We start from the raw sequence: 54,206 nt of genomic DNA, 5'->3' as shown, positions 1-54,206 counted from the left end.
TCCGCGATCAACGAGAACGTCCCGCCCACCGAGGAGGCATGGGGACAGCTCTTCCGGCTTGTAGCGAGTGATTCAATGCGCGCGGCCGTGGAGAAGCACTACGACGTCAAGTTGGCGTTCCAGAACTGTTGCAAGGTCGGCCTGTTCAGTCCATCCGCGACGGAGGAGTACCGCGAGTTCACCTCGGCGCGAGCCCAAGTCCTGAACCAGAAGCCGGAGCTCCTCAACTGCTAGTCGACTGAACCACCTCGACCCGATGCCCGTAACCAAGGTCCTGAACCTCCGGTTGCGGGCATCGCTTTGTCCGGGGCTAGGCGGACCTTGTGTTCAGAGTTTCTTTTCTTGTTCAAGGCGGCCCCTGCGGGGCCGCGCCGCTCCCGGGGACGGACTCGCGCGGGGCCCCGCCTCCGGCACCCCACGCGGCCCGTCCCCAGCGGCAGACACCTGGGGCCGCATCCAAGGAGAAGAGAAGGTGTCCTCGCCGGACGGGCAGGTCTCCGAGATGGTCGGAAGGGCCAGCACGGAGCGTTCGTCGGTGGCCTGTCGCCATCTCGACGACCTCCCAGAGGGCTATCACACCGAGTCCAGGGGGCCGAGCTTCCCGAGGCAGGATCCGGCCGGCATAGGGCGGCCCCCTGGACTCGGCGCGATCGGGCGTTGCCAGGTCGACGAGATGGCGAAGAGGCCCCCACTTGTAGGTGGAGACCAAGATCAACCCCTGCCTTACCCCCGGAAATCGACGCGATCGACTGACAAGTGATGACCAATTAGGACTGTTTGCTTTCGCTAATGTCGCAGGTAAAGCCATGGAGCGGCAGTGAACGACAAGTGTCGAGCGCTACCGCCCCGAAATCGACCCAGTGCGGGTTCGAACCCCGTCGGGGGCACGTTTTAGCAGGCCATCATCAGTAAGTCTCGAATGGATAGTGCGGCGGTCAGGTCGCGCGCACCCCAGGCTGCCGGATCAAACGGTGGCTGGTGGGGTCAGTCGTGCAGGAGTCCGAGTTCGTTGAATACCGTGCGGCTCCAGGCAAGCGCGGTCGGCAGGTCGTTCCACTGCTCGTCGTTTTCGGACAGGTAGGGAAACACGTACGGGTCGGTGATCTCCGCCGGTAGGTCGGTGGGCTCGCAGGTAAACGGCGGCCGGCCGTATCTGTCGTTTTTCATCATCGTGGCGAATTCGCGCGGCTGAGCGTCCCACACGCCGAACCACAACCGCCGCAACATGGCTGGGTGGGCGACGGCGAAGATCAGCCTGCCGACGTCGAACGGTTCGCCTGCCTCGATCACCCTGGCGACCCGGCGGTAGCGTTGTTTGGTCTCCGGCAGGTGGATCCAGCCGGTGTCGCCGGACCAGATTTCCACGCTGTGGCCTGCGTCGATGATCGCCGTGCAGAGTGTGGCCAGTGCCAGGCCACGGTTGATGATCGACTGGTGCTCGACGGTGTTGCTGTAGCCGGAGGGCACCAGGAAGCTGATGACCTTGCCTCGCCGGGACACTTCGCGTGGCACCGCGTCGACCATGCATTCCGGGATGCCGGACAGGTAGGCGCCGACGTCGACCTCGGCGCCGGTGACGTCCCAGGTCGGTTCCAGCATGGTGACGCCGCGGGACAGCCCCGCGCTGTCCCTGAGTTGCGCGACAGTCACCTCGGCTTCCGCCAGCGCCAGCGGCCAGCCGTCGATGGCCAGCTGGACGGCTTCGTCCCAGGACGCGCCCGGCCAGTCGGTGCCGGTGGCCCTGCTCGACCCGTCGGTGATGGACGGTGCGGCGGTGGCGACGTCGATGAACTCCCGCCAGGACAGTATCGGCGGCAGCGTGAGGGGGTGCATGGCTCAGCTCAGCCCGAGCGTTTTGCTGTGCGCCGGGGAAAGACCGCGAACGACCCGCCACCGCATCACCTGATCGACGGTGGCACCGGCCTCCAGCAGTTTGGCGCCGTCGATGCTCGCACGTGGCGAGAAGAGGACGGGCAGGTTCTTGTCCGCGGCCGCCGCGCGCAGTTCGCGGATCTTGGTGAGGAGGTCGCGTGCCGCGTCCTGGTGGGAGGGCGCGTGCCGCAGCGCGATGCGCTCCTCGAGGCCCTCGTCGATCGGGACGTCGATGACGACGAACCGGTCGAGCGTCGCGGAGTCCAGCGTCTGCCTGCCGGCGTACTGGCGGTCGCCGCCCGCCCCGTAGGTGTTGCCGGTGGCGACGAGCCGGAAATCCGGGTGCGCGTCGACCATCCGGTCCGCGAACGCGCAGGTGCTCAGCGCGAGAGCCTGGTTCAGTTCGGCGAGCAGGCCGGGGTGGCCGTTGTCCAGCTCGTCCAGCAACATGACGCCGCCGTGCTCGAACGCCCGCCTGAACGGTGTGTCGTGGTAGTGGCCGTTCGCGTCGTAGTAGCCGAACACCTTGCTCATCGGTGTGGTCGGCCCCAGCGACAACGCTTGAAACGGGATGTCGAGCGCGAGCGCCGCGTGTTTGGCCAGCATCGACTTCCCGGTTCCCGCCGGGCCTACCAGCAGCACGTGGCAGCGCGCGTGCAGGGCGACCAGCAACTCGGGAAGGACCGCGTGGGCGTCGGAGCCGAGCTTGATCTGTTTCCCGGCAGGGAGCGTAACCATGACGACGTTCGGCGTGAACTCGGCGAGCTTCTTGTCCACGGCCTCGTCGACGGACTTGCCGATCATCTCGCGGACCTGGGTGACGGCGGCCTCGACCACGGCGGGGATCGCCTTGCCGGTTTCCTGTTCCACGGCCTCGGCCGCGCTGATCTGTGCGTGGTCGGTCACCTGGGCGCGGAGTTTCGCGAGGTCGGGGGTGAGCTGCTCGACCGCGTGCCGCGCGAGATTCGGGAGGACGTCCTGCGCCGTCGCGGTCACGGCGTCGGTCAGCGAACAGCGGCTGGCCTCGATCTCGGCCGCCACCGCTCGTGGTGCCGCTTCCTTGACGGCCACGCGAACCGCCTCCAGCACCGTGCCGGACGCGCCGCTGATGAGGTCCGCCCGGATCTCGTCGGTGTCCGGCGTGGCGGCGGCGACGGCGGCGCGGACCAGTTCGGGGATCAGCAGGCGGCTCTCACGTTCGACGGACTCGGTGACCGCGCCGCTGACCCGCTCGGTGCTCTGAGCCACCACACTCGCCAGCGCGTCGGCGGTCTCTCCGCGGATTTGGTCGGCCAGCTCGAGCGTCGCCGCTTCGACCAGCTCCGCCCGCACCTTCGCCGGATCCGGAGCCGCGTTCCGCACCGCGGCCGCGGTCAGCTCCGGCAGCAAACCCTCGGCGGCACGGGTGACCAGGTCTCGCGCGTCACTGTCGAACGCCTGCCGCAGCCCCTCCAGCAGCCTGGCATGTGTCTCGGCCGGATCGGGGGTGACCGCCGTGACCGCGGCCTGGGCGAGGTAGGGCAGCAAGACGTCGGCGTGCTGGCGGATGGTCTCCGGCAGGCGGGCGTGGACCTCGCGGGACACCTCGATCATCAGGCCGGTGTGGGTGAAGATCTCGCGCGCCGTCCCTTGGGCGATCAGCGCGACCTCCTGTTTCAAGCTATCCCGCACAACCACTCCAACTGTCCAGGGGCGGTTGTGGGTCCGGAGAATGAGCAGCTCGCGCGAAACCGGCGGCCACACGGGGTTCAGCCATGCCCGAATACTACGAACGCGGGCCGGGACCGGTCCCGGCCCGCGATTCAGCCGGTGCGGGTCATGTGACTGCCGACGATCAAGCCGCCGCTCACGGTGTAGGTGCCCGTGAAGGTCCTGGTGGTGTTGTCGGTCTGCAGCGCGGACAGGTCCACCTGGACCGTGCCGCCGTTCACGCTGGTGATCATCGCGGTGACCCAGACGGTCGTGGCGAAGCCGTTGACGTAACTCGCGTAGCTGCTTTTGCCGGACAGCTTGTCGCCTCCCAGGTTCCACGCGGCGATGAAGTCGCCGCGGTTGAGGGCGTTGTAGTAGGCGGCGACGGTGCTTCCTTCTGACGTGTCGCCGGGCTGGGCGTAGGTGGTGCGGACGGCGGGCGGCTGGACGTAGACCGTCTGGGGCGCCGGGGAAATCGTGGTCGTGCCCGGCGCGGAGGTGGTTGTCGCGGTGGCGGTGAACACCGGGATCGCGGACCCGGCGGTCATCGACTCGCAGGCCGTGAGCGTGCCCACGGCGGCGACGGTCAATATGACGGCGGCGGAGAACCTTTTCGCGTCCATGGGCATTCGCTTTCTTTTCAGCATGGGGCCACGGCGCCTTCGGTGCCTACCGGACACCAGCCGGGGTGCTCCTTCAGCCATTCCTGCTGAGCTGCCCGGATGCTGCTTTCCGGCGTGCCACGGGCGGCGTCCACACAGCTGCCGGTTTCGCACTTCAGGTTCGTGCCAGGGCCGTAGCACTGGTTCTCGTCCTTCAGGCAGGCGGTCTTGCTGTGCGTGGGAGTGGTCGTCTTCTGCTTGGACGTCGTGCTGGTGGCCGCGATTTTCGTTGTCGCGACGGGCAAGGCCGAACTGGGCGCCGTCGTCGGCGTCTGCGATGACGGGGAGACTGTCGTCGTCACCGTCTCCACGGTGGGTGAGGTTTCGGCGGCGGGGCCGCAAGCTGTCAGGGCAGCCAGTAATGCGGCCGAAAAGATCATTGCCGAAATGCGCGACATGACTTCCTCATTCACACGACTTGCCCGAACGTGCCTTTGTGGCTACACAGTCGCTGGAGTGCGGTGAGGCGTTACGTCGTAAGCAATGCTGCGATCGCGTGACGATCCGGTGCGCGGCGTAACGAAACACACTGAAGATTTTTGTTGTCTGGCAACGACTTCAGGTCGCTGCCAGGGGGAATTTGGCCGTCGAACCGTGGCCGGATCAGTTGTCGTCTTCGCCGCCTGGTGTCGTTGGCCGCGCATCTGTCTACTTTGGACAGTCTCCGGCGGATTTGCGTCTTGCTCTGGTTCGCGTAGCGCTCCGTGCCTCCGGCTCGGGCGAAGTCGCGTCTTCTGGTTTCGGCCGGGCGGGCGCTGGGCCGTCCGGTTTCGGCGGGTCGGGCTGTGGTGTGAGCAGCTGTGGTGTGAACAGCGGTGGTGTGAACAGCGGACGATCCGCCCCTTGACGATTGCCTCGCGGAGTCGCATTCTGTATACCGTATGCAGGATGTCTTATGGACGGAGGCGGCAGGGTGGTCGATCGAGGTGAGACCTCCATGGCGGACCGGACCCGGGCGGTGATCGACGCGCATCGGGGGGACCGGGGTGCGCTGCTGCCGATCCTGCACGGGCTGCAGGCCGAGTTCGGCTACCTCGACCCGGCCCTGGTGCCGGTGCTGGCCAAGGAGCTGAACCTGTCCCGTGCCGACGTGCACGGGGTGATCACCTTCTACCCCGATTTCCGGTCCGAGCCCGCCGGGGCGATGGTGGTGAAGCTGTGCCGCGCCGAGGCCTGTCAGTCGGTCGGGGCGGACAAGCTCGTCGCGTTCGCCGAACAGCTGCTCGGCGGCAAGCTCGGCCAGACCACCTCCGACGGCGCGGTGACCCTTGAGCAGGTGTTCTGCCTGGGCAACTGCGCGCTCGGGCCCGCGGCGCAGGTCGACGGCCTGCTCTACGGACGGCTCGATGAGGGACGGCTCGAAACGCTCATCACCGGCCGGACCAGCGAGACGGGGCACGTATGACCACCACCATCTACGTTCCGCGCGACTCCGCCGCCCGCTCGGTCGGGGCGGACGCCGTGGCCGAAGCGATCGCCCGGCACGCCGCCGAGGCGGGTCTCGACATCCGGGTCGTGCGCAACGGTTCGCGCGGGATGCTGTGGCTGGAACCGTTCGTCGAGGTCGCCACCCCGCAAGGACGCGTCGGCTACGGGCCCGTCACGCCCGCGATGGTCCCCGCCATCGTCGGCGGCGGCGAGCACCACAGCCGCGTCGGCCTGGTCGACGAGCTGCCGTGGATGCGGGCGCAGCAGCGCCTCTGCTTCGCGAGGGTCGGCGTCACCGACCCGATCTCGGCAGACGACTACCTCGCGCACGGCGGGCTGGCCGGGCTGCGCCGGGCACTCGAACTCGAACCGGCCGCCGTGGTCGCCGAGGTCACCGAATCCGGGCTCCGCGGGCGCGGCGGTGCGGGATTTCCCGCCGGGATCAAGTGGAAGACCGTGTCGGAGGCACCTGCCGACCAGAAGTTCGTCTGCTGCAACGCCGACGAGGGCGACAGCGGCACGTTCGCGGACCGGATGCTCATCGAGGGCGACCCGTTCTGCCTCATCGAGGGCATGACCATCGCCGCCCGCGCGGCCGGGGCCACCGAGGGCTACGTGTACCTGCGCTCCGAATACCCGGACGCGGTCGCCACGCTGCGCCAAGCCATCGAGATCGCCTACGCGCACGGCTGGCTCGGCGAGGACATCCTCGGCTCCGGGCTCAGGTTCGACCTCTTCGTGCGGGTCGGCGCGGGGGCGTACATCTGCGGCGAAGAGACCTCCATGCTCGAAAGCCTGGAGGGCAAACGCGGGATGGTGCGGGCGAAACCACCGATCCCGGCGATCACCGGGCTGTTCGGCAAACCGACCGTGGTCAACAACGTGCTCACCCTCGCGTCGGTCCCGGCGGTGCTGGCCGACGGCGCCGGGGCCTACGCGGCGTTCGGCATGGGACGGTCCCGGGGCACGCAGGTTTTCCAGCTGGCGGGCAATGTCGCTCGCGGCGGGGTGTTCGAGACGGCGTTCGGCATGTCGCTCGCCACCCTCGTCAACGACTTCGGTGGCGGCACCGGCTCCGGCCGTCCGCTGCGCGCGGTGCAGGTCGGCGGCCCGCTCGGGGCGTACATTCCCGCGTCCGGAATGGACCTTCCGCTCGACTACGAGGCCTTCGCCGAGGCCAAGGCGATGCTCGGGCACGGCGGCATCGTGGTCTTCGACGACACCGTGGACATGGCGGGCATGGCGCGGTTCGCGATGGAGTTCTGCGCCGAGGAGTCGTGCGGCAAGTGCACGCCGTGCCGTGTCGGCTCGGTGCGCGGCGTCGAGACCATTGACAAGATCGTCGCCGGGCAGGACACCGACGAGAACTTGGCTCTGCTGAGCGATCTCTGCGAGCTCATGACCGACGGATCGCTGTGCGCGATGGGCGGCTTGACGCCGAATCCGGTGCTCAGCGCGCTCCGCCACTTCCCGGACGACTTCACCGCGCGTCAGGAGACCACCCGATGAGCCTGCTCAAGGAACCCGACTTCGGCACCCCCCTGCGGCCCGGCGCCGCGACCGTCACCGTCGAGGTGGACGGGATGCCGGTCAGCGTCCCCGAAGGCACCTCCGTGATGCGCGCGGCGGCGACGAGCGGGATAGAGATCCCCAAGCTGTGCGCCACGGACAACCTCGAGGCGTTCGGCTCGTGCCGCCTGTGCCTGGTCGAGATCGACGGCCGCCGCGGGACCCCGGCGTCGTGCACCACCCCGGTCGCCGAGGGCATGAAGGTGCGCACCCAGACGCCGAAGCTGGAGAAACTCCGCCAGGGCGTCATGGAGCTCTACATCTCCGACCATCCGCTCGACTGCCTCACGTGTTCCGCCAACGGCGACTGCGAGCTGCAGGACATGTCCGGGGTCGTCGGCCTGCGGCAGGTCCGCTACGGCGCCGAGGGCGAGAACCACCTCGAACTCGAGGCCGACACCAGCAATCCGTACTTCGACTTCACGCCGTCGAAGTGCATCTCCTGCTCGCGCTGCGTGCGCGCCTGTGGTGAGGTGCAGGGCACGTTCGCGCTGACCATCGAGGGCCGCGGTTTCGAGTCACAGGTGTCCGCGGGCGGTATGTCCTTTATGGACTCCGAGTGTGTGTCCTGCGGCGCCTGCGTTCAGGCCTGTCCGACGGCTACGCTGCAGGAGAAGTCCGTGGTGGAGTTGGGAATGCCGACCCGCAGTGTGGTCACGACCTGTGCGTACTGCGGGGTCGGCTGCTCGTTCAAGGCCGAGTTGCGCGGCGACGAACTGGTCCGCATGGTGCCGCACAAGGACGGCGGTGCGAACGAGGGTCACTCGTGTGTCAAGGGCCGGTTCGCGTTCGGGTACGCCAGCCATCCGGACCGCGTGCTGAGCCCGATGGTCCGCGAGAAGATCACCGACGAGTGGCGGGTGGTGGACTGGGCGACCGCCATCGCCAAGGTCGCGGACGGGATGCGGGAGGTCCAGGCGCGGTACGGCGTCGGTGCGATCGGTGGCATCACCTCTTCGCGCACCACCAACGAAGAGGTCTACGTCGTCCAGAAAATGGTGCGTGCCGCGTTCGGCAACAACAACGTCGACACCTGCGCGCGCGTCTGCCACTCGCCGACCGGGTACGGGCTGAAGCAGACGTTCGGCACGTCGGCGGGTACGCAGGACTTCAAGTCCGTGGCCAAGGCGGACGTGATCGTCGTGATCGGCGCCAACCCGACCGACGGGCACCCGGTGTTCGCCTCGCGCATGAAGCGCAGGCTGCGCGCGGGCGCGAAACTGGTGGTCATCGACCCGCGCCGGATCGACCTGGTCCGGTCGCCGCACATCGAGGCCGCGCACCACCTGCAGCTCGCCCCCGGCTCGAACGTCGCCGTGGTCAACGCGATGGCGCACGTGGTGGTCACCGAAGGGCTCGTCGATCAGTCCTTTGTGGATGATCGGTGCGAGGACTTCGGCGAGTGGGCGGCATTCATCGCGCGCCCGGAGAACAGTCCCGAGGCCACCGAGGTGACCAGCGGGGTGCCCGCGGCCGAACTGCGTGCTGCCGCGCGGCTGTACGCGGGTGCCGGAAACGCGGCGATCTACTATGGACTAGGGGTCACCGAGCACAGTCAGGGCTCGACGATGGTGATGGGCATGGCGAACCTGGCCATGGCGACCGGCAACATCGGGCGCGAAGGCGTCGGCATCAACCCGTTGCGGGGACAGAACAACGTCCAGGGTTCGTGCGACATGGGCTCGTTCCCGCACGAACTGCCCGGCTACCGGCACGTCTCCGACGACGCCGTGCGCGGGGAGTTCGAGGACCTGTGGGGCCGCGAGCTGATGCCCGAACCGGGGCTGCGCATCCCGAACATGTTCGACGCCGCCGTCGATGGCACGTTCCGCGCGTTGTTCGTGCACGGCGAGGACATCGCCCAGTCCGACCCGAACACCAAGCACGTCACGTCGGCGCTGGAGGCGATGGACCTGGTGGTGGTGCAGGACCTGTTCGTCAACGAGACCGCGAAGTACGCGCACGTTTTCCTGCCGGGGACGTCGTTCCTGGAGAAGGACGGGACGTTCACCAACGCCGAGCGCCGGATCAACCGGGTGCGGCCGGTGATGGCGCCGAAGACCGGCAAGCACGAGTGGGAGATCGTCTGCGAGATCGCCGAAGCGATGGGCTTCGAGATGTCGTACACCCATCCGCGCGAGATCATGGACGAGATCGCGGCGCTCACGCCGACGTTCGCCGGGGTTTCGTTCGACAAGCTGGACAAGCTCGGCAGCATCCAGTGGCCGTGCAACGACCGCGCGCCCGACGGCACGCCGACGATGCACGTCGACGGGTTCGTGCGCGGCAAGGGCCGGTTCGTGCCGACGACGTTCGTGCCGACCGAGGAACGCAGCACGCGCAAGTACCCGCTTATCCTCACCACCGGGCGGATCCTGAGCCAGTACAACGTCGGCGCGCAGACCCGGCGGACGGCGAACATCGCCTGGCATCCCGAGGACCTGCTGGAGATCCATCCGCACGACGCCGAGGTTCGCGGGATCATCGACGGCGACACGGTTTCGCTGTCGAGCCGGGTCGGGGCGACGACGCTGCGGGCGACGTTGTCCGACCGGATGCCGGTCGGGGTCGTCTACACGACGTTCCACCACCCGGTGACCGGCGCGAACGTGGTGACCACGGAGAACTCCGACTGGGCGACGAACTGCCCGGAGTACAAGGTGACCGCGGTGCAGGTCGGCCTCCGGTCCGCCGTGCCGGCGCTGGCGGACTGACCCGTGACGCACACCGTGTCCCCGCAGGTCCGGCTGGCCAACGAGATCGCCCTGCAGTTCCGCGGGCAGGACGTGGACGCCGCCGCGGCGAAAATCGACAGGCACATCCGCGACTTCTGGGACCCGCGTATGCGGGCCGATCTGCTCCACCGGGCGGAGACCGGGGTCGAAACGATGGATCCGCTGGTCGTGGCCGCGGTGCGGTTGCTCCGGCACCAGGCGTAGACCTTCACGCACCTGCTGACTGCCCCTGAAGGCCACCATCACGGCGTAAAACGCCGTGATGGTGGCCTTCAGGGGCAATTCGGCGGTGGGTTGCCGCGGCGGTGGCAGGTACCGGTCACCGGTCGGCAATCGGCGTTCCGGCGAGTACGTTCAGTTACCGGGCCCGATCGGGCAAGGCCGACTGTTCACGAAAGGATCGCCGATGCGTCCCGAATCGTGGGCCCGCTGGCTGGCCGTCTCGCTGCTCGGCCTGGCCTCGGCCGGGTGCACGTCGACCGTCGCGGGGACACCGGCGTCCGTGCCGCCGCCGCCGCCGTTGCCGCCCGCGGTCCGGGCGCCGGTCACCTGGGCCGACACCCTGTGCACGACCGTCAAGGAGATGGACGGCCTGCGCAAGGAAATCGATCTGGTCAACCAAAACGCGGGTACGCCCGCCGCCGATTCGTACGCCCGGTCGTATGTGATGCGAATCAGCCAGTCGGTCGCGGGCATGGTGAAGGATCTCAAGGAGGTCAAACCGGCGGGTATCAAGGCGGCGGACGGTTTCGGCGCGGAGCTGACGAAGGTTCTCGGGACACTGGCGGCGAAACTGCCGTCGACGGACGATCCCGCGACCATGACGAACCCGGACTTCCAGAAAGCAGCCAAGGCCCAGGAGATCGCCGCCGTGATCGCCGCCGTGGAGCCGCAACGGCCGAAGCTGGCCGGGCTGGCCAGGGCCGTCCCCGAGTTGGGGGTGTCCTACAACCTGGCGCCCGCGTGCGAGCCGGTGCCGCTCTTCGGCGTGCTCGCCCCGGCCACACCCGCCCGCGCGCTCGTTTCGTGGTCGGACACGCTGTGCCAGAGCGCTCGAACCCTGTCCGGCCTGCAGACCAACCCGCTCGACGACGTGGCGAGCGGGGACCCGCGCTTCGCGCAGTTCGCCGGGATCGAGCTGGGTCAGTACCTCAGATCGGCCGCGTCCCAAGTCGACCAGCTCACGCAGCAGCTCGCGCCGCTCCCGCCGACCGGGGTCAAGGAGGCGGACGACTACCGGGCGAGCCTGCTGACGGCCCTGCGTGCCGCCGCCGGGAAGATTCCGCCCGCCCCGGGACTGGGTCAGTCCTACGACACGCCGGTCGACGAGCTGAAGCCGGCGGTCGCTCAGGTGGCCGGGGTGTTCGCCGAGCTCAAGCCCAGGGGAGCGCAGCTGGCGCCCATCGCCGCGCGCAGCCCGGTGCTCATGGCCGCGTACGGCCTCAGCCCCCACTGCGAGCCGCCCGCGCCGATGCCGGTCGCGCGCAACGGCACCGACGTCGCGGCCTGCCAGTCCGGTCAGTGTCAGATCCAGGTGACCGGCAAGGTGGACGTCACGGTGAGCGGGCTGAAGTTCTCGGTCGTGGTCACCGGGGACGGCGTGACCATCACCGACGATTCGGCCCGGTTGCGGATGGGCGCGGGGGGCGGTGGTGCGGTGGGAAAGGACGGCAAGACGGTCCACTTCCACGTCGCCGGGTTGACCGCGACCGCGGCTGTGCTGGATATCTCGACTTCGTGACCACAGTGGACAGTCGGGGACTCCAGAACTTGAGTCAACGCGGCTGATTGACTGGGCGGTCGTGGCACGGGGGGCAGTCCACTCCGACAGGTTTGCCTAGGCCCGCGAACTGGTCGCTTCCTTCCTGTGGGTTTTCCTTACCGTGAGGAGACGGGAGATTCCGCCTGCGGTCATGTCGGCGATCGCACCTTCCTGGCTCTGTCACCTCGATTTCGTATGAGTCAGGTGAAGGGGTCCGTCGACGCTGTGCGGCGGCCTCACTTCTGTAGCGGCGTCGGTCGTGGTGCCTGGCGAGGCCTTCGGTGTGGCGGTGTGCACGCGCGGATCTCTTTTGTGCCAACGAATATACGATGCCTTTGGCGACGCGAGAAAGTTCGCGGTTTCTAACCGGAAGGGTGGTGATTCGAACAGATGTTCGGGTAGAGTGGGGGTGTGGGTGTTGATGAGGTGGTGCCGGTGTGGCAGCTTTCCGATGGGGAGTTGACTGCTGGGCTTCTTGCTGTCGAGCGGGATTTGTGTCGTGTGTATGCGCGGATGCTGGATCTCGTCGGTGACGTCGACAGGCGTGGTTTGTCTGTGGAGAAGGGTTTCCGTGATACGGCGACGATGTTGGCGTTGTCGTTGCGGGTATCGAAGAGGGAAGCTTCCGCTCGTGTTGCTCAGGCTACTGTGGTGCTTCCGTTGATGCGGAAGGCGTTGGAGTCGGGGGAGATCAACCGGGAGCACGCTCACGAGATCGAACACGTCCTGTCGCAGGCTCCGGACTCGGTGTCGATGGAGGAGGTCGCAGCGCACGAGGCGACGTTGGTGGAGTTGTCGCAACAGGCGATCCCCACCACGGTTCGTAAAGTAGGTCGGCGGGTGTTGGGGTACTGGGATGTGCTGGATAAGAAGCCGGAGGATCGTGAGCGGGACCTGTCCCGTCCGAACCGGGAGTTTCGCTACTCGTTCACGCGGGATGGGCGGATGAAGTACTCGGGTGAGTTTGATCCTGAGGCCGGGCATTTCGCGGAGAACATGCTGATTCCGTTGGCGAAGCCTGATCCGGTTGATGTGTTCGGTAACCGGGATCCGCGGACGGCGGCGCAGCGCCAGGGTGATGCGTTGGCGGCGATCTTCGACCTCGCCGGACGCTCTCCAGACCTGCCGGTCAAGGCCGGTGAACGGGCCGTCGTGACGGTGACGATCGGACTGGAGGAGCTGGAACGCCGCGCAGGCATAGTCATGCTGGATGGTTATGGTGCGTTGAGTGTGAGTCAGGTGCGGCGGATGTGCTGCGACGCGAAAGCCGTACCAGCGGTACTGAACGGTGCCAGTGAGGTTCTCGACCTGGGCCGCGCGGTCCGGACGGCGACTCCGGCGCAGCGCCGGGCGTTGATCATCCGGGATCGTGGGTGTACCGGTCCGGGGTGTTCACGAGGTCCGAAATGGTCCACGCCACACCACATTGTGCACTGGAGCAACCCCGGCGGTGTTGGGGGTCCGACGGATATCGTCAATCTCGGGCTCGCCTGCGAGAGGCATCACCACCTGTTGCATCATGGTGGGTGGGATATGCGGCTGCGTAACGGAATCATCGAATGGCTCCCGCCCGCGTGGCTGGATCCGGAACGAAGACCCATCCGCAACACCGCACACGACCCACCCCGGACCGGTTAGGTGGGCCGCGTGATCGCGGGATGAACCGTTGTCGGTGAACTCGTCGACCTTCCGCACTTCCTAGCCGCCGACGACGTGCTCCAGCGCAGTGTGGCGAGGTGCTCTTCGTCCACTGCAGGCGAACCCCAGAACTCTGCTGCTCAGTCGCACCAGAAACGAGCGACGCGCTCAGGTTCTGCGCAGTCGAAGGTGACTTGGACCTGCTTGACCGACGTCATCGGCCCACCGTGGTGGCGCGTGGTCGCGGCCGGAAACCGCCGCTACCCTCCGTGCGCGCTCCCGTTCACCGGTCCGCTATAGTTTCGTCACCACGGCGCGTGCAGCGCTCTCGCCGGGGTTGAGGTCGCGGGTTCGAGCCCCGTCGCCGTCCCGCGCGATTAGCTCAGCGGGAGAGCACTTCCCTGACACGGAAGGGGTCACTGGTTCAATCCCAGTATCGCGCACCAGTAAGTCCACCAGCGGCACCGGCCTGGCTCAGGGCTCGCCCGCGCCGAGCTCCTGATGCCCGTCCAGCGTGAAGGCGTTTCTGTCCAGTGTGGTGCCGTCGAAGCTGGTCCCGCCGCCGGAAAAGGTTGCTTCCTCGAACGTGACATGGCCCGTGAACGCGGTTGTGGCGTTGAACGTCGCGCTGGTGAAGACCGCCGAGTCGGGGAAGTTCACCCGCGTGAACCCGGCGGCTTCGTGGAATCTCGCGCCCTCGAACATGCCGGTCTCGGTGAAGGTCGCTTCGTCGAATGCGGCTTGGCCGGTGAAGACCGTGTCGTCGAACCTGGACGAGGTGGTGAACTCGACGCCGATGAAGATCGAGGCGCCGGTGAACGTGGCGCCGACGAAGGTGGCGTCGCCGAACTGGCAGCCGTGCGGGGCGAAGTCCCGGAGCTGGGCTCCGGTGAGATCGAGCGAAACACGAACGGCATGCGGAGGTAGGCACACAGCACGTTGACGATGGTCTGACGGTGCTTCGCGTTGTCCTGCGCGAGGCGCTCGAGCGAGTAGAGCCCGGCCAGCCGTACCGCTGCCTTGTCCGAGCCGAGTTGATCGGACGCCTTCGGGTAGAGCTCGGTGACCCGTTTCTCCGCGGCGTCGAAGGTGGTGCCCGCGCCGATGCCGAGGCTGGCCTTGATCGCGTCGACCCTGGCCGCGCCCCGGTCGTTCGCGCTGTCGGCCTCGGCGAGCAGCCAGCTGGTCGCGCCCCTGTCGCCGGGGCCCCCGTCGCTACACGCCGCCGCGAAGAGGGCTTCAGACGCTGCGCAGTACCGAGACGACGGTGCCCAGCACCACGGCTTCGTCGCCGTCGATGACTTCGTACGCGGGGTTGCGCGGCTCGAGGTAGACGTGGCCGTTGCGGCGGCGGTACACCTTGACGGTGGCCTCGCCGTCGATCATCGCCGCGACGATCTGGCCGGAATGGGCCTCGGGCTGCTGCTTCACCACGACGATGTCGCCGTCGCAGATCGCGGCGTCGATCATCGACTCACCCCGCACACGCAGGCCGAAGACCGTGCCGCGGCCGGTCAGCTCGCGGGGCAGGGTCAGCACGTCGTCGAGGTGCTCCTCGGCCGAGATGGGACTTCCGGCGGCGATGTCGCCGACCACGGGCACGCTCACCGAGTCTTCGGAGGTCTCCCGCGGGCGGGTCTCCTGCAGGAACGCGCGCACGTCGATCGGCCGGGACATCGCGGAGCTGCGTCGGAGGAAGCCCTGCTCCTCCAGGCTTGTCAGGTGTTTCGACACCGAAGACGTGGAGCGCAGGCCGACCGCGTCGCCGATCTCGCGGGTGCTCGGCGAATACCCGTGCCTGACCACCCAGTCCCGGATCGTGACCAGGATTCGCTGCTGCCGGAGCGGCAGGGCCGAGGTGTCCAGGTGCTCGAACGCGTCAAGATCGTGGTAGGTGGTCACCTGCGGAATGGTAAGGGTAGGCGTCGGCGCCCAACCCACTGGCATGCCTGGTCAGCCGTGGCGGGGGCGGGTCGTGGAAGACCACAAAGGACAGTCCAGGAGTGGCGCGGATCCCGTCGGGCGGCATCATCGATCATGGGTGAAGCAACACAGGGCGAACCGGACGAATGGTGCGCGGCGCCCCGTTTCCTGTGGGCCGGGGCCGCCGTCGAGCCGTTCGAGCGCAGGCGTTGTGGCGTTGTTGGCCGCGTGTTCAACTTCCTGCAGGAGAGGTGCGAGAAGCTTCGCGAGGCTCGCGATTTCGCTACCCTCACCTGCTGTGTCCCGCGACGAAGGAGCAACCGCCTTGCGTACGTACCGGCGTGGAAAAGTACGGCTCACCCTGGCGGCGTTGTCCGTCGCCGCCGTCGGGCTGTCCGGGGCGCCCGCGGTGGCGCAGGACTTGCCGGGGGTGCGGATCAACGAGGTCGAGTCCAACGGCGGTACGCCGGGTGACTGGGTCGAGCTGACCAACACCGGTTCCGCGGACGTGGACGTCTCCGGCTGGGTCGTCAAGGACAACGACAGCTCCCACGTCTTCACGATCAAGGCGAACACGTCACTGGCCGCGGGCGGGTACCTGGCGCTGGACGTCGAGTCGGCGTTCGGCCTCGGCAGCGCCGATTCGGCGCGGCTGTACCAGCCCGGCGGGAAGACGCTGGTCGACTCCTACAGCTGGACAGCGCACGCGACGACGACGTACGGCCGCTGCGCCGACGGCACCGGCGCGTTCACCACGACCACCGCGTCGACCAAGGGCGCGGCGAACGCCTGCCCCGGCGGGACGAACCCGCGTTCCGCCTGGCCCGGTGACGCCGCGATCGCCGTCGCCGACGGCTCGAACGTGTTCGGCACCAACCTGAGCGGCCTGTCCTTCGCGAGCCCCACCGTGGTGTGGGCGGTGAAGAACGGCCCCGGCACGCTCTACCGCCTCGTCCCCAGCGGTTCGACGTGGCGCCCGGACACGGCGGGCGGCTGGTCGTCCGGCAAGGTGCTGCACTACGGCAACGGCAGTGGCGACCCGGACGCGGAAGGCGTCGTCGTCACCCCCGACGGGGTGTTCGCGTCCACCGAGCGTGACAACGACAAGAGCGGCACCAGCCGGCCGGAGATCCTCCGCTTCGACGCGTCCTCCTCGGCGAGCTCGCTCAACGCGACCGCCGAGTGGAACCTCACCGCTGACCTGCCCTCGGTGGAGGCCAACAGCGGGCTCGAGGGCGTCTCCTGGGTCCCGGACAGTTTCCTCACCGCGCATGGCTTCCGCGACGAGCACACCGGCGCCGCCTACGACCCGGCCACCTACGCGGGCCACGGCACCGGGCTGTACTTCGCCGGTCTCGAAGCCAACGGGACGGTCTACGCGTACGCGCTCGACCAAACGGGTGGCGGTTACACCCGCGTCGCCACCATCGCCAGCGGCTTCCCCGCGGTGATGGACCTCGAGTTCGAGCCCGCGACCGGCCACCTGTGGGCCGCCTGCGACAACACCTGCCAGGGCCGCACCACCACGCTGGACATCAACTCGCAGGGCCGGTTCGCCGCCACCGCCGTCTACGACCGGCCGTCCGGGATGCCCGACTACAACAACGAAGGCTTCGCCATCGCGCCCCAGGCAGCCTGTACGGCAGGACACAAGCAGGTCCTCTGGTCCGACGACGACAACGACGGCGGCCACGCGCTGCGCAGCGGCACCCTGCCCTGCTGAAGCTCTCCCGTTTTTGTCGTACCCGGGCTCTAGTTTGGTGCGCGTGAACCGCACTGATCGTCTCTATGCCCTGGTCGAGGAGCTGAGGGCTGTGGCGCCTCGTCCGCGTAGCGCGCGCTGGCTGGCCGGTCGTTTCGAGGTCAGCGCGCGCACGGTCGAGCGGGACATCAACGCGTTGCAGCAGTCGGGGGTGCCGATCTACGCCGAGGCGGGCCGCACGGGCGGCTACTGCCTCGACAAGGCGCGCACGCTGCCGCCGGTCAACCTGACCCCGGGCGAGGCCGTCGCGATGGCGGTGGCGCTGCGGCGGCTGGCGGGCACGCCGTTCCAGCTGGCGGCGGGCTCGGCCCTGCACAAACTGGTCGCGGCGATGCAGGGTGACGACGCCGCCGCGGCCCGTGACCTGGCCGGGCGGGTCCACCTGCTCGGTGACTCGGCCACCACGCCCTCGGTCCCGCGCATGGTGGCCGACGCGCTGTCCAGCCGCCGCGTGCTACGCATCGGTTATGGCGACCGCGAGGGCGCCGTCACGATGCGCGAGATCGAGCCCCTCGGTTATGTCGGCAAGGCGACCCATTGGTACCTGGTGGCCTGGTGCAGGCTGCGCGGCGCCCTGCGTGCCTTCCGCACCGACCGGATCAGCTCGGTCTCGGCCACCGCCGAGGTGCCTCCGCCGCGCGAGCTGCGCGGAGAGGACCTCGACATCCCGTACGGGGTCGTCAGCCAGCTCACCTTGGGCTGACCGGCGGCTCAGGACGGCGGCGTGAACACCGCGAAGTGGTTACCGGCCGGGTCGAGCAGGTGCGCGAAAGTGATCCCGGCCGGGTTGACCTTGGGCGCGCGCTGGACCTTCCCGCCCGCCTCCTCGGTTCGTCGGCAGGCGACCTCGACGTCCTCGACCAGCACGGTGAAGATCGCGTAATCGGGCATTTCCCCCTTTGTCGCGAAGAGTCCGCCGCGGAGTCCGTTCGCGTCACCCGTGGTGAAAATCCGGTAGACCGCGTCCGTGCCCTCGGTGTCGTCGTTCGAGACCGTCCAGCCGAACACGTCACCGTAGAACCGCTCCGTGGCCGCCGGGTCCTTGGTGCCGATCTCGAACCAGCCGATGCCGTTGAATCCAGACATGTCGTCCCTCTCGTGTCACGCGCCGGGTGTGTCCCGGTCCGGTCCACTCTGGAGGGCCGTGGCGACAGCCCCCTGTCGGTGTTTCCGGCGGGTTTGCCCGGACGATCGCGGCAGCTTGACTTGGTCGTTCGAGCAAGCCAAGCTGCCGCGAGGGTTCTCGACGAGGGGATGACCGTTGACGGACAAGGACTTCCTGGTGGGGCGCGGTATCGCCGACATCACCGGCGAGGCCGCCGACTGCGAGCTGCTGGGCTACGGCAAGTCCTGGCAGCGCAGCGCCGGGCTCCACACGCGGCTGCGCTCGCGGGCGTTCGTGATCGACGACGGCGAGCGGCGGGTGCTGCTGATCGTCTGCGATCTGCCGCTGATGTTCCCCAGCGTGCACCGCGAGGTGCTGGCCCGACTGGCCGTCGACCACGGCGAGCGCTACACCGAGGTCAACGTCATGATCACCGTGACCCACACGCACTGCGGGCCCGGCGGCTACGGGCACCACGGTCTCTACAACCTGTCCAACGGGTTCCACCCCAAGACGTTCGCCGCGATCGTGGACGGCATCGTCGAAGCCGCCGGGCGGGCACACGCCGACCTCGCCCCCGCCCGGCTGACCCTGGCGCACGGTGAACTGCACGACGCCAGCGTCAACCGCTCGCGGGTGGCGTTCGACCGGAACCCGCCGCAGGACCGGGAGTTCTTCCCCGAGGGGATCGACCCGCAGACGACCGTGCTGCGGATCGAACGCGACGGCCGCCCGGCCGGGATGATCAACTGGTTCGCCACCCACGGCACCAGCCTGACCAACCGGAACCTGCTGATCAGCTCGGACAACAAGGGCTACGCCGCACTGCACTGGGAACGGGACGTCGAGGGGGGCGACTACCTGGCGCGCCCGGAACCGGACTTCGTCGCCGCGTTCGCGCAGACCAACGCCGGGGACATGTCGCCCAACGTCGGCGGGCGGCCCGGCAGCGGCCCGACCGCCGACGAGTTCGAGAACGCCCGGATCGTCGGGCTGCGTCAGTACGACGCCGCGGCCAAGCTGATGAACGAGCCGGGTGTCCCGGTGCGAGGCGGGGTGGACCACCGCCTGACCTACGTGGACCTGTCCGCGGTGGAGGTCTCGGCGGAGTTCGGCGCGGACGGTCGCGCGCACCGGACCCGCGGGCCGATCGGCGGCGCCGCGGCACTGGCGGGCACCGACGAGGGCAAGGGCTTCCCCGGCTTCCGGCAGCAGCGCAATCCCGTCTGGGACACGCTGTCCGCGGTGCTGTACCGGCTCGCGCCGCGGCTGCGGGATGCCCAGTCCCCCAAGGGAATGGTGCTGCCCGGCGGTTTGATGAACCGGCTGCGCCCGTTCATCGCCACCCGGTTCCCGGTGCAGCTGCTGCGCGTCGGGCCGTTGTACCTGCTCGGGATTCCCGGCGAGGTCACGATCGTGGCCGGGTTGCGGCTGCGCCGCACGGTCGCCGAACTCGTGGGCGCCGAGCTCGAGAACGTGCTCGTCGCCGGGTACAGCAACGGCTACTTCCACTACGTGACCACGCCGGAGGAGTACCAGGCCCAGCGCTACGAAGGCGGTAGCACCCTGTTCGGGCGCTGGCAGCTCGACGCGCTGCGGCAGACCGCGGCGAGCCTGGCCCGCGCCCTGCGAGACGGAACGCCGGTCGAGCGGGGAACGCCGGAGCCGGACTTCGCCGGAAAGGTCCGGCCGGTGAAGGAGCGGGCCGTCGACGGTTCGTCACCCGGCAGGGTGCTGACGCAGCCCGCGCCGAGCTACCGCCCCGGAGAGCGGGCCGGTGCCGGATTCGTCGGCGCCTACCCGAACAACGACCTCCGCCGTGGTGGCACGTACCTGACCGTGGAGTCCGAAGTGGATGGAACCTGGCGCACGATCGCCGACGACGGTGACTGGTCGACGAAGTTCCACTGGTCGAACGACAAGGCGGCCGGGCCGGTCGTGACGATCACCTGGGACATCCCGCTCGGCGCGACCGGCCAGCACCGCATCCGTTACCACGGCGATGTCCAAGGCCCCGGTGGGCGCGTCGAGCCGTTCACCGCGGTGTCCGACGTTTTCGAGATCGGCTGAGGCGGATTGCTGACGCTGGCAAACCCCGGCCGCCAGGCGGTCCATTAAGGACTGTCTGGCGGCCGGGGCTGCCGGGTCAGCAGCTGTAGCGTTGCAGGCTCTTGAAGATGTTGACCCCGGAGAACTCCGCCGGGTCGAAGGCGAAGTGCGCTGTCCAGTGGTAGCGCGGCGGCGGGTTGCCGTCGTTCATCCGCGGGCTGTTGAACTCCCCGGCGGAGAACAGGTGGAACCCGGCCGTGGTGTAGAAGTCGAGGTTGGTGTGCCAGACGTCGCCGGAATGGGTGTGACGGGTGAGCGTGTCCGCGCTCCAGTCGCCGGTGCCGTCCGAGCGCAGGACGATAGTGCCGTTGTCCTGCTGGCAGTCCCCCGAGTGCAGCTGCCCCCAGGTCGCGCTCTTCACCTCGAGCGTGTGGGCGACGCTCGGCGCCGCCTGTGCCGCCGGAGCGGCCGCCAGCAGTGCGGCTCCGGTCGCCGCGATCGCCAGCGCCGGTTTGAGTGACCGAACTTTCAGTTTCATGGTGTCCCCTTCACGAAGGTCGGCACCCTGCCGACCGGGCAGACCTTGGCAGCCGCCGTCGACAATCCGTCGACAATCCGTCGACAGCTGGGAAGGACAGCGGGGAAGGACAGCTGGGAAGGACAGCGGGGAAGGACAGCTGGATGGGAACCGTGTCCGTCGAGGATGTATCCAGCGTCGCGCAGACGGCTCCTGTGCACCAGGGCGCGGACTCAGCCGCGGGTGGAGGGCGGCGGTGGGGGACACGACGGGCGAGGTCGGTTTCGGGGTGCTGGGGCCGTTCGAGGTCACGATCGACGGCGAAACGCTGGATGTCGGCGGTCCGCGCCTGCGGACCATGCTGGCCATGCTCACCGCCGACGAGGCCAGGGTGGTGAGCGTCAGCGCGTTCGTGCGGGACCTGTGGGGTGATGAGGCGCCCGAGAACGCCGACCGGACCGTGCGGACCTACATGTCCCGGCTGCGCAAGACGTTGCGCAAGACGTTGCGCGAAACGGCGCACGAGACGGCGCACGAGACGGCGCACGACACAACGACGCCACCACACCACATTCCCGCGAGGCCGGAGCTGATCATGACCAGGCCACCGGGCTACGTGCTGCGGCTGGATCCCGACGCGCTGGACGCGGCCCGGTTCGAGCGCCTGGCCGTCGCGGGCCGTCAGGCTCTCGCGGAGGGACGGACGAGTGCCGCCTCGGATCAGCTCGGCGCCGCGCTGGGCCTGTGGCGCGGCGTCGCGTACGCCGAGTTCGGCGGAGTCGACGCGTTGCGGGCCGAGGGGATGCGGCTGGAACGTCTGCGCCACAACGTCGTGCAGGACCGGATCGACGCAGACCTCGCGTCCGGCAAGGACATGGAGCTGATCGCCGAGCTGGAGGCGCTGACCGGCTCGTTCCCCGGGCACGAGCGGCTGTGGGCGCAGCTGATGACCGCTCTTTACCGCGCGGGCCGCCAGGGCGACGCGCTCGACGCCTTCCGCTCGGCGAGGCAGGGGCTGATCGACGGCTCCGGAATGGAACCGTCGCCGCTCCTGACCGACATCCAGCGCCGGATCCTCGCCCACGACGCGAGTCTGCTCGTCCCGCGCCTGGCGGCCGTCGGCGATCGGTCAACCGCCGGCCAGGGCTTTTCGCTCGCGGAAGTCCTCCGCGCCGGACAGGAGGCACTGTCCGAGGACGGCGATCTGCTGGCCAGCCGGGAACATTTCACCACCGCCTACCGGCTCGCGGACGTCGACGGCGACGCCCGTTCGCGGGCGCTCGCGGCGGTCGGTCTCGGCGGTTTGTGGGTGCACGAACACCGCACTTCCACCGGCGCGGCGCTGATGACGAGTCAGCTGCGGCACGCGCTGGCGGCCGTTCCCGCGACGTCTCCGCTCGCGTTGCGGCTGCGTGCCAGGCTGGTCGGGGAGAGCGACTACGAAGCCGGTGAGCACGGCCGGATTCTCGCGCTGGTCGGCGAAACCCGCCGCTCCGGCGAGCCGGTCGCACAGGCGGAGGCGCTCAGCCTGGCCCACCACTGCCTGCTCGGCCCCGGCCATGTCGAGCTGCGTGACGCGCTCGCCCTGGAGCTGATCGGCGTGGGCGGGCGCACCGGTCGGCGGCTCGACCAGATCATGGGTTTGCTGTGGCACACCGTCGATCTCTTCCTCGCGGCGGACCCGCACGCCGAACGGTGCCTCAGCGAGCTCAAGGAGCTCCTGTCCGCGCGGAAGCATCTCGCGGCGGGGTTCGTCGCCGCGGCGATCGAGGTCATGCTGGACATCCGGGGCGGCCGCCTGGACCAGGCCGAGACGAACGCGCAGTCCTGCGCCGAGCTCGGGAACGCGGCGGGCGACCTCGACGCGCTGGGCTGGTACGGCGCCCAGCTGGTGGCGATCCGGTGGTTTCAGGGCCGGTTCGGGGAACTCGTGCCCGTCCTCGACAACCTGATGCACTCGCCGACGCTCAGCCCCATCGACAACTCCTACTACGCCGCGCTCGCCGCCGCGGCCGCGTCGGCCGGAGATCGGCAGAAGGCCGCCGGGGCATTGGCCAGGCTGTGCGGCAACGACTTGGCGGCGTTGCCCCGGTCGAGCACCTGGCTGCTCTCGATGCTCGGCGTCGCCGAGACCGCGTACCTGCTCGGCGACCGGGAAGCGGCGACTCGGGTCTACGCCCTGCTCGGCCCGTTCGCCCACCTGCCCGTGATGGCGAGCCTGGCCGTCGCCTGTTTCGGGTCCACCCACTATCCCTTGGGCACCGCGGCGATCGCGCTCGGCGACCTGGACGGCGCCGTGAGCCACCTGCGCGCGGCCGTCCAGCAGAACCTGGCCATCGCGCACTGGCCTGCCGTGGTGTTCTCCCGCCGCCGCCTCGCGGAGGCCCTGTCGTCGCGTGCCCGCCCTGGCGACGACGACGCCGCGGAGCTTGAACTGGCCGCGGCCGATCGAGAGGCGCGGGCCTGGTGACGGCATTCCCCCGATTGCCGCACCCTGTAACCATCCGGACGCACCCGGCGACTGTCAGGATGGGGTGTAGCTGCTTCGGGGGGAAGGGGATGCCGTGTCGAGTCCGCTCTTTGGCCGTGCGGTGGAGCCGAAGCTCGTCCGGCAGTTGCTGATGCGGCAGCCGGAGGGAAGTCGCCCGCAGCCGCCGATCCTGCTGCTGGAGGGCGGAACCGCGACCGGCAAGACCGCTCTGCTCGGTGAGCTGGCGCGCGGGTGGATGGGCAAGGTGCCGTATTCCTACCTGGACGTCGCGGCGGTCGAGGAGGAACTCGGTGAGCAGTCGGCTCCCGAACTGCTGGCCGCCATCGCCTCACAGCTGGCGCGCCGGTGCCAGCTCTACGGCTCGCTGAGGTTCGACAGGCTCGTTATCGGCCTGGAGGCGATGCGCCTCGACCTCAGCGACGTCGACCCCGGATCGGCGCGCACACAGGTCGCGGCGATGCTGAACGAACGACGTGGCCTCGCCACCCTCAAACGGGTACTCGGCGGGGTCGCGCAGGAAGCGCTCAAGCTGGTCCCGAGCCCGATCGGGTCACCGGCCGGGGTGGTGGACCTGGCCGTCGGCGCGGCGGTGGACGGCCTGGCCGGGCCGTTGCTCAGCGGCAACGCCCTCGGCCGGGCCAAAAGCTGGTACGGCCATCAGGACCGCGGGCTGGTGCTGGACCCGATCGGCCAGCTCATCGACCTGAACTGGGCTCGGCGCCACCCCGCCAGGGCCGACGCGCGCAGCCAGGTCGACGAGCTCCTCTGCGACGCGTTCCTGGCCGACCTGCGGGACAACTTCCGCACCGGCAGGCACTCGGCCGAATGGCCGCTGAACTGCTTGGTGCTGCTGGACAACGTCGACCGCGGGCTCGGCCAGTCGTTCCTGCGCCAGCTCAACGCGCTCCGCGAGCCGGTCGACGGCGCGGACGTCGACCGGCCGAGCCCGCTGCTGGTGGTCGGCGGGAGCCGCGGCAAGCTGATCGCCGGGATGACCCTGGTCGAGCGCGCCACGGTGGTGGAGCTGACCGGCACTCGCGACCTCGCCGCCGGGAACGGGCAGCAGCCGGTGTGGGGGAGACGGCTGCTGCCGTCACTGTCGCTCGACGACGTACGGAAAATGTCACCGGCCGCGCTGGCCTCCTATCGGCAGAACAACAACCTCGCCGGGATGCTGCACCACCTGACCGGCGGCCATCCGGGCGGGCTGGCGTTCCTGCTCAAGGTGATCACGGACCTCCGGCCGGAGAACCTCGAGCCGGCGGCGCTGCTCGCCCTGCCGTACCGGGACACGACGGTCGAGCAGACGCTGGCGGCGCGGCTGCTCGCCGGGCTCGCCGAGGACGACGTCGAGCTGCTGGTGACGTGTTCCGCCGGGCGGGATCGCCACGAGGGCCTGCGGTTGCTCGGCCGCGCGGTGGATCGTGACACCGCGGCACTGGTGCTCCCGGCCGGGCTGTGGGACCCGGCCGGCGACGTGCCCGTCACGCTGCCGCGCACCTTGCTGCTGCGCAGGCTGGCCCGCCGCCCCGAAGACCACCCGTGGGACTGGACTCGCAGCCACGCCGTGTCGCACGCGGCCGCGGGTCCGGCAGGCGAGACGGCCGAGCTGCATCACCGGCTGGCGATGGGCGACGTCCGGCCCGTGCTCGACGCGCTCGCGGCCAAGCTCGGCACCGAGCCGCTCCCGGTCTGGCTGACCTGGATCGAGACCGTGGCCGCCGCGCCCGCCCGGTTCGCCAGGCCGGACCCGCCGGCCGGCGACTGGCCGCCGTTCCTGCCGCCGCTGCTCACCCGGCTGTGGCGGGCGGCGGATCCGTTGCTGGGCAGCGACCGCAGCGTGCTCTACGCCCGGATCGCGGGTGGTTTCAACGATCTGGCCACCCATCTCGACGACACCTGTGACGAACTGCTCGACCTGGTCGCCCGCTACCAGAACCTCGCCCGGCTGTGGCACCGCGCCGTCGGCCGGCCTCCTGAATAGCCCGCTCGCCCGAGGAGAACAGTGACTGACTACGAACTGCCGCGGAACACCAGCACCCGCAAGCGGAAGCGCAGGCGGCTGCTCGTCATCGGCGTGGTGGCCGTACTGCTGGCCGGTGGCGGCGTCTGGTGGGCTGTGCGGGCTTCGCAAGACAGTGCCGCGGAGGATCGCGCCGCCGCCGCGGAGCAGGCGACGCACTGTGCCGGGCTGGCCGGCCGATCCGGGCCGGGCTACTACCTTTCCCGTCAGCAGGACGACGGGCAGTGCGTCGGCTGGACGACGGAACTGGACTACGCCTTCGGTTCCGCGGACGCGGCGACGGTGTCGGTCGTCGCCAAGATCGTCGAGGAGAACCGGAAAGTCGCGGCCCAGCCCGGTAAACCGTACGTCCGGGTGGCCGTGCTGATGCCGATGACGGCCAAGCCGGACAGCAAACTGGCCGCCGGCCCGATCCTGCACTCGCTGGAAGGCGCGTACACCGCGCAGGTGTACACCAACAGCGGGCCCACCGAGTACGGCGATCCCGTTCCGCAGATCCAGCTCGTGCTGGCCAACGTCGGTGACGACCAGAAGTCCTGGCCGGACGTGGTCGCCCGGCTCGGCGGCCTGCGCGACGGCGAGCACCCGCTGGTCGCGGTCACCGGGATGGGGGTCAGCGTCGCGCAGACCCGGGACGCGGCCGTGGAACTGAACTCCCGTTGGCAGCTCCCCAGCATCGGCGCGGTCCTCACCGCCGACGACATGACCACCCGCGGCGCGGGAACCGAGCCGCCTGGCCTGTTCAAGGTGTCGCCGTCCAACCACGACTACGCGGCGGCGCTGAAGAACGCGCTCAAGGACCGCCAGGGTCTCGGGCCCGCGTACCTGGTGCGGGACCGCAACAACGACAGCTACGTCCAGAGTCTCGGCAACGCGCTGGTGGACGAGTTCGCCGAGGACAAGCTCAACGACCACCTGTCTTCGTTCAGCGGCAGCACCCCGCCGACCACCGGCTCGCCCGGCCTGTTCCAGGGCGCCGTCGACGCGATCGGGATCGAGAACTCCGGCGTCGTCTTCTACGCGGGCCGGGACGCGGACCTGCCCAGTCTGGTGCGCAGCCTCAAAAATCGGCGCGGACAGAGCGCGTCGAAGAACCTGGTGGTCGCCACCGGGGTGACCGGCCTGGTGGTGGTGGACAGCGCCAAGGAGGGCAAGCTCGGCGAGCCGCTGACCACCCAGGACCTCAAGGCGGCCAGGGTGACGATCCTGGCCGCGTCGTCCACCGACCCGGAAAGCTGGCGAGCGGCCAGCAACAAACCGGCCCACTACGACAAGTTCCGCGAGGTGTTCACCACCGGCCGCGCGGGCTTCCCGGAAGCCGATCTTTCAGACGGTTACGCGATCATGCACCACGACGCCGTCGCCGCGGCCGCCGTCGCGATCCACGCGGCCTTCGGCGACAAGGGCGGCGAGCTCCCGAGCTCGGTGGACGTCCGCAACCGGCTGGCCAGCTTCCGGGACGCGCCGATCCAAGGCGCCGCCGGTGAGTTCTACTGGACGGAACAGCAGCCACCCAACGACCTGTGGCCCGTCGGCAGGCCGGTGCCGGTGCTGACCTTCCCGACCCCGGCCCCGCAGGCCGTCGTCTACAGCACGACCTGCCAGAAGCTCGGCAACCCGCTGTCGCTGGAGGACTACAAGATCGTCCCCTGCACTTCCTGACCGGGCGCCGGGGTGCCGTTCACGCCGGGTCGAGCGTGTCGAGGAACTCGCGCACCGCCCCGGCGAACCCGGCGGGGTCGGCCGTGTGGACGAAGTGGTCGGTGTCCAGCTCGGCCAGCCGGGTGTTGGTTCGCCGGGCCACCATTTCCCGGCCTTGTTCGAGCGGGAGCGCCTGGCTCCGCAGCGCCAGGACGAGCAGGGCGGGGCAGTCGCTGCCGAGCCAGTCGGCCCAGTGCTCGCCGCGCGTGTGCTCCTCGGAGACGACGGTGTCCCGCGGGTGGAACGGCAGCCGCCAGGTGCCGTCGCGGTTCTCCCGGACGGTCTCGGCGACCATCGGCGCCAGCTGCCCGAGGCCGGCCAGCAGCGCGTCGCGGGTCGGAGCCTCATACGGCAGGTCGAGGACGAAGGACAGGGGACCGGGACCGTCGCCGTGATTGGCCACCGGCCCGTCTTCGTCGACGACGGCGACGACGCGCTCGGGGTGCCGTGCCGCGAGACGGTACGCGGTCATCCCGCCGCCGGAGTGGCCGAGCGCCACCACCCGCTCGACGCCGAGGTGGTCGAGCAGCGCGAGCGCGTCGGCGACGTAGTCGTCACGGGTGTAGCCCGGGGCGCGGTCGGAATCCCCGTGCCCCCGCTGATCCGGGGCGATGACCCGCCACCGTGGCGAAAGCGCGGCGGCCAGTGCGCTCCAGGTGCGTCCCTCGTCCAGATGACCGTGCAGGGCGAGCAAGGGACGGCCGGGGCCACCGAAGTCCAAATAGGACAGACGGCGGCCGTCGACGGTCAGTTCGGCGCGGACCGGGGTGAGCTGCGGTGCGATCGGCATTTCGGACTCCTCGGGGTGTCGTGGCTGGTGTGGTTCCCACCCTCCGCCGCTCCGCTGACCGGTCGCGCACGATCCGCTGACAGTGCCTGTCGCGCATCACGCCGCCACGTCGAGTCAGCGGCGGGAAAAGGGCTGTGATCGGGCATCGGGAGGTGAGACCCATGAACGCTGCAGCGATACGGGTGCCCCCTCTCTTCTTAACGGTCGGGCGATTGATGTAGCTGTCGCCGGTGCCGATACCTGCCTTCTTGACCGGGCCGGGATTCAGCGGCGCAGGGCGGTCTCCTGTTCCATGTGCGACAGCTTCTCGGGATTGCGCACGGCGTAGAGCCCGCTGATGAGGCCGTCGTCGATGCGCACCGCGACGACGGTGTCGATCTCGCCGTCGAGCCGGAGAACGAGTGCGGGGTGGCCATTGACCTCGGCCGGTCGCAGCGACCCCATGGCGGCGATCCTGCCCAGCCCGGCGGCCAGCACGCGGGCCACGCGGTCGGCGCCAACGACGGGCCGCAGCACGGCCTGTTTGACCCCGCCACCGTCACCAAGGAAGACGACGTCCGGCGCGAGGAGGTCGAGCAGGCGTTGCAGGTCACCCGTTTCGGCCGCCCGCTGGAACGCCTCGAGCGCTTGTCGGGACTCGGTCTGGGAGACGACCCCGCGCGGCCGTCGAGCGGCGACGTGCGCCCGCGCCCGGTGCGCGATCTGGCGAACCGCGGCCGGGCTCTTGCCGACGGCTTCCGCGATCTCGTCGTAGTCCAGGGCGAACACCTCGCGCAGCACGAACACCGCCCGCTCGGTCGGCGCGAGCGTCTCCAGTACCAGCATCATCGCCATCGAGACGCTGTCGGCCAGCTCGACGTCCTCGGCCACATCGGGCGCGGTGAGCAGCGGCTCGGGCAGCCAGGGGCCGACGTAGGACTCCTTGCGGCGGCTGAGCGTGCGCAGCCGGGTGAGCGCTTGGCGGGTGGTGATCCGGACCAGGTAGGCGCGCTGATTCTCCACGATGCCGAGGTCGACGCCCACCCACCGCAGCCAGGTCTCCTGCAGGACGTCCTCGGCGTCGGCGGCCGAGCCGAGCATCTCGTAGGCGACGGTGAACAGCAGGTTGCGGTGGGCGAGGAACGCCTCGGTGGCGGGATCCGGCGTGCCGGCCATGGTGGCTCCTGTTCGCTTTCGACGGTGTCACCCATCGGACACCGGATCCCGCCGTTTTGTGACACCGACACGTCGTGGCCCGCGTCACGCAGCCGGGTTGTCACACGGAACGGGCCACCGGCATCTCGTGTTCGTCCGGTGCGACAGCACACGACACCACGAGTGAGGACGAAGCCATGGAACCCCGTATCGACCTGTTCGCCACCGAGATCGGCACCAAATTCGCCAAGCGGTTCGCCAACGCGGCCCAGGTGATCGACCGATCGCCGCTGCCGAAAGCCACCCAGGAACTGGTGAGCCTGCGCGCCAGCCAGATCAACGGCTGCGGCTGGTGCGTGGACATGCACACCAAGGAAGCCACGGCCGCCGGTGAGACCGCGGTCCGGCTCAACCTGGTCGCCGCCTGGCGTGAGGCGGACGTGTTCACCGAAGCCGAGCAAGCGGCCCTGGCCCTCGCCGAGGAGGGAACCCGGCTCGCCGACGCCCACCAAGGCGTGTCCGACGAGACCTGGGCCCAGGCGCGCAAGCACTACGACGACGACCAGATCGCCGCGCTGGTCTCCCTGGTCGCCGTGATCAACGCGGCCAACCGGCTCGCCGTGATCCTGCACCAGAAGGGAGGTTCCTACGAGCCCGGCATGTTCGCCGCGTTCACGTGATCGGTGGTGCCAAGCTCGTCGGTATTCCTGTGCGGTGGCCAGTGTCGAGACTCCGGTGCCTTGGTCGGTCGTCCGGGCGGTACCGGCACTGTCTCCGGCACGGTGAAGAGCTTCTCCGTCCTCTTCGCTGTCCTGTAACGGTTTCTGGTGGTTAAGAAAGGTGGTCAGTCGTACCTGAACGGGTGGTGATTCGAACAGATGTTCGGGTAGAGTGGGGGTGTGGGTGTTGATGAGGTGGTGCCGGTGTGGCAGCTTTCCGATGGGGAGTTGACTGCTGGGCTGCTTGCTGTCGAACGGGATTTGTGTCGTGTGTATGCGCGGATGCTGGATCTCGTCGGTGACGTCGACAGGCGCGGTTTGTGTGTGGAGAAGGGTTTCCGTGATACGGCGACGATGTTGGCGTTGTCGTTGCGGGTGTCGAAGAGGGAAGCCTCCGCTCGTGTTGCTCAGGCTACTGCGGTGCTTCCGTTGATGCGGAAGGCGTTGGAGTCCGGCGAGATCAACCGGGAACACGCCCACGAGATCGAACACGTCCTCTCGCAGGCTCCGGACTCAGTGTCAGTGGAGGAGGTCGCGGCGCACGAGGCCACCCTGGTCGAGTTGTCGCAGCAGGCGATCCCCGCCACCGTTCGTAAAGTAGGGCGGCGGGTGCTGGGGTACTGGGATGTGCTGGACAAGAAGCCGGAGGATCGTGAGCGGGACCTGTCCCGTCCCCACCGGGAGTTCCGGTACTCGTTCACGCGTGATGGTCGGATGAAGTACTCGGGTGAGTTTGATCCTGAGGCCGGGCATTTCGCGGAGGACATGTTGATTCCGTTGGCGAAGCCTGATCCGGTTGATGTGTTCGGTAACCGGGATTCGCGGACGGCGGCGCAGCGTCACGGTGATGCGTTGGCGGCGATCTTCGACCTCGCCGCCCGCTCTCCGGACCTGCCCGTCAAGGCCGGTGAACGGGCGGTCGTCACGGTGACGATCGGGCTGGAGGAGCTGGAACGCCGCGCAGGCATAGTCATGCTGGATGGTTATGGTGCGTTGAGTGTGAGTCAGGTGCGGCGGATGTGCTGCGACGCGAAGGCCGTACCAGCGGTACTGAACGGTGCGAGTGAGGTCCTCGACCTGGGCCGCGCGGTACGGACGGCGACTCCGGCGCAGCGGCGGGCGTTGATCATCCGGGATCGTGGGTGTACCGGTCCGGGGTGTTCACGAGGCCCGAAATGGGCAACGCCACACCACATTGTGCACTGGAGCAACCCCGGCGGTGTCGGAGGCCCGACGGACATCGTCAATCTCGGACTCGCCTGCGAGAGACATCACCACCTGCTTCATCATGGTGGGTGGGATATGCGGTTGCGTAACGGAATCATCGAATGGATACCGCCTGGGTGGCTGGATCCGGAGCGAAGACCCATCCGCAACACCGCACACGACCCACCCCGGACCAAGTAATGTTCGGGGCACCGAGCATCCGCAAGCGGCGGATGGTCCTGGTAGATCTCGGTGTTGAACGTGGGTGGCCGCCCACCGGCTGTGAGATACGGATTGTCGCCAACCTGACCGGGCTAGAGCAACGCGGTTGGGGGAACCGGGATATTCCCGCGCGCGAGGTCCCGCAGGTAATTCTTGCCGAGATTCCAGCGTACGACTTCGGCGGGATTCGCCAGCGGTTTCTTCGCGGAGACACTGTCGATCCATCAGATCGAATATGACCCAGTCCTGTTTCGAGTCAGCTGAGGCGTATCGTCATCGACTGCCGTCGCCGAGGTCGCGAAGGGACGAATCACCGGTTGAGTTTTACCAAGGAGAGCCGGGGTTATCGTGGCCTGCAGAAGCGTCAACGCGTGCGCGCTCCGGGATCCGGGCTCGGCGTGGTAGACGATCAGCTGCTGGCCGGGTGCTGAACGTACGTCGAACGTCTGCATCCGGAGGGTGATCGGACCGACCTCCGGGTGGACGAAGGTCTTGACCTCGGCGCTTTTCCCCCGGGCCTCGTTGCGGGCCCACAGTTCCCGGAACGACGAACTGCTCGCATCCGCCTCGGAGATCACGGCCCGCACCCGCGGGTCGTCCGGGACCTCGCCCGCGGCCAGGCGGAAACCGGCGACCGTGTTGACCGCGGCGTGCTGCCAGTTCTGGTAGAAAGCCCGCGCGGCCGGGTCGAGGAACATGTTGAGCAGCAGGTTGTCCGAGTGCGTGAAAGGCGCGAACAACGCCTCGCCGAGCCGGTTGCGGGCCAGCACGTCGTACACCCGGCTCAGCACCAGCGCCGGGGTGTCCGGCCAGCCGTCGAGCAGCCGTCGCAGGTCGGGGTCGACGTGCTCGGGCCGGTCACTCGTCGGTTTCGGCGCGAGACCGGCCAGCCGGAACAGGTGCAGCCTGCCGTCGTCGTCGAGCCGCAGCGCGGCGGCGAGGGCGTCGAGGACCTGTGCGGAGGGATGACGTTCCCGGCCCTGTTCGAGGCGGACGTAGTAGTCGACGCTGACTTCGGCAAGCAGGGCGACCTCCTCGCGCCGCAGGCCCGCCACACGACGTGACCGGCCCACCGGCAGGCCGACGTCCGCGGGACGGACGTCGGCTCGCCTGCTGCGGAGGTAGTCCCCCAGTGGTGTCGGAGCCATGGTCGGCGACCGCGTCCCTTCGGCTTGAGCGAGCGCTTTCAGCGCTGCCGGGTGGGGCGGATGACGATCTCGTTGACGTCGACATCCGAGGGCTGGGCGATAGCGTAGGCGATCGCCCCGCCGATGGCATCCGGCGAGATCGGGTTCGCGCGGTAGGTACGCATCAGGTCCTGGGCGCCGGGATCGGTGATCGACTCGGCGAGTTCGGACTCGACGACTCCCGGCGAGACCGTGGTGACCCGGATGCCGGGGTCGGACTCGAGCCGGAGGCCCTCCGTGATCGCCCTGGCGGCGTACTTGGTGCCGCAGTAGACCGCGGCCGTCGACGAGACCTGGTACGCCCCGACCGAGGCGACCGTGATGACGTGCCCGCTGCGCTGCCGGGTGAAGTGCGGCAGCACGGCGGCGATGCCGTGCAGCAGCCCCCGGACGTTGACGTCGATCATGCGGTCCCACTCGTCGACGAGGAGCGAGTCGAGCCGTGACAGCGGCATGACGCCCGCGTTGGCCACCAGCACGTCCACCCGGCCGTGCTGCCGGGCCGCGGTGTCCACGAAGGCGGCCATGTCGTCGCGGTCGGTCACGTCGAGTGGGCGGACGTCGGCGGTGCCGCCCGCCGCCCTGATCTTCTCGGCGACGACGTCGAGCCGATCGGCCCGGCGGGCACCCAGCACGACGTGATGGCCTTCGGCGGCGAGCCGGACGGCCGTCCCTTCGCCGATGCCACTGCTGGCACCGGTGACGAGCACGATCTTCTGGTCGGTGTTCTTGGACATGCTGTTGCCGTTTCTCTTCGTCTGGCGGGTCTCCATCGAGACTTCCGCAGCGAAGAGGACGGCGACAGGTGCCCGCTCTCCTGGGAGTACCGCACCCACCCAACCGGTGCGGTCCCGCTGAAGCTCAGCTCACTGGCAGGCTTCGCAGTCGGGGTCTTCGATGCGGCAGGCGGCACCGTCGGTGAGCGGGAAGTCGAAGTCGTCGAGCTCGGGCATCGGCAGAGCGGTGGCCGCTGCTTCCGGCGTGCTGGTGGTGGACATGTCACTCCCTGGGGTACGAACGGTTTCCTCCTCTGTGTAGCGCCGAAGATCGACGGGCATTCCGTGACGCGCGACACACGCGCGCGTCGGCTGGCGGGCAGGCCTCGGATCGTGGAAAACCGTCGTTGACGTGTGCTAGCTTCGCTGGCATGCGCGTAGGGTCGACGCACTGTCTTGCCAGGTTCGCCTTTGTGAGGACGCTCGCGGCGGTCGTTGCCGTGGTGGTGTTCTCCCTGATCGGTTCCACCGCGAACGCGTCGGCGGTGGCCGCCTCCGGCCTGCCGCCTTGGCGGAGCTGCGAGTGCGCGAACCCGTCGATCGATCGGCTGCAGCAGTGGCTTGCCAGCGGTGAGGGCGCCACGGTGCCGCCGACCGGCAGCCTGCTCGTCCGCGCGGGCGGCCGGTACGCGGCCAAGGTGACCTTCCTCAACGCCGAGTGGCACGTGATCGTCGTGTGGCTCGGCAACCAGTTCGAGGCGCAGGCCGATCTTTCCGCGTCGGCCGGATTCTGGCTGACCTACAGCGCGACTGACGACCTCTACGTCCAGTTGCGTCCGGCCTCGCATTGGAGCGGCGGCGACAAGTGGCTCACGCTTGTGCCGTCCACGGGCGGGAAACTCGTGAAGAGATTCTTCAGCTTCTCGCCCGCCAAGTGGACGGCACTGCCCGAACTGGGCACGCCGCCGTACTCCTTCGCTTCGGCGTTGCGCGAGGCACGCGGCCTGGTCTTCGTCGGCAAGACCCCGAACCGGCTCGACTTCCGCGGCCTGCGCGTCGACGGCTACCGGCCGCCGTGCCTGTGAGCACGCCAGTACTTACCAGGGCAGCGTGCCTTCAGCGTCGACGAAGCTCCCGGTGGGGCCGTCGGGGCTCACCTGCGCCATGCGCACGATGATTTCGGCGCCCTGCTCGACGGTCTGGGTGCCGCTGTTGCCGTTCAGGTCGGTCTTGGTGAAGCCGGGCTCCACGGCGTTGATCCGCATGGCCGGGAACGCCTTCGCGTACTGCACGGTGAGCATGTTGACCGCGGTCTTCGACGCCGGATAGGCGACGCCCGGGTAGGCGTAGGCATGGTCGTCCGGGGTGCTGACCTTGCTCAGCGAGGCCAGGCCGCTGCTGACGTTGACCACGACCGGGGCGGTGGACCGCTGCAGCAGCGGAAGAAACGCGTGGGTGACGCGCACAGTGCCGAAAACGTTCGTCTCGAACGTCTGCCGCATCATCTCGGCCGTCAGGTCCGCCGCCCCGATCACGGTGCTGTCCTCGTTCCGCCACTCGGCGATCCCGGCGTTGTTGATCAGGACGTCCAGGCCGCCGTCGGCCTCGATGGCCCGCACGGCGGCCGCCACGGACGCGTCGTCGGTGGTGTCGAGCTGGACTGTCCGCGCGCCCAGCTGCTCGGCCGCCTCCTTGCCTCGCTGGGCGTTCCGGCTGCCGACGTAGACGGTGTGGCCCGCGGCGACGAGTCGTCGGGCGGTCTCGAAGCCGAGACCCTTGTTCGCTCCGGTGATCAATGTCGTGGTCATTCCCGCACTTTATGACCTGGAGCGCGCTCCAGGTCAAGTTGCGGTTCGAGGTCGCTAGGAGACGGTGATCGCGGCGGGGGTGGCGGCCACGGTAACCGGCCCGCGAAGGACGAACCGGCCCATCGCCAGCATCGCGAGTGCGGCGCCGAGCGAAGGTCGCGACGAGTGGGACCGTGCACGGCCGGGCACCGCAGGTGAAGAAACCGGCCGCGAAGGCGTTGCCCACCGTGGCCGAACGGGATTCCGGTCACGATGAGTCCTTTTCGGACCATCGGACCCTCGAGCCATGGGGTCAATACCGGTAGCGAGTCACGGCCTCCGGGTGGATGACGAGGCGAACCTGGTCCGCGGCCAGTATCCCGGCGAGGTCGGCGGCGCGGGCCGGGTCGCTGAGGTCCCAGTAGCGAGCGGCGAGGCGGGCGGCCAGGTCGTGTGCCCCGCCCGGTTCCACCGTGGTGTGACCGGCGACCGACAGCCAGCGTTCGCGTTCACCCACGGGGGCGGCGACGACGATCGAGGCGCGGGGGTCGAGGCGCAGGCGCCGCACTTTGAGCGCGTCGGGGTCCGTGAACAGTTCGATCGTGCCCTCGGCGGTGGCCTCGAACCACACCGGCCGGGGCTGTGGCGGGTGCGGGCCCCCGGCCACGGACAGGAACCCGTGCAGCGGGCGCCGGAGGAACTCGAGGTCCTGGGTGGTCAGCGAACTGGCGTCGGTGTTCATGACATCGATTGAACGGGGCGGACTTGGACAAATCCATCGGCGAGAGGCCGGATCACCTGTGTATTCGTCTAGCCTTGCTGAGGTGGACGCGTTCAGTGATCTGATCCGCGGGGTGCGAGCCCACGGCTCGTTGTTCGGCAGCTCGACCCTGTCCCCGCCCTGGGCGCTGCACTTCGTCGACGGCGCGCCGCTGACCCTGTGCACCGTCCTCACCGGGGCGGGCTGGATCGTGCCGGAGCACGGTCCGCCCGAGCCGCTCCGCGCCCGCGAGACGATCGTCGTGCGCGGCCCCGCGACGTTCACCTTCGTCGACGAGGTCGGCACCCCGGCCGAACCGATCGGGTGCGGCGAGTTCTGCGCGACGCCCGAGCAGGGCGGCACCCGGCACCGGCTCGGCTGGAGTGAGCCAGCAGGCCAGGGCGGCGGCGCGACGACCCTGATCGTCGGCGCCTACCCGGTGCGCGGCGAGATCAGCCGACGGCTGCTGGACGCGCTTCCCGTCGTGCTGCGCGCGGCCGAAGGGGGCACGGCCGACGCCGTGCTGGACCACCTCGCCGCCGAGGTCGCCGTCGACACGCCGGGCCAGCAGGTGGTGCTGGACCGGCTGCTGGACTGGATGCTGGTGTGCACGCTGCGCGAGTGGTTCGACCGGCCCGGCGGCGAGCCGCCTGCCTGGTGGGCCGCCCAGCGTGACCCGGTGGCCGGTGCCGCGTTGCGCCTGCTGCACGCCGAACCGGCGGCGCCGTGGACGGTCGCTTCGCTGGCGGACCGGACCGGGGTGTCGCGGTCGACGCTGGCCAAACGGTTCGCCGACCTGGTCGGCGAACCGCCGCTGGCCTACCTCACCCGCTGGCGCATGACGCTCGCGGCGGACCTGCTGATCGAGCGGCGGACGGCAACCGTCGCGGACATCGCCCGCGCCGTGGGGTATGCCGACCCGTTCGGGTTCAGCGCGGCGTTCAAGCGGGTCCGGGGCACCAACCCCAGCGAGTTCCGGCGAACCGCGACCGGTTCGAACGCCTGAACCAGGATGAGTCAACGCGATCAGTCGATACTGTAGGAACGGAGCCAGCAGATGACTGACACCGCGATCCCGGCCGCACCACCGGAATGGGTGCTGCAGATCATGCACGAGATCGACGACGTCAGGTGAACCACGCATCCGCTCGGCAGGGAAAGTGACGAGGTGGCGATGAGTGGCATACAGGAACAGATTCAGCGCCATATCGACACTCTGGTCGGCACCGGCGCGGAGACCGGTCTGCAGGTCGCCGTCTATCACGATGGCGAACTGATCGTCGACGCGGTGGCCGGGCTGGCCGACCCGGCCACCGGGCGACCGGTCACCTCCGGCACGCCGATCTTCAGTTTCTCCACCGGCAAGAACGTGACGGCCACGCTCGCGCATCTGCTCGTCGCGCGTGGTTTCCTCGACTACGCCGCCCCGGTCACGGACCTCTGGCCCGAGTTCGGTGTGCACGGCAAGGCCACGGCCACCCTGCGGCACGTGCTGACGCACACGGTCGGCCTGCCTGCCATGCCGCGCGAGGTCACCCCGGCCGAGCTTCCCGACTGGTCCAGGGTGTGTGAAGCGCTGGCCGCCGCCGAGCCGCGCTGGCGCCCGGGTGCCGCCATGGGCTACCACTCCTACACCTTCGGCTATCTCGTCGGCGAGCTGGCTCGCCGCGCGACTGGGCGGCCCCCGTGCGAGCTGCTGCGGGAGTGGATCACTGAGCCACTAGGCATCAAGGGGCAGCTTTACTTCGCCGCTCCGAACGAGGCACTGCCGGGGTTGGCGCGCCTGGAGCAGCGGGCGCGGCAATGGCCTGCCGCCCCGGAAAACGGCGATGCGATCCTCGCGCCGTGGGAAGCCCAGCCGAGTGCCGATTTCGGCAACGACGGCGAGATCCTGCGCGCCGACATACCGTCGGTGTGTATCGCCACCGCGCACGGCCTTGCCGCGCTGTACAACGCCGTGCTGCAAGGCAAGTTCGTGGACCCCGCGCGATTGCGGGAACTGTCCGCGCTCGCGTTCGCGGGGGTGGATCAGGTTTTCGGCAGTCCGGTGCGAATGGCGCTGGGCTTCCCGATCGGCAGGATCGGCGCCCCTGCCGGGGAGAACTCCGTGGCGTTCGGGTGGCCGGGCGGGGGTGGAAGCTACGCCTACGCGGACCCCGCGCGGGGTGTCGCCTTCGCGCTGACGAAAAACAGGCTCGTCCCGAACTTCGACACCGTGCTGTCGGTCGCCACGATCCTGGCCAGCTATCTCGACGGGACCAGCTGATCCTTCCCAGCGGCTGCGCCGAGGCGGAATTCGCGACGACACAAGGAGAAATCATGTCCACTCAGCCGGCAGCCGACCCGACCCCGCCGCGGACCAGCCTCGGTTCGTTCTCCTCGCCGGGCGCCCGCCCGACGCCGTGGGAGGCGACGGAATGGGCCCTGCGCCGGATCCAGAAATTCCAGCTGTGCACGGTGCGCCGGGACGGGCGCCCCCACGTGACCCCGTTGCTGGCGATCTGGGCGCTCGGCGCGATGTGGTTCACCACCGGGGAAAACGAGCAGAAAGCCAAGAATCTCGGCGCCAACCGGCACTGCGCGCTGACCACCGGAACCGGCACCCTGACCGGCATGGACTACGTCATCGAGGGCACCGCGAGCCTGGTCACCGACCAGCCTGCCAGGGAAGCCGTGGCGGCCGCGTTCGAACAGGCCTACGGCTGGCAGCTCACCCGAGAGGACGGAACCTGGCATCAACTGGGCGACGCCGTTCGGACCGGGAATGTTCAGCTCTACCGGGTCCAGCCGGACAAGGCGTTCGCGTTCGCCACCGGTGATGAGGCGTCCCAAACTCGTTACCAGTGGAGCTGAGGGCGTGGCAGCAGGGCTGTACGCACACTGAGCTTGGTATAGTTATACCGGTTGATGCTAGGGTTCCGGTATAACTATACCAACGCCCAGCGATGTGAGGTATTCGTGATTGAACTGAAGACGCCCGCGGAGATCGAGCGCATGCAGGTGGCCGGGCGTTTTGTCGCCGAGGTGCTCACCGAGGTCGGCAGGCTCGCCGACGTGGGCGTCAACCTCCTGGACCTGGAGCAGCACGTGCGCGGCATGATCAAACGCCGCGGGGCGGAGTCGTGCTACTGGGACTACGCCCCGTCCTTCGGCAAAGGCCCGTTCCGCAACGTCATCTGCCTCTCGGTCAACGACGCCGTCCTGCACGGCCTGCCCCACGACTACATCCTGCGCGACGGGGACGTGCTCAGCGCGGACCTCGCGGTCGGCATCGACGGCTGGGTGGCCGACTCGGCGCGCACGGTCGTCGTCGGGACCGCTGCCGAGGAGGACCTGCGGATCATCCGCGCCACCGAGGAAGCGCTGGAGGCGGCGATCAAAGTGGCACGTCCCGGCAACCGCCTTGGCGACATTTCGGCGGCGATCTGGGCGGTGGCCCGCGACCACGGCTATCCGGTCAACAACGAATTCGGTGGCCACGGCATCGGCCGCACCATGCACGAGGATCTCCACGTCCCCAACATGGGCCGGGCGGGCCGCGGCCTGAAGCTCCGGCCGGGGCTGACGCTCGCGCTCGAACCGTGGTTCGCCCGTACGACCGACCAGATCGTCTACGACGCCGACGGCTGGACCATCCGGTCGGCGGACGGCTCGCGCACGGCCCACTCCGAGCACACGGTGGCCATCACCGAGGACGCCCCCTTGGTGCTCACCCGGCGCGAAGCGGAGAACCTGGCTTACCGTTGAGGCATGCTGACCGAGGTGACCTCCGCCGCGACCGTTCTCGACACCACAACGGACCTGGCGTCATGACCATGATGGCGATGGCCCGCGAAGAGCGCGCCGACTTCCTGGCGTTGCTGACGACTTTGCCGCCGGAGCAGTGGGACGCGCCGACGTTGTGCTCGCGGTGGCGGGTGCGTGACGTGGTCGCCCATGTCGTCAGTTACGAGGAGCTCGGCAAACGCGGGCTCGCCGCTCGTTTCGTCAAGGGCCGGTTCATCCCGGACCGCGTCAACGATGTCGGCGTCAGCGAGTACAACACCCGCAGTCCCGCTGAGCTACTGGAGTTGCTGGGCGACCACCTCGAACCCCGCGGTTTGACCGCCGGTTTCGGCGGGATGATCGCGCTCGTCGACGGCCTCATCCATCAGCAGGACATCCGCCGGCCGCTCGGCCTGCCCCGCGACGTGCCCGCCGAGCGGCTGCGACGTGCGTTGAAGGCAGCCTTGGTCGCTCCGCCGATCCGGGCGTTCTGGCGCGCCCGAGGTCTACGGCTGGTCGCCACCGACCTCGGCTGGTCCACCGGATCCGGGCCCGAGGTCCGCGGGCCCGGCGAATCGCTCCTGATGGCCATCGCCGGACGACGAGTGGCGGTGGACGAGCTGACCGGCCCCGGCCAGGTGACACTCGCGGCTCGCATCGCCCGCTGAATTGGCTACGCCTCAACGATTTCGGCGACGGCTACGCGAGCCTGTCCGGCGGCTCACAACGGTCCGACCGGCCTCTGTCCTATCTGGACGAACGTTTCCTCACGCACGTCGGGACGGGCTGGCGACCTCCCAGGCAGCCTCGATCATCCGGAAGATCTCGTCCACCGCGGCCGCCGGATCGGCCGCCTCGCGGGCCAGCGAATAGGCGTCGATCACGAATCTCGCGATCGTCCGGCAGGCCGTTGTGGTCTGTGACAGGCCGGGATCGGCGGCGAGGGCCGTTGCCAGCGACTCCGCGTGGCGCAGCCTCATCGACTCCTCGTACTCCCGCAGGGCGGGTGATTCGTCGATCATGCGCCAGATCGGGGCGGCGCCCTCCGCCGCGCAATGCCGCACCAGCGCCTGGATCTCGCGGCGCAAGGCGGGGATGAGCGACTCGTGCGGCGCCCGGCCGGTGACCGCCAGCGTGAGGCGTTCCTCGAAGTCATCGTCCTGCTCGAAGACCAGTGCCTCTTTCGAGGCGAAATGGGCGCGTGACTGGCACGCCTGGGAGGACGCCACCATCTCCCTCGACTTGAACGGCACCCCCGGTTCGTACAGCGACCGTCCAGTGGAGGCAATGCTCGGTCGGGCACGCATCTGCGCGCACTACTTCGGGAATTCCGTGTTTCTCGAGGAGGGCGCGCTGTTGCGCGATGCCAAAAAGCTGGCAGGTATTCCTGGAGTGCTGCTGCACGGCCGTCTCGATCTCGGTTCCCCGATCGAAACCTCCTGGGAGCTGACCCAAGCCTGGCCCGACGCTGAACTCATCGTGTTCGACGAGGCGGGCCACACCGGTACGGACGCAATGAAGCTTTACAAGCGCAAAGTCCTGGACGATCTCGCCTCCCGACGCTGAGCCTCAACTTCGCGGTGACGGCGTAGCGGAGGCGGTGGGGACACGGTCGTGGTGGACCGCGTCCCCGTTTCGCTTGAGCGGGATCCCGCCGGGCCGGGCGACCAGTCGCTTCAGGCACAAACGGTCCGCGGCTACGTCGGCGTGTGGATTTTGATTGAGCTGGCGTTCTTCCGTTGCCTTCCCAGAGCGCTGAGTGTCGGGCAAGACTGCCTGCGCGGTCTCGGCCCGCGGGCTCAGGCGAGGGCGGTGGCCAGCAGGGCGAAGGCCGCGACGATGACGGCGACGCGGACGTAGTGGAAGCGGTCCCAGCGGTTCATCTGCTCCTTCCAGTCCTCGGGCCGGTTTTCGACGGTCCACGTCTTGCTCCGGTTGTTGATCGGGACGAGTAGCAGGATCGACATGAGCACGCTCACGATCAGCAGCGCGGCGGCGATGACGACGAGCCCGGCGCCGGGGTGATGCCAGCCGGCGATGGCCCAGACCGCGCTCAGGACGAGCGAGCCGATGTACCAGAACGGCATGAGGGCGCCGAGCATCCGGCCCCCGTGGGCGCGGCCGAGCTGGGCGCTGTCCTCGGGGAGTCCGTTGAAGATCGGGTTGAGGACGAAGGCGACGGAGAACTCCACCCCGACCAGCAGGCCGACGACCACGGTGGTGAAGACCTCGAGTGCGGTGAGCACGATGACCCTCCTAAAATCTAGTGTTGCTAGCTGATAAGGCAACACTAGTACGACCGCCGATAGATTGTCTAGCGATGCTAGGATCTATCCATGTCGGTACAGGAGCGTAAGCAGCGCGAACGGGCGGACCGTGAGCGCCTCATCGTGGCGACGGCCCGCGAACTCGCCGAGCGACAGGGCTGGGACGCGGTCACCACCCGCCTGCTCGCCGAGCGCATCGAATACAGCCAGCCCGTCCTCTACAGCCATTTCCGTGGCAAGCGCGAGATCATCGGCGCCGTCGCCCTTGAGGGTGCCGCCGAGATGGCCGCGGCGTTGCGGGCCGTGGCCTCCGCCGCGGACGGCCCGCGCGCCCGGGTCACGGCCCTCGCCCGCGCCTACCTCGACTTCGCCGAGCGCAACCCGGCGGTTTACGACGCCATGTTCCAGCTCGACGGCGGTCTGGCGTTCGCGAACGAGGACACCCCAGAGCCGCTGAAGGACGCCTTCGCGGCACTGCTGGAAACCCTCGGCGAGGTCGCCGGAGACGGCGTCCACCCGGGACTGTTCACCGAGGTGTTCTGGGCGGCCCTGCACGGGCTGGTCACCCTGACCAGGGCGGGACGGCTGCCGCCCGGGGACGACGAGCGGAGGGTGGAGCTGCTGGTGGACCGGCTCGCCATGGTCTGACACACCGTCCGGGCGGGCGACACGAGTGCTCGGCTCCTCCCTCCGGTCACTCACTCTCACGTACCGGATCGTTCGCGCCGTGGCATCGTGGCTAACTTGTCGAAACTGAGGCGGCGATGAAGACGAAACGCAGGTTGCTGCTGGTGGCGATCATTGTGGCAGTGGTCGCCGCTGCCGGAATCACCACGGTGGTGCTGTCGGTTCGTTGCGACGAGCCGGTGGCGGGGCCGTGTGACATCCCGAATTCGGTTCAGGAACGACCGGAATCCGCGAAGGCCGCGCCGGGCGGCGGGGAGATCGAAGTCGCGGAGAAAGGGGTCTCTGCATCAGGTTTGGTGAGTATGGGTGCGGTGCTGCGCAACACCAGCGACAAGGTTGCCTACCGGACCAGGGTGACGCTCAGGGCGTCCATCATCTTCAACGGCCTACCGCCGGGACCGATCCAGGGCGCATTGATGACGGTCCGGCCGCGGCACCTGCTCACCGAGCCGGGCAGCGGCTACCGGTTCGTGCTTTGACACCTCGGGTCGCTGACGCGTTCTTGACGTAGGCTTGGGCCCGGCGCGCCGGGAAGTCTGGTCGGCATCCTCAATGGACGACGGAGGGACCGGTCATGCGCGGGGTCGAAACGGTACTGTTCCTGGTCGTCGTCGCGACCGTGGTGGCCACCTTCGCCAACCGGCTGCGGGTGCCCGCGCCCTCGCTGCTCGTGGTCGCGGGGATCGTCGTCGGTCTGCTGCCGGGCGTTCCGGCCATTCAGGTCACCCCGGACATCATCAGCCTGATCGTGCTCCCGCCGCTGTTGTTCGCGGCGGGGGAGGAGTTGCCGTGGCGGGACCTGCGCGCTGTCGCGCGGCCGGTCGCCGCGCTCTCGGTCGGGCTCGTGCTGCTGTCCGCCGCCGCGGTCGTCGGGATCGTTGTCGCCGTGACGCCGATGCCGGTCGGGATGGCGTTCGTGCTCGGCGCGATGCTCGCCAGCACCGACCCGGTCGCGGTCACCGCGCTGGCCCGGCGGCTCGCGCTGCCGCCGAGGGTACAGGCGCTGATCCAGGCCGAGAGCCTGTTCAACGACGCGACCAGCCTGCTGCTGTTCCGGGTCGCATTGTTCATGGCGGTCGCTGGTGGTGCGGCGTCATGGGGAAAGACGCTCTCGGAGTTCGCCGTGCTCGCCGGGGGTGGTCTCGTGATCGGCGTGCTGACCGCGGCCGGAGCGTTCCTGATCCGGCGGCGTACCGAGGATCCGGTGCTGGAGACCGTGGTCGCGCTGGTCACGCCGTACGCGGGGTACGTGCTCGCGGAGTCGTTCGGCGGCTCGGGGGTGACCGCGGTGGTGATCGCCAGCGTGCTGCTCGGGACCCAGGCCGAGCGGCTGACCACGGCGCGGATCCGGCTGCAGGTCGGTGCGGTCTACGAGACGGTCGTGTTCCTGCTGGAGAGCGTCGTCTTCGGCTTGATCGGGCTGCAGCTGCCCGCGCTGGTGCGGCGGCTGGCGGGGACGGGCGCGTGGTGGCTGTTGCAGGCGGTGGCGATCGCGGCGACGCTGATGCTGGTCCGGCTGCTCTTGGTGTTCGTCCTCTCAGCGCTGCGGCAGCGCCGGGGCGGGGAACGGCCGTCGTGGCAGGTGCCCGCGGTGGTTTCCTGGGCCGGTGCCCGCGGCGTGGTGCCGTTGGCCGCGGCGCTGTCGCTGCCGGTGGCGGCGCTGGACGGCTCGGCGCTGCCTTCCCGTGACCTCGTCCTGCTGCTGACCACCGCGGTCATCGTGATCACGTTGGTGGTACAGGGTTTCACGCTCGCACCGCTGGTCCGCCGCGCCGGGATCGCGCTCGACCCGGCCGACATCCGCCACGAGCAGAGCCGGGCCCGGCTCGCCATCGCGGAGGCCGGGCTGAGCCACCTCGAGCACATCGCGGAGACGGAGTCGGCGCCCGGGTTCGTGGTGGACCAGCTCCGCAGCAGCTGGCAGGCCAGGATCGACCGGATCCGCCTCGACGACGACGTCGAGGAGACCGAGGTGTCCCGCTACAGCGGCTATCCCGCGTTGCGGCGCGAAATCCTGGATGTGGAAGCGGCCGAGCTGACCAGGCTGTTCGAGTCCGACGCGATCACCGACGCCACCCGGCGCCGGATCCAGCGGATCCTCGACCTCGAACACGCCGGCCTCGGTGACGACTAGGATCAGCTGATCTTGCGGCGGTAGATGACCATCGCGAAGACGTAGGCGGCGATGAGGATGCCGACGCACCAGGCGAGCGCGATCCAGATGTCGGTACCGACCGGCTGCTCAGCCAGCAGGTTGCGGATGGCGTTGACGATGGACGTCACCGGTTGGTGCTCGGCGAAGGCGCGCACCGGGCCGGGCATGGTGCCGGTCGGCACGAACGCCGAACTGAGGAACGGCAGGAAGATGAGCGGGTAGGCGAACGCGCTCGCGCCGTCGATCGTCTTGGCGGTGAGACCGGGGATCACGGCGATCCAGGTCAGCGCCAGGGTGAACAGGATCAGGATGCCGGCGACCGCGAGCCACGGCAGCACCCCCGCTCCCGAGCGGAAGCCCATGAGCAGCGCGACGAGCACGACGACCACGAGCGAGATCAGGTTGGCGACCAGCGAGGTCAGCACGTGCGCCCACAGCACGGACGACCGCGCGATCGGCATCGACTGGAAGCGCTCGAAGATGCCGCTCTTCATGTCCATGAAAAGCCGGAACGCGGTGTAGGAGATACCCGAGGCGATCGTGATCAGCAGTATCCCTGGCAGCAGGTAGTTCACATATGAATCCGTCCCCGCACCCGTGTTGATCGCGCCGCCGAACACGTAGACGAACAGCAGCATGAAGGCGATCGGCATGATCGCGGTCGTGATGATGGTGTCGAGGCTGCGCGTGATGTGGCGCAGTGACCGTCCTAACAGGACGGCGGTGTCGCCGAAGGTGTGCGTGGTCATCGTTGTTCCTCACTCGTCCGTGCCGCCTCGGCACCTTCCTGGCCGTCGTCGCCGACGAGGGAGAGGAAGATTTCTTCGAGGGAAGGCTGTTTCTCGACGTATTCGACCTTGGCGGGCGGGAGCAGCCGCTTGAGTTCGGCGAGGGTGCCGTTCACGATGATCCTTCCCTTGTGGAGGATCGCGATCCGGTCGGCGAGCTGTTCTGCCTCGTCGAGGTACTGCGTCGTGAGCAGCACCGTCGTCCCGTGGTCGGCGAGGTCCTTGACGGCCTGCCACACCTCGATGCGCGCCTGGGGGTCGAGCCCGGATGTCGGCTCGTCAAGGAAGATGACGGGCGGATTCCCGATGAGGCTCATCGCGATGTCCAGGCGGCGACGCATACCGCCCGAGTACGTCGATGCCTTCCGCCCGCCCGCGTCGGTGAGCGAGAAACGGGCGAGCAGATCGTCGGCGATCGCGCCCGGGTTCTTGAGGTGCCGGAGCTTGGCGACCAGCACGAGGTTCTCCCGGCCGCTGAGGATTTCGTCGACGGCCGCGAACTGACCCGTGAGGCTGAAGGACTCCCGCACCTTCTCCGGTTGCCTGGCGACGTCGAAGCCGTTGACGGTCGCTGTCCCCGCGTCTGCCTTGAGCAGCGTGGACAGGATCCTCACGACCGTGGTCTTGCCCGCTCCGTTCGAGCCGAGCAGCGCGAAGATGCTGCCCCGTGCCACGTCGAAGTCCACGCCGCGCAGCACCTGCAGATCCTTGTACGACTTCTCCATGCCCTGCACGTGGATTACCTCGTGCGTCGTCATCAGAGCGACCCCTCTCCCGCGACGCGGTCAATGGCCTTGATCAGCCGTTCCCGCTCCTTGTTGATCCACTGGCCCTCGGAGTAGTTCCGGACGAACGTCTCAATGAACTCCACTGGGTCGTCCCCGACGACGGTGCGGATCGGGGTCTTGTCCGCCGCGCTCTGCTCGAACAGGTCGAGCAGGTCCTCGTGCATCGACACGAGTGCGTCCCCGTTCGTGATGGCCCCGTAGTACATCAGGTACCGCTCCAGCGCTTCGATCGACGCGCGATAACTCGGGGGAAGCTCTCGCGAGCGGGCCTTGTACTGCCGGTAGCGTTTCTTCTGTTCGAGAGACCCGGTGACCAGTTCGATCCACTTGGGTGCCATGGCTATTTCCCTCCTTCGCGGAGCTGTTCGAGCCGTTCTGTGAGGAAGCTCCACGTCCTCCAGAACTCTTCGAGGTACTCCCGGCCCGTCGCATTGAGCGAGTACACCTTGCGCGGCGGCCCTTTCTCCGACGGGACCTTTTCCACGTCGACCAGGCCGCGCTGTTCGATCCGGACCAGCAGCGCGTAGACCGTCCCCTCCGCGATGTCCGAGAAACCCCGATCGCGCAACCATGCCGTGATCTCGTAGCCGTACGCGGACCGGCTGGACAGGATCGCCAGGACGATGCCCTCCAACGTGCCCTTGAGCATCTCCGTCACCTGCTTGCCCATGGACCACCCTCCAACTACTTGGTGCTGCTGAGTACCAGTACATAGTAACACTGAATAGCGGTGGCGCAAGACGCTTCCCCGGGCTTGGGGTGCCGCCGCTGCTGTGGACGTCGCGCAGCTGAGCCGCTACTGCGAGCGGTTCGCCGGTCGCGGAGTGTCGGTGGTGGTCCGCCAGGCCACGTTCGTGAGCACCATCCGTCTGAAGTGGACGGTGGTCGGCTAGTGGAAGTACGTCCTTGCTGGCCGCAACGCCAGCAAGATCACGACGGGCACAGAACCCAGTGTCGTGAGCACGAGCTTGGCGCCGTCGACGTACGGGAGCCAGACCGGCATGAACTGCTGGGCTGCGTCGACCATCGCCGCCACTGTGCTGTTTCGATGTCGACGATCGCTTTTGACGGTCACCTTGACTCTGCGGCTGCGTCCCTGGTCGCGGCCCATTCGTCCAGGCTGTCCCGCGGACAGCTTGTGTTGGTCGCGGACACGGAGGCGCACGCTGAGGTAATCGATAAGGAGGTAGTGACGGAGGCGTGCAGCGGTGTACAAGCGCTGCGGCTGCAAGACACGAGAGGAAGCGGGTAGCGAAAGGTGTCGTCGGTTGGCTGAGCGGGGTCCCGGGAGTTGGTATTTCTCGCTGGAGCTGCCGTGTGGCCGGGGACGGGCGGCGGCATCGGGTGCGTCGTGGTGGATTCCGGTCTCGTGTGGCTGCGGAGCAGGCGCGGGCGTATCTGCTGGGGGGTGACGTGGTTCCGGGGCGGAGTGCCGTGTCGGTGGCGCAGTGGTTGGACATCTGGCTGGAGACGCGGCAGACCCTGATTTTCAATACGCGTCGGCTGTACACCCAGCAGGTAAACGATTATCTCAAGCCGTACCTCGGGAGCGTGCCGTTGCGGTCGTTGACGGTGGCGCGAGTGCAGGCGATGTTCGTCGGGTTCGCCCGTACCAACGCCGGGAGGCGATATGTTCGTCTCGGGTGGTCGCTATTCTTTCCAGTGTCACTGATTGCGTTACTGCGTGCGCAAGTCGGATGGGCCTATTCGTCATTTCTTGGTAAGAACCATCGGAGTCTGTGCTTGATTCAGGGGGATGCGCAGGCCAGGGCCGTGAGCATCGCTGCCAGATGGTCGCGCTGGTAGTGCTGATCACGCAACCAGTAGCGGACTTGCTCGGCGGACAATGCGGCGAGCAGCAGGTCGGCGCGGAGCTCGGGGTCGGGCACGACCTGCCGCAGCAGGTAGCGACAGTGCTGGCGCCAGAATGTGTAAGCGCCGCTGCGGAATCTGGCACCGGGGGAGCTGGTCTCACTCATCAGTACGAGGTCGAGCTGGTCGTCCACATAGGTCAGGTAGGCGATAGCGAACGCGGCCAGTCGTTGGCGGGGGGGTGCTCCAGGTCCTAACGGTGGCGGGCCGCTGAGCATCAAACCCTGCAGGTGGCGTTCGCTTTGGTCCAGGAGGGCGAACGCGAGGCCTTGCTTGTCGGTGAATCGCCGGAACAACGTGCCTTTGCCGACTCCGGCGGCGGCGACGACGTCGTCCATCGTGACGTTCGCGACGCCGCGTTCGGTGAACAGCCGCTGTGCGACGGCGAGTATCCGGGCGCGGTTGCGTGCGGCATCAGCTCGCTCGCGCGGCACGGCGCCGCCCAGCAGAGGCAGCGTCAGGTTGGAACGGCGAGGCTCCGCCGGTGGTGGAGAGTGGCCAGTCGTGCTGCTTGACGATCCGGACTCCAGTCCGATACGGTGACCATCCATGATGTGGACTGTAGTCCGAATAGTGCCGAAACGAAAGATCCGCCGACACATTGCCTGATTCCCGAAGGAGACCTTCGTGACCAACTGTTGCATATTTCCGCGAGCCCGCGAGGCGATGCCTCGCAGTCACGTCGTCTCGCGGATGCGTTCCTGGACGCCTACCGTGAGACGCATCCCGATGTCGAGATCGAGCACTGGGACTTGTGGGACGGGTCGGTGCCCGAATTCGGACCGACCGCCGCAGCCGCCAAGATGACGGTCTTCGGCGGCGGGACCCCGGCAGGCGAGCAGGCGGCCGCGTGGCAGGCCGCGCTGGACACGTTCAACCGCCTCGACGCCGCTGACCGACTGCTGTTCAGCGTGCCGATGTGGAACGCCGGCGTGCCCTACATCCTCAAGCAGTTCATCGACGTGATCTCACAACCCGGCGCGGTATTCGGTGTCGACCCGCACACCGGCTACACGCACCTGCTTGCCGGACGCGGCAAGAAGGCAGTCGTTGTCTACACCAGCGCGGTCTGGGGCCCCGCCCTCGGATCGGAATTCGGCACTGACTTCCACTCGACCTACTTCAACGACTGGCTGCGCTGGACCGGGATCACCGACATCGCTGAGATCCGCTACCACCCGACCCTCACCGGTGATGCCAAGGCCGAGCATCGGCTCGCCGACACCGCGGCTCGTGACCTGGGCAAGACGTTCTGATGACAACCCCAGCCGACGCCGAGCTCGAGCAGGGGCTGCGGCTGGTCCGCCAGTTCGGTAGCACCGAGCGGTGGCTGGCCGTGCTGGTGACCCAGCGTCGGGACGGTTCTCCCGCGGTCAGCGTCGTCAACGCGGGCGTGCTCATACACCCGGTCACCGGTGCGCAGACCGTCGCACTGGTGGCTCGCGGGGCGACCGCCAAGCTGGCTAACCTGCGCCATACCCCACGCGCCACACTGGTGTTTCGGGCCGGTTGGGAGTGGGTCGCGGTCAGCGGGCCGGTCGAGCTTGCCGGACCGGACGATCACCTTGCGGGACTGCCCGCCCGCACACTTCCCGGTCTGCTCCGCGACATCTTCCATGCCGCGGGTGGTGTCCACGAAGACCTCGACGCTTATGACGCGGCCATGGCTACCGAGCGTCGTGTCGCGATTCTGCTCCACCCTCAGCACTTCTCGACCAATCCTGCGGGAACCGAACATCAGGAGCCCGGATGACCTCTGCATCCTCTCTACCCGAAGTCGCGCCAGGCACCATCGCGGTCTGGTCGGACCTGCTCTGCCCGTTCTCCTACGTGGCGCTGCGCCGCTTGACAGCCGCGCGGACACGGCTCGGTGTGAACGTGCCGCTCGACCACCACGTCTTTCCGCTCGAACTGTTCAACGGCCCCCACCCCAGACGGGGTACCGACACTGAAGCCGTCGGACTCGGGCACATCGAACCGGGCGCGCATTTCCGAGTCTGGACGGCGTCCGACGACCTGTATCCCCACACTGTTCTGCTGGCCGCTGAAGCTGTTCTGGCCGCCAAAGCACAGAGCCTGGCGGCGGGGGAGGCCCTCGACCTCGCGCTCCGGCGCGCGTTCTGGACTGATTCGCTCAGCATCAGCCACCGTCAGGTCATCCTCGCCGTCGCGACCGAGGTCGCCGAGGCCGACGGGATCCTCGATGTAGACGACCTGACCGCCCGGATCGACCACGGCGCGCACCGCGCCGAACTCATGGCCGACTACGCGATAGCACAAACCGAGGAGGTCGGCGGAAGTCCGACCTTCGTCCTGCCCGGTGGCACCTCGGTGACCAATCCCGGCATCACCGTTCATTGGGAGGGGCCGTGGGCCGCGGGATTTCCCGTTGTCGACAGCGCGGACCCCGACGTCTACGACAACCTGCTCTTGCGTGCGACGGCGTGACCGCGCTGGCGGCTGAACCCGTCATCCGCCGGGTCGTCGTCGGACCGCTGCAGACGAACTGCTGGATCGTGCACGCCGCCGGGGAGCGCCACGCCCTGCTGCTCGACCCCGGAGACGACGCGCCAGCGATCCTGGCCGCCGCCAAGGACCTCGAGGTCGTGGCCGTCCTGCTCACGCACACCCATTTCGACCACGTCCTGGCCGTACCACACATTCGGGATGCTTGTGATGCGCCCGTTCTCGGCCACCGTGACGAGGTGCGGGTGTGGGAGGGTGAGGTGGCCGAACTTGCGCGCACCGGGCACTGGGACGCCGGCACCGCAACCGCCGACCTCCTCGCTGCGGGCCACCGACTCGCACCCCAGGTCACTGATGTGCTGTGGAACGGGCACTTCGACGACACCGTCAGCGACCAGCAGATCGTGACCGTCGGCTCCCTGTCTGTGCAAGTGCTGCACACGCCGGGACACAGTCCCGGCAGCATCAGCTTGCACGTGGGCAGCCACCTGTTCACCGGGGATACCCTGTTTCCCGGCGGACCAGGTCTGACCGGTCCCCAGTGGCCACTGACCAGTTTCCCCGCGATCATGACCAGCGTCCGACGACTCCTCGCGCTGCCCTCAGACACCGTCATCCACCCCGGTCACGGCCCTGACACCACTGTCGCCACCGAACGGCCCTCCGTTGAGCAATGGCAACGACGCGGCTGGTGAACAAACCCACCGCACGTTTGTTCCAGCCGCACACGCTTGCTAACGCACCAGAAAGGTGGCGAATGGGCCGCTGACGCCCACAACAAGTCCTTGCGGTGCTGGGCCGGATATCGGTGAAGGACCGGGCACCGGTGAGGACCGCCGCTGAGGCGAGGAGCAGGATTGACATCACGGTGTGCCGCACTCCGCGGCGAGCACGAGGATCCGGTACTGCGCAGAAATGTTCCCGCAGGTTCCGTCGTGCCCCGGCCCGCAGGCCGCGAGGTCGGTTACGCCGTCGCAGTGGGCCAGTTGGCACAGGGCGTCGGGGGATGGGCGATGACGCACCCGCAGGCCTTTCAACCAGGCCCGACGAAGCCTCCACGACTTTGCCCAGCGTCTGACCAGCAGGGCGTGATCGTACCGCTACCAGGCGCACCTTGAGGCCTATTCAGAACCTCACCCCGAGACCGCGTACACGCAGGTCAAGGGAACGTTTATCATGATCAACCGGAGAGTTCTGAATAGGCCTCCTTACCCTTGACCATCCGGATCGCCTGTTTCGCGTCCGGCACGACCTCCACGACTGCCGCCGAAATTGAACCTGAGGTGCGGCATTGTCTTGAGATTCTCGCCGCACCTCAGATATTGTCCACTTAGTGCATCGTGACCTGCCTCGAAAAAGTGTACTTCTTCTATTGTCGACCGCGAAAAGCTGTTGAGTAGATGCATCTGTTGCAGTTGACGTCAGCCTAACGCGAGTGCGCGCAGTCGATCGGCCGGGCCATTGAAGACGTCCTGGTCGACGTTGCCGTTGATGCCCGCGGTCCGTCCAGTACTGCTGTACTGCCAAAAAGTGTAGAAGCCCCAGCCATTGGGGAGCGTTCCCGCGGTGCCGCAGTAGCACGCGATGAACAGAGGATTCGCGGCACCGAAGCCGCCATTGTTGCCGGTGCAGGTGCTCCACCAGTCACGGGTGGTGTAGATGGTGGGGTACCGACTGGTTAGGCGGTGCACCTCATTGCTGAAGTCCGCTATCCAGCCGGACATCTGGCCCTGATTGAGCCCATAGCAGGTCGCGCCGTACGGGTTGTACTCGATATCGAGCATCGGCGGCAAGGTTTTGCCATCGGCCGACCAGCCGCCACCGTTGCTGACGAAATACCGGGCTTGCACCGCACCACTGGAGTTGTCCGGCAACGCGAAGTGATACGCACCGCGGATCATGCCTGCGTTGTAGGAGCCGGTGTAATTCGAACTGAAGGTGGGGTCCCGGTATCCTGTTCCCTCAGTGGCTTTCATGTACACAAAGCGATTTCCCCCGGCGACCGCCGCCCAGTTGATGCCCCCTTGATGGTTACTGATGTCAACGCCGGGCAGTCCGCCGGGCGCTGCGTAGGCCCCGAAAGGCGATTGACCATTACCTTCGTGTGCAGCGATCGTCGAGCCCGCGTAGTCGAGTTCAGGATGAGGGGGGTTGGCGGCGGAACTGGTCGCGGTCGTGCCGACCATCAACGACATAATCAGCGCGACGGCGCCAAGCAAGCGCGTGGCACGAGCGCCAAGAGAAGAGTGTGACGGGGACAGGACAGTTCTCAACAAGGTGTTCTCCTTATGAGCAGCCGCTTGCGTACACGGCCGGCACACCGATCCCGGATCAAGAGTGAGAGAGCAGATCCCCCCGGCCTGCTCGGAAGACGCCGACTCGCGGCGACGCCGTCCCGATTGACGATGTGGCAAACCTACAGACTGGCCAACTGGTTGACAACTGACCAACGTAGGGTTGTCGACGGCGAACTGACACTGTCCGCGTGGGCGGCCGAACAGCTGCAAGAGGGCTCAGTGAACGGTGTGCCGCCCCATGAAGTTGCCACACTGTGTGTGGGACCGGCTCATGTCGGCCGACGGAACCAGACGCTTTCTCGTGAATCCTTGACATGCTCACCGAGTTGACCCCATCATCAGACCCTCGCCGCCTTCCTTTCTCAACGGCGAGAAGGAGTCCGCTATGGCGCACCGACATCGTCTCGCCCCAGTGCGGCCGCATTCCGTGCCCGAGCAGGGCAGCGCAGACGGTGCTAGCGGCCCGGATCGACGCTGCCCGGCATCGCGGAAGGACGTTCGCTGTCCCGGACGGCGTACTCCCGATGCCGCCAAGCAAGTCCCTGGCGGAGGCACGGCCTACGAACCTCGGTGGCCAGATCCGCAACGAATACACCTCCGTCTTGTTTGACAGTTCTCACAACATCGGTTGCACGGAAACATCCCGACGTCTGGCCTTTCTGGCCCGCTGACAAATATCGATCTCCAAACCAACAGCTACACAACGAAAGGTGATTTGGCATGAGCACTAGCCGCTCCAGGTCGTCGTATCAAAGTCTCTTCGATATCAAACCCCGTCCCGCAGAAGAGAGTGAACTGTGACGTTCAGCAAGACCCATGCCGGCGCTGCGGCCCTGCTGATCGCGATCGCGATTGTTCAGTCCCCCGCATCAGCTCACGCAGACGGGAACGACACCAGTTCCGGTATCGCACGTGCGTTGGCGGCCGGCGACGCACGTGCGTCCGATGGCACCGTCAGCACCTTCGCCGGGATCACCTACGGGACCGATGGCGGTGGTAACCCGGCAACGGGAGACTGCACAACCTTTGTGGATTCCGGAAATTCGATCAACTCCGCGATCTCCTCGGCCAACTCCGGCGCAGTGGTCTGCGTCCGCGCCGGCGACTACAGCAGCCAGCTGGTCAGCCTGACCAAGAGCGGGGTCACCGTCCGGTCCACCGGTGTGGGGAAGATCAAGGGTGCCGAGGTCCGCGGCGACCAAAGTACACTAGATGGCTTCACGGTGGTCGGCGGAAGCGCCAACAGTCCGGAGTCCGGGATCCTGGTTTCCGGTGATAGCGTCAAGGTCCTGCACAATCTGGTCACGGGCACCAACCTTATTTACGGCGTGCTCTGCGCCAAAGGATCCTGCAACAACGACCTGATCTCCGGCAATACCGTCACGGGTATCGAGAGCATCGGCATGAAGATTGAGAACGGCGCCGGAACCGTCGTGGAACGCAACAACATCTACGACCTGCACAATGACTTGGGCGGCAGCTACGACACCGATGGCATGCGGTTCTGGGGCCACCAGACCATCCGCTACAACTACATCCACGACATCAACGAGTTCTCCAGCGGCAATCGCCATCCGCACGTCGACTGCTTCCAGACCTACAACAATGGCTCCGAGTCGGCGGGCACGCTGATCGAAAACAACTACTGCCTCCGAGTGTCCCGGCAGTGCC

The 54,206-nt window shown here is 68.2% G+C and carries 56 protein-coding genes, 1 tRNA gene and 2 pseudogenes (1 of these 59 running past the window's edge); 32 read left to right on the top strand and 27 right to left on the bottom strand.

Annotation, left to right across the window (positions count from 1 at the left end):
• Nucleotides 1–234, top strand: partial view of an SCO5389 family protein gene (locus tag QMK34_RS11640; protein WP_326413765.1) — the 3' portion only. The gene continues 153 nt to the left of window position 1, outside the view; the window shows 234 of its 387 coding nt (coding positions 154–387); the start codon falls outside the window, past its left edge; the stop codon is at nucleotides 232–234.
• A 750-nt stretch (nucleotides 235–984) separates the two neighbouring features.
• On the opposite strand, the gene QMK34_RS11635 is transcribed toward QMK34_RS11640, so the two are convergent.
• The 4 genes from QMK34_RS11635 to QMK34_RS11620 all read right to left on the bottom strand — a co-directional run bounded on the left by QMK34_RS11635 (nucleotide 985) and on the right by QMK34_RS11620 (nucleotide 4,624).
• Nucleotides 985–1,833: a DUF7192 family protein gene (locus QMK34_RS11635; protein WP_326413764.1), complete on the bottom strand. Its 849-nt coding sequence runs from the start codon at nucleotides 1,831–1,833 to the stop codon at nucleotides 985–987.
• A gap of 3 nt (nucleotides 1,834–1,836) precedes the next feature.
• On the bottom strand, nucleotides 1,837–3,543 hold the full coding sequence (locus QMK34_RS11630) for an AAA family ATPase (RefSeq protein ID WP_326413763.1): 1,707 nt from the start codon (nucleotides 3,541–3,543) through the stop codon (nucleotides 1,837–1,839).
• Nucleotides 3,544–3,674: 131 nt separating this feature from the next.
• Entirely contained in the window at nucleotides 3,675–4,187 is a 513-nt protein-coding gene (locus QMK34_RS11625) for a hypothetical protein (protein ID WP_326413762.1), read from the bottom strand.
• A gap of 17 nt (nucleotides 4,188–4,204) precedes the next feature.
• Nucleotides 4,205–4,624 carry a hypothetical protein gene (locus tag QMK34_RS11620; protein ID WP_326413761.1) on the bottom strand — a complete coding sequence of 140 codons (420 nt, stop codon included), beginning with the start codon at nucleotides 4,622–4,624 and terminating at the stop codon, nucleotides 4,205–4,207.
• Nucleotides 4,625–5,163: 539 nt separating this feature from the next.
• Here QMK34_RS11620 and QMK34_RS11615 point away from each other — a divergent pair.
• The 6 genes from QMK34_RS11615 to QMK34_RS11590 all read left to right on the top strand — a co-directional run bounded on the left by QMK34_RS11615 (nucleotide 5,164) and on the right by QMK34_RS11590 (nucleotide 13,358).
• Nucleotides 5,164–5,631: an NAD(P)H-dependent oxidoreductase subunit E gene (locus QMK34_RS11615; RefSeq protein WP_326413760.1), complete on the top strand. Its 468-nt coding sequence runs from the start codon at nucleotides 5,164–5,166 to the stop codon at nucleotides 5,629–5,631.
• A complete protein-coding gene (locus QMK34_RS11610; protein ID WP_326413759.1) occupies nucleotides 5,628–7,163 on the top strand; it encodes a formate dehydrogenase beta subunit in 1,536 nt (511 codons plus the stop codon). Before QMK34_RS11615 ends, QMK34_RS11610 begins: the two co-directional genes overlap by 4 nt.
• Complete coding sequence (gene fdhF, locus QMK34_RS11605) at nucleotides 7,160–9,937, top strand: formate dehydrogenase subunit alpha (RefSeq protein ID WP_326413758.1); 2,778 nt, start codon at nucleotides 7,160–7,162, stop codon at nucleotides 9,935–9,937. Before QMK34_RS11610 ends, fdhF begins: the two co-directional genes overlap by 4 nt.
• Nucleotides 9,938–9,940: 3 nt before the next feature.
• The gene (locus QMK34_RS11600) at nucleotides 9,941–10,162 is read left to right on the top strand and encodes a formate dehydrogenase subunit delta (RefSeq protein ID WP_326413757.1); all 222 of its coding nucleotides are present in this window, start codon (nucleotides 9,941–9,943) and stop codon (nucleotides 10,160–10,162) included.
• A 202-nt stretch (nucleotides 10,163–10,364) separates the two neighbouring features.
• Nucleotides 10,365–11,699, top strand: a complete 1,335-nt coding sequence (locus QMK34_RS11595; protein ID WP_326413756.1) for a hypothetical protein — start codon at nucleotides 10,365–10,367, stop codon at nucleotides 11,697–11,699.
• Nucleotides 11,700–12,131: 432 nt separating this feature from the next.
• Nucleotides 12,132–13,358 (top strand): HNH endonuclease signature motif containing protein, encoded by a 1,227-nt coding sequence (locus QMK34_RS11590; RefSeq protein WP_326413755.1) that lies wholly within the window; start codon nucleotides 12,132–12,134, stop codon nucleotides 13,356–13,358.
• Between the two features lie 143 nt (nucleotides 13,359–13,501).
• Here QMK34_RS11590 and QMK34_RS11585 read toward each other — a convergent pair.
• Nucleotides 13,502–13,576 (bottom strand): annotated as a pseudogene (locus QMK34_RS11585) (VOC family protein); the annotation flags it as partial.
• Between the two features lie 153 nt (nucleotides 13,577–13,729).
• On the opposite strand from QMK34_RS11585, the gene QMK34_RS11580 reads away from it, so the two are divergent.
• Nucleotides 13,730–13,804 (top strand) — tRNA-Val (locus QMK34_RS11580).
• A 28-nt stretch (nucleotides 13,805–13,832) separates the two neighbouring features.
• On the opposite strand, the gene QMK34_RS11575 is transcribed toward QMK34_RS11580, so the two are convergent.
• Together QMK34_RS11575 and lexA are read right to left on the bottom strand one after the other, a co-directional pair.
• A complete protein-coding gene (locus QMK34_RS11575) occupies nucleotides 13,833–14,291 on the bottom strand; it encodes a pentapeptide repeat-containing protein (RefSeq protein WP_326413754.1) in 459 nt (152 codons plus the stop codon).
• 306 nt (nucleotides 14,292–14,597) lie between these two features.
• Nucleotides 14,598–15,260 (bottom strand): transcriptional repressor LexA, encoded by a 663-nt coding sequence (gene lexA / locus QMK34_RS11570; RefSeq protein ID WP_326413753.1) that lies wholly within the window; start codon nucleotides 15,258–15,260, stop codon nucleotides 14,598–14,600.
• 346 nt (nucleotides 15,261–15,606) lie between these two features.
• On the opposite strand from lexA, the gene QMK34_RS11565 reads away from it, so the two are divergent.
• Both QMK34_RS11565 and QMK34_RS11560 read left to right on the top strand, forming a co-directional pair.
• Entirely contained in the window at nucleotides 15,607–17,004 is a 1,398-nt protein-coding gene (locus QMK34_RS11565) for a lamin tail domain-containing protein (protein ID WP_326413752.1), read from the top strand.
• Nucleotides 17,005–17,047: 43 nt separating this feature from the next.
• Nucleotides 17,048–17,746: a helix-turn-helix transcriptional regulator gene (locus QMK34_RS11560; protein ID WP_326413751.1), complete on the top strand. Its 699-nt coding sequence runs from the start codon at nucleotides 17,048–17,050 to the stop codon at nucleotides 17,744–17,746.
• 8 nt (nucleotides 17,747–17,754) lie between these two features.
• Here QMK34_RS11560 and QMK34_RS11555 read toward each other — a convergent pair whose 3' ends face one another.
• On the bottom strand, nucleotides 17,755–18,129 hold the full coding sequence (locus QMK34_RS11555) for a VOC family protein (protein ID WP_326413750.1): 375 nt from the start codon (nucleotides 18,127–18,129) through the stop codon (nucleotides 17,755–17,757).
• Between the two features lie 175 nt (nucleotides 18,130–18,304).
• Between QMK34_RS11555 and QMK34_RS11550 the strand changes: the two genes are divergently transcribed.
• Complete coding sequence (locus QMK34_RS11550) at nucleotides 18,305–20,218, top strand: neutral/alkaline non-lysosomal ceramidase N-terminal domain-containing protein (RefSeq protein WP_326413749.1); 1,914 nt, start codon at nucleotides 18,305–18,307, stop codon at nucleotides 20,216–20,218.
• A 76-nt stretch (nucleotides 20,219–20,294) separates the two neighbouring features.
• On the opposite strand, the gene QMK34_RS11545 is transcribed toward QMK34_RS11550, so the two are convergent.
• Nucleotides 20,295–20,735: a DUF6294 family protein gene (locus QMK34_RS11545; protein WP_326413748.1), complete on the bottom strand. Its 441-nt coding sequence runs from the start codon at nucleotides 20,733–20,735 to the stop codon at nucleotides 20,295–20,297.
• Nucleotides 20,736–20,970: 235 nt separating this feature from the next.
• Here QMK34_RS11545 and QMK34_RS11540 point away from each other — a divergent pair, with 235 nt between their 5' ends.
• The 3 genes from QMK34_RS11540 (at nucleotide 20,971) to QMK34_RS11530 (ending at nucleotide 26,890) form a co-directional block, all read left to right on the top strand.
• Complete coding sequence (locus QMK34_RS11540) at nucleotides 20,971–23,184, top strand: AfsR/SARP family transcriptional regulator (RefSeq protein WP_326413747.1); 2,214 nt, start codon at nucleotides 20,971–20,973, stop codon at nucleotides 23,182–23,184.
• Between the two features lie 94 nt (nucleotides 23,185–23,278).
• Nucleotides 23,279–25,189 (top strand): hypothetical protein, encoded by a 1,911-nt coding sequence (locus tag QMK34_RS11535; RefSeq protein WP_326413746.1) that lies wholly within the window; start codon nucleotides 23,279–23,281, stop codon nucleotides 25,187–25,189.
• A 21-nt stretch (nucleotides 25,190–25,210) separates the two neighbouring features.
• A complete protein-coding gene (locus QMK34_RS11530) occupies nucleotides 25,211–26,890 on the top strand; it encodes a hypothetical protein (RefSeq protein ID WP_326413745.1) in 1,680 nt (559 codons plus the stop codon).
• 19 nt (nucleotides 26,891–26,909) lie between these two features.
• On the opposite strand, the gene QMK34_RS11525 is transcribed toward QMK34_RS11530, so the two are convergent.
• Both QMK34_RS11525 and QMK34_RS11520 read right to left on the bottom strand, forming a co-directional pair.
• The gene (locus QMK34_RS11525; protein WP_326413744.1) at nucleotides 26,910–27,719 is read right to left on the bottom strand and encodes an alpha/beta fold hydrolase; all 810 of its coding nucleotides are present in this window, start codon (nucleotides 27,717–27,719) and stop codon (nucleotides 26,910–26,912) included.
• Nucleotides 27,720–27,983: 264 nt separating this feature from the next.
• Nucleotides 27,984–28,874 carry an RNA polymerase sigma-70 factor gene (locus tag QMK34_RS11520; RefSeq protein WP_326413743.1) on the bottom strand — a complete coding sequence of 297 codons (891 nt, stop codon included), beginning with the start codon at nucleotides 28,872–28,874 and terminating at the stop codon, nucleotides 27,984–27,986.
• Nucleotides 28,875–29,050: 176 nt separating this feature from the next.
• Here QMK34_RS11520 and QMK34_RS11515 point away from each other — a divergent pair, with 176 nt between their 5' ends.
• Complete coding sequence (locus QMK34_RS11515; RefSeq protein ID WP_326413742.1) at nucleotides 29,051–29,533, top strand: carboxymuconolactone decarboxylase family protein; 483 nt, start codon at nucleotides 29,051–29,053, stop codon at nucleotides 29,531–29,533.
• 219 nt (nucleotides 29,534–29,752) lie between these two features.
• Entirely contained in the window at nucleotides 29,753–30,979 is a 1,227-nt protein-coding gene (locus QMK34_RS11510) for an HNH endonuclease signature motif containing protein (RefSeq protein WP_326413741.1), read from the top strand.
• A 245-nt stretch (nucleotides 30,980–31,224) separates the two neighbouring features.
• Here the strand turns inward: QMK34_RS11510 and QMK34_RS11505 are convergent, their stop codons facing one another.
• The 3 genes from QMK34_RS11505 to QMK34_RS11495 form a co-directional block, all read right to left on the bottom strand.
• Entirely contained in the window at nucleotides 31,225–32,148 is a 924-nt protein-coding gene (locus QMK34_RS11505) for a helix-turn-helix transcriptional regulator (protein ID WP_326413740.1), read from the bottom strand.
• Nucleotides 32,149–32,186: 38 nt separating this feature from the next.
• A complete protein-coding gene (locus QMK34_RS11500; protein WP_326413739.1) occupies nucleotides 32,187–32,960 on the bottom strand; it encodes an SDR family oxidoreductase in 774 nt (257 codons plus the stop codon).
• A 93-nt stretch (nucleotides 32,961–33,053) separates the two neighbouring features.
• Entirely contained in the window at nucleotides 33,054–33,185 is a 132-nt protein-coding gene (locus QMK34_RS11495) for a hypothetical protein (protein ID WP_326413738.1), read from the bottom strand.
• Between the two features lie 149 nt (nucleotides 33,186–33,334).
• Between QMK34_RS11495 and QMK34_RS11490 the strand changes: the two genes are divergently transcribed.
• A complete protein-coding gene (locus QMK34_RS11490; RefSeq protein ID WP_326413737.1) occupies nucleotides 33,335–33,988 on the top strand; it encodes a hypothetical protein in 654 nt (217 codons plus the stop codon).
• 12 nt (nucleotides 33,989–34,000) lie between these two features.
• Here the strand turns inward: QMK34_RS11490 and QMK34_RS11485 are convergent, their stop codons facing one another.
• The 3 genes from QMK34_RS11485 to QMK34_RS11475 all read right to left on the bottom strand — a co-directional run bounded on the left by QMK34_RS11485 (nucleotide 34,001) and on the right by QMK34_RS11475 (nucleotide 35,432).
• Nucleotides 34,001–34,711, bottom strand: coding sequence for an SDR family oxidoreductase (locus QMK34_RS11485; RefSeq protein ID WP_326413736.1), 711 nt, complete (start codon nucleotides 34,709–34,711; stop codon nucleotides 34,001–34,003).
• A 54-nt stretch (nucleotides 34,712–34,765) separates the two neighbouring features.
• The gene (locus tag QMK34_RS11480) at nucleotides 34,766–34,900 is read right to left on the bottom strand and encodes a hypothetical protein (RefSeq protein WP_326413735.1); all 135 of its coding nucleotides are present in this window, start codon (nucleotides 34,898–34,900) and stop codon (nucleotides 34,766–34,768) included.
• A gap of 103 nt (nucleotides 34,901–35,003) precedes the next feature.
• Nucleotides 35,004–35,432, bottom strand: coding sequence for a pyridoxamine 5'-phosphate oxidase family protein (locus QMK34_RS11475; protein ID WP_326413734.1), 429 nt, complete (start codon nucleotides 35,430–35,432; stop codon nucleotides 35,004–35,006).
• Between the two features lie 82 nt (nucleotides 35,433–35,514).
• On the opposite strand from QMK34_RS11475, the gene QMK34_RS11470 reads away from it, so the two are divergent.
• The 5 genes from QMK34_RS11470 (at nucleotide 35,515) to QMK34_RS11450 (ending at nucleotide 39,883) form a co-directional block, all read left to right on the top strand.
• Nucleotides 35,515–36,456: an AraC family transcriptional regulator gene (locus QMK34_RS11470; protein WP_326413733.1), complete on the top strand. Its 942-nt coding sequence runs from the start codon at nucleotides 35,515–35,517 to the stop codon at nucleotides 36,454–36,456.
• A gap of 168 nt (nucleotides 36,457–36,624) precedes the next feature.
• A complete protein-coding gene (locus tag QMK34_RS11465) occupies nucleotides 36,625–37,716 on the top strand; it encodes a serine hydrolase domain-containing protein (protein ID WP_326413732.1) in 1,092 nt (363 codons plus the stop codon).
• Between the two features lie 53 nt (nucleotides 37,717–37,769).
• A complete protein-coding gene (locus QMK34_RS11460) occupies nucleotides 37,770–38,303 on the top strand; it encodes a pyridoxamine 5'-phosphate oxidase family protein (RefSeq protein WP_326413731.1) in 534 nt (177 codons plus the stop codon).
• Between the two features lie 105 nt (nucleotides 38,304–38,408).
• Nucleotides 38,409–39,197 (top strand): type I methionyl aminopeptidase, encoded by a 789-nt coding sequence (gene map / locus QMK34_RS11455; RefSeq protein ID WP_326413730.1) that lies wholly within the window; start codon nucleotides 38,409–38,411, stop codon nucleotides 39,195–39,197.
• A gap of 62 nt (nucleotides 39,198–39,259) precedes the next feature.
• Nucleotides 39,260–39,883, top strand: a complete 624-nt coding sequence (locus QMK34_RS11450) for a maleylpyruvate isomerase family mycothiol-dependent enzyme (protein ID WP_326413729.1) — start codon at nucleotides 39,260–39,262, stop codon at nucleotides 39,881–39,883.
• 99 nt (nucleotides 39,884–39,982) lie between these two features.
• Here QMK34_RS11450 and QMK34_RS11445 read toward each other — a convergent pair whose 3' ends face one another.
• A complete protein-coding gene (locus tag QMK34_RS11445) occupies nucleotides 39,983–40,447 on the bottom strand; it encodes a TetR/AcrR family transcriptional regulator (protein ID WP_326413854.1) in 465 nt (154 codons plus the stop codon).
• 10 nt (nucleotides 40,448–40,457) lie between these two features.
• On the opposite strand from QMK34_RS11445, the gene QMK34_RS11440 reads away from it, so the two are divergent.
• Nucleotides 40,458–40,781, top strand: a complete 324-nt coding sequence (locus tag QMK34_RS11440; protein WP_326413728.1) for a hypothetical protein — start codon at nucleotides 40,458–40,460, stop codon at nucleotides 40,779–40,781.
• Between the two features lie 233 nt (nucleotides 40,782–41,014).
• Here QMK34_RS11440 and QMK34_RS11435 read toward each other — a convergent pair whose 3' ends face one another.
• Nucleotides 41,015–41,461, bottom strand: coding sequence for a DUF1772 domain-containing protein (locus tag QMK34_RS11435; protein ID WP_326413727.1), 447 nt, complete (start codon nucleotides 41,459–41,461; stop codon nucleotides 41,015–41,017).
• A gap of 90 nt (nucleotides 41,462–41,551) precedes the next feature.
• Here QMK34_RS11435 and QMK34_RS11430 point away from each other — a divergent pair, with 90 nt between their 5' ends.
• From QMK34_RS11430 to QMK34_RS11420, 3 genes are all read left to right on the top strand, one after another.
• Nucleotides 41,552–42,130 (top strand): TetR/AcrR family transcriptional regulator, encoded by a 579-nt coding sequence (locus QMK34_RS11430; protein ID WP_326413726.1) that lies wholly within the window; start codon nucleotides 41,552–41,554, stop codon nucleotides 42,128–42,130.
• A gap of 116 nt (nucleotides 42,131–42,246) precedes the next feature.
• Nucleotides 42,247–42,648 carry a hypothetical protein gene (locus QMK34_RS11425; protein ID WP_326413724.1) on the top strand — a complete coding sequence of 134 codons (402 nt, stop codon included), beginning with the start codon at nucleotides 42,247–42,249 and terminating at the stop codon, nucleotides 42,646–42,648.
• A 95-nt stretch (nucleotides 42,649–42,743) separates the two neighbouring features.
• Entirely contained in the window at nucleotides 42,744–44,303 is a 1,560-nt protein-coding gene (locus QMK34_RS11420; RefSeq protein ID WP_326413723.1) for a Na+/H+ antiporter, read from the top strand.
• 2 nt (nucleotides 44,304–44,305) lie between these two features.
• On the opposite strand, the gene QMK34_RS11415 is transcribed toward QMK34_RS11420, so the two are convergent.
• From QMK34_RS11415 to QMK34_RS11395, 5 genes are all read right to left on the bottom strand, one after another.
• Nucleotides 44,306–45,073, bottom strand: a complete 768-nt coding sequence (locus QMK34_RS11415) for an ABC transporter permease (protein WP_326413722.1) — start codon at nucleotides 45,071–45,073, stop codon at nucleotides 44,306–44,308.
• Complete coding sequence (locus QMK34_RS11410; protein WP_326413721.1) at nucleotides 45,070–45,870, bottom strand: ABC transporter ATP-binding protein; 801 nt, start codon at nucleotides 45,868–45,870, stop codon at nucleotides 45,070–45,072. Before QMK34_RS11410 ends, QMK34_RS11415 begins: the two co-directional genes overlap by 4 nt.
• Complete coding sequence (locus QMK34_RS11405; protein ID WP_326413720.1) at nucleotides 45,870–46,238, bottom strand: DUF1048 domain-containing protein; 369 nt, start codon at nucleotides 46,236–46,238, stop codon at nucleotides 45,870–45,872. The genes QMK34_RS11410 and QMK34_RS11405 overlap by 1 nt, the downstream gene beginning before the upstream one ends.
• Nucleotides 46,239–46,240: 2 nt before the next feature.
• Complete coding sequence (locus QMK34_RS11400) at nucleotides 46,241–46,570, bottom strand: PadR family transcriptional regulator (protein WP_326413719.1); 330 nt, start codon at nucleotides 46,568–46,570, stop codon at nucleotides 46,241–46,243.
• Nucleotides 46,571–46,789: 219 nt separating this feature from the next.
• Nucleotides 46,790–46,927, bottom strand: a complete 138-nt coding sequence (locus QMK34_RS11395; protein ID WP_326413718.1) for a hypothetical protein — start codon at nucleotides 46,925–46,927, stop codon at nucleotides 46,790–46,792.
• Between the two features lie 173 nt (nucleotides 46,928–47,100).
• Here QMK34_RS11395 and QMK34_RS47795 point away from each other — a divergent pair, with 173 nt between their 5' ends.
• A complete protein-coding gene (locus QMK34_RS47795; RefSeq protein ID WP_442785134.1) occupies nucleotides 47,101–47,706 on the top strand; it encodes a hypothetical protein in 606 nt (201 codons plus the stop codon).
• Here QMK34_RS47795 and QMK34_RS11390 read toward each other — a convergent pair.
• Nucleotides 47,649–48,323 carry a TetR/AcrR family transcriptional regulator gene (locus tag QMK34_RS11390; protein WP_326413717.1) on the bottom strand — a complete coding sequence of 225 codons (675 nt, stop codon included), beginning with the start codon at nucleotides 48,321–48,323 and terminating at the stop codon, nucleotides 47,649–47,651. The two genes, QMK34_RS47795 and QMK34_RS11390, sit on opposite strands and share 58 nt — an antisense overlap.
• Between QMK34_RS11390 and QMK34_RS11385 the strand changes: the two genes are divergently transcribed.
• From QMK34_RS11385 to QMK34_RS11370, 4 genes are read left to right on the top strand one after another with little or no spacing between them, the layout of a single operon-like run.
• The gene (locus QMK34_RS11385; protein WP_326413716.1) at nucleotides 48,312–49,028 is read left to right on the top strand and encodes an FMN-dependent NADH-azoreductase; all 717 of its coding nucleotides are present in this window, start codon (nucleotides 48,312–48,314) and stop codon (nucleotides 49,026–49,028) included. The genes QMK34_RS11390 and QMK34_RS11385 overlap by 12 nt on opposite strands.
• Nucleotides 49,028–49,525 carry a pyridoxamine 5'-phosphate oxidase family protein gene (locus QMK34_RS11380; RefSeq protein WP_326413715.1) on the top strand — a complete coding sequence of 166 codons (498 nt, stop codon included), beginning with the start codon at nucleotides 49,028–49,030 and terminating at the stop codon, nucleotides 49,523–49,525. The genes QMK34_RS11385 and QMK34_RS11380 overlap by 1 nt, the downstream gene beginning before the upstream one ends.
• Nucleotides 49,522–50,220 (top strand): DsbA family oxidoreductase, encoded by a 699-nt coding sequence (locus QMK34_RS11375; RefSeq protein ID WP_326413714.1) that lies wholly within the window; start codon nucleotides 49,522–49,524, stop codon nucleotides 50,218–50,220. The genes QMK34_RS11380 and QMK34_RS11375 overlap by 4 nt, the downstream gene beginning before the upstream one ends.
• The gene (locus QMK34_RS11370) at nucleotides 50,217–50,933 is read left to right on the top strand and encodes an MBL fold metallo-hydrolase (protein WP_326413713.1); all 717 of its coding nucleotides are present in this window, start codon (nucleotides 50,217–50,219) and stop codon (nucleotides 50,931–50,933) included. Before QMK34_RS11375 ends, QMK34_RS11370 begins: the two co-directional genes overlap by 4 nt.
• Here the strand turns inward: QMK34_RS11370 and QMK34_RS47790 are convergent.
• Nucleotides 50,851–51,231 carry a transposase family protein gene (locus QMK34_RS47790; protein ID WP_442785139.1) on the bottom strand — a complete coding sequence of 127 codons (381 nt, stop codon included), beginning with the start codon at nucleotides 51,229–51,231 and terminating at the stop codon, nucleotides 50,851–50,853. The genes QMK34_RS11370 and QMK34_RS47790 overlap by 83 nt on opposite strands.
• A 428-nt stretch (nucleotides 51,232–51,659) precedes the next feature.
• Entirely contained in the window at nucleotides 51,660–52,424 is a 765-nt protein-coding gene (locus QMK34_RS11365; RefSeq protein ID WP_326413712.1) for a lysozyme, read from the bottom strand.
• A gap of 908 nt (nucleotides 52,425–53,332) precedes the next feature.
• On the opposite strand from QMK34_RS11365, the pseudogene QMK34_RS11360 reads away from it, so the two are divergent.
• Nucleotides 53,333–54,206, top strand: a pseudogene (locus QMK34_RS11360) (hypothetical protein); the annotation flags it as partial.

The sequence above is a fragment of the Amycolatopsis sp. H20-H5 genome (genome assembly GCF_035828755.1).
Taxonomy (GTDB): Bacteria; Actinomycetota; Actinomycetes; order Mycobacteriales; family Pseudonocardiaceae; genus Amycolatopsis.
The sequence above is the reverse complement of the archived record's forward strand: the minus strand, read 5'-3'. Positions and strand labels throughout refer to the sequence as shown.

What these genes read in the sequence shown, in the direction of transcription:
- QMK34_RS11635 (WP_326413764.1), bottom strand. Translation starts at nt 1,833, where the DNA reads ATGCACCCCCTCACGCTGCCGCCGATACTGTCCTGGCGGGAGTTCATC.
- QMK34_RS11625 (WP_326413762.1), bottom strand. Translation starts at nt 4,187, where the DNA reads ATGGACGCGAAAAGGTTCTCCGCCGCCGTCATATTGACCGTCGCCGCC.
- QMK34_RS11620 (WP_326413761.1), bottom strand. Translation starts at nt 4,624, where the DNA reads ATGTCGCGCATTTCGGCAATGATCTTTTCGGCCGCATTACTGGCTGCC.
- QMK34_RS11615 (WP_326413760.1), top strand. Translation starts at nt 5,164, where the DNA reads ATGGCGGACCGGACCCGGGCGGTGATCGACGCGCATCGGGGGGACCGG.
- QMK34_RS11610 (WP_326413759.1), top strand. Translation starts at nt 5,628, where the DNA reads ATGACCACCACCATCTACGTTCCGCGCGACTCCGCCGCCCGCTCGGTC.
- fdhF (WP_326413758.1), top strand. Translation starts at nt 7,160, where the DNA reads ATGAGCCTGCTCAAGGAACCCGACTTCGGCACCCCCCTGCGGCCCGGC.
- QMK34_RS11595 (WP_326413756.1), top strand. Translation starts at nt 10,365, where the DNA reads ATGCGTCCCGAATCGTGGGCCCGCTGGCTGGCCGTCTCGCTGCTCGGC.
- QMK34_RS11555 (WP_326413750.1), bottom strand. Translation starts at nt 18,129, where the DNA reads ATGTCTGGATTCAACGGCATCGGCTGGTTCGAGATCGGCACCAAGGAC.
- QMK34_RS11545 (WP_326413748.1), bottom strand. Translation starts at nt 20,735, where the DNA reads ATGAAACTGAAAGTTCGGTCACTCAAACCGGCGCTGGCGATCGCGGCG.
- QMK34_RS11525 (WP_326413744.1), bottom strand. Translation starts at nt 27,719, where the DNA reads ATGCCGATCGCACCGCAGCTCACCCCGGTCCGCGCCGAACTGACCGTC.
- QMK34_RS11520 (WP_326413743.1), bottom strand. Translation starts at nt 28,874, where the DNA reads ATGGCCGGCACGCCGGATCCCGCCACCGAGGCGTTCCTCGCCCACCGC.
- QMK34_RS11515 (WP_326413742.1), top strand. Translation starts at nt 29,051, where the DNA reads ATGGAACCCCGTATCGACCTGTTCGCCACCGAGATCGGCACCAAATTC.
- QMK34_RS11505 (WP_326413740.1), bottom strand. Translation starts at nt 32,148, where the DNA reads ATGGCTCCGACACCACTGGGGGACTACCTCCGCAGCAGGCGAGCCGAC.
- QMK34_RS11500 (WP_326413739.1), bottom strand. Translation starts at nt 32,960, where the DNA reads ATGGAGACCCGCCAGACGAAGAGAAACGGCAACAGCATGTCCAAGAAC.
- QMK34_RS11495 (WP_326413738.1), bottom strand. Translation starts at nt 33,185, where the DNA reads ATGTCCACCACCAGCACGCCGGAAGCAGCGGCCACCGCTCTGCCGATG.
- QMK34_RS11490 (WP_326413737.1), top strand. Translation starts at nt 33,335, where the DNA reads ATGCGCGTAGGGTCGACGCACTGTCTTGCCAGGTTCGCCTTTGTGAGG.
- QMK34_RS11485 (WP_326413736.1), bottom strand. Translation starts at nt 34,711, where the DNA reads ATGACCACGACATTGATCACCGGAGCGAACAAGGGTCTCGGCTTCGAG.
- QMK34_RS11475 (WP_326413734.1), bottom strand. Translation starts at nt 35,432, where the DNA reads ATGAACACCGACGCCAGTTCGCTGACCACCCAGGACCTCGAGTTCCTC.
- QMK34_RS11465 (WP_326413732.1), top strand. Translation starts at nt 36,625, where the DNA reads ATGAGTGGCATACAGGAACAGATTCAGCGCCATATCGACACTCTGGTC.
- QMK34_RS11460 (WP_326413731.1), top strand. Translation starts at nt 37,770, where the DNA reads ATGTCCACTCAGCCGGCAGCCGACCCGACCCCGCCGCGGACCAGCCTC.
- QMK34_RS11450 (WP_326413729.1), top strand. Translation starts at nt 39,260, where the DNA reads ATGACCATGATGGCGATGGCCCGCGAAGAGCGCGCCGACTTCCTGGCG.
- QMK34_RS11445 (WP_326413854.1), bottom strand. Translation starts at nt 40,447, where the DNA reads ATGGTGGCGTCCTCCCAGGCGTGCCAGTCACGCGCCCATTTCGCCTCG.
- QMK34_RS11430 (WP_326413726.1), top strand. Translation starts at nt 41,552, where the DNA reads ATGTCGGTACAGGAGCGTAAGCAGCGCGAACGGGCGGACCGTGAGCGC.
- QMK34_RS11425 (WP_326413724.1), top strand. Translation starts at nt 42,247, where the DNA reads ATGAAGACGAAACGCAGGTTGCTGCTGGTGGCGATCATTGTGGCAGTG.
- QMK34_RS11420 (WP_326413723.1), top strand. Translation starts at nt 42,744, where the DNA reads ATGCGCGGGGTCGAAACGGTACTGTTCCTGGTCGTCGTCGCGACCGTG.
- QMK34_RS11415 (WP_326413722.1), bottom strand. Translation starts at nt 45,073, where the DNA reads ATGACCACGCACACCTTCGGCGACACCGCCGTCCTGTTAGGACGGTCA.
- QMK34_RS11410 (WP_326413721.1), bottom strand. Translation starts at nt 45,870, where the DNA reads ATGACGACGCACGAGGTAATCCACGTGCAGGGCATGGAGAAGTCGTAC.
- QMK34_RS11405 (WP_326413720.1), bottom strand. Translation starts at nt 46,238, where the DNA reads ATGGCACCCAAGTGGATCGAACTGGTCACCGGGTCTCTCGAACAGAAG.
- QMK34_RS11400 (WP_326413719.1), bottom strand. Translation starts at nt 46,570, where the DNA reads ATGGGCAAGCAGGTGACGGAGATGCTCAAGGGCACGTTGGAGGGCATC.
- QMK34_RS11395 (WP_326413718.1), bottom strand. Translation starts at nt 46,927, where the DNA reads ATGGTCGACGCAGCCCAGCAGTTCATGCCGGTCTGGCTCCCGTACGTC.
- QMK34_RS11390 (WP_326413717.1), bottom strand. Translation starts at nt 48,323, where the DNA reads ATGGATGGTCACCGTATCGGACTGGAGTCCGGATCGTCAAGCAGCACG.
- QMK34_RS11380 (WP_326413715.1), top strand. Translation starts at nt 49,028, where the DNA reads ATGACAACCCCAGCCGACGCCGAGCTCGAGCAGGGGCTGCGGCTGGTC.
- QMK34_RS11375 (WP_326413714.1), top strand. Translation starts at nt 49,522, where the DNA reads ATGACCTCTGCATCCTCTCTACCCGAAGTCGCGCCAGGCACCATCGCG.
- QMK34_RS11365 (WP_326413712.1), bottom strand. Translation starts at nt 52,424, where the DNA reads ATGGTCGGCACGACCGCGACCAGTTCCGCCGCCAACCCCCCTCATCCT.